The sequence below is a fragment of the Massilibacteroides vaginae genome, assembly GCF_900178525.1.
In the GTDB taxonomy this organism is placed as follows: domain Bacteria; phylum Bacteroidota; class Bacteroidia; order Bacteroidales; family Tannerellaceae; genus Massilibacteroides; species Massilibacteroides vaginae.
The window spans coordinates 697,058-752,735 of sequence record NZ_FXDJ01000008.1; the positions used below are offsets into that span (position 1 = coordinate 697,058).

General features: G+C 41.3%; 46 protein-coding genes and 2 rRNA genes (1 of these 48 only partly in view). 28 read left to right on the plus strand and 20 right to left on the minus strand.

Annotated features, from left to right (window positions below):
* Window positions 1–73 carry the start of a glutamine-hydrolyzing GMP synthase gene (gene guaA, locus B9Y81_RS08195; protein ID WP_085536490.1) on the minus strand. The gene continues 1,448 nt to the left of window position 1, outside the view, so only the first 73 of its 1,521 coding nucleotides appear in the window; its start codon is at window positions 71–73; its stop codon lies beyond the left edge, outside the window.
* Window positions 74–156: 83 nt separating this feature from the next.
* Window positions 157–777, minus strand: coding sequence for an OmpH/Skp family outer membrane protein (locus B9Y81_RS08200; RefSeq protein WP_085536491.1), 621 nt, complete (start codon window positions 775–777; stop codon window positions 157–159).
* A 275-nt stretch (window positions 778–1,052) separates the two neighbouring features.
* Between B9Y81_RS08200 and B9Y81_RS08205 the strand changes: the two genes are divergently transcribed.
* The 3 genes from B9Y81_RS08205 to B9Y81_RS08215 all read left to right on the plus strand — a co-directional run bounded on the left by B9Y81_RS08205 (window position 1,053) and on the right by B9Y81_RS08215 (window position 5,716).
* Window positions 1,053–3,767, plus strand: a complete 2,715-nt coding sequence (locus tag B9Y81_RS08205) for a TonB-dependent receptor (protein ID WP_085536492.1) — start codon at window positions 1,053–1,055, stop codon at window positions 3,765–3,767.
* Window positions 3,768–3,974: 207 nt separating this feature from the next.
* Entirely contained in the window at window positions 3,975–5,210 is a 1,236-nt protein-coding gene (locus B9Y81_RS08210; RefSeq protein ID WP_085536493.1) for a hypothetical protein, read from the plus strand.
* Between the two features lie 29 nt (window positions 5,211–5,239).
* Window positions 5,240–5,716 carry a toxin-antitoxin system YwqK family antitoxin gene (locus tag B9Y81_RS08215; protein WP_085536494.1) on the plus strand — a complete coding sequence of 159 codons (477 nt, stop codon included), beginning with the start codon at window positions 5,240–5,242 and terminating at the stop codon, window positions 5,714–5,716.
* A gap of 42 nt (window positions 5,717–5,758) precedes the next feature.
* Here B9Y81_RS08215 and B9Y81_RS08220 read toward each other — a convergent pair whose 3' ends face one another.
* The 8 genes from B9Y81_RS08220 to B9Y81_RS08255 form a co-directional block, all read right to left on the minus strand.
* Complete coding sequence (locus tag B9Y81_RS08220; RefSeq protein WP_085536495.1) at window positions 5,759–6,187, minus strand: RNA-binding S4 domain-containing protein; 429 nt, start codon at window positions 6,185–6,187, stop codon at window positions 5,759–5,761.
* A gap of 4 nt (window positions 6,188–6,191) precedes the next feature.
* The gene (pth, locus tag B9Y81_RS08225; protein WP_085536496.1) at window positions 6,192–6,755 is read right to left on the minus strand and encodes an aminoacyl-tRNA hydrolase; all 564 of its coding nucleotides are present in this window, start codon (window positions 6,753–6,755) and stop codon (window positions 6,192–6,194) included.
* An 86-nt stretch (window positions 6,756–6,841) separates the two neighbouring features.
* Entirely contained in the window at window positions 6,842–7,498 is a 657-nt protein-coding gene (locus B9Y81_RS08230) for a 50S ribosomal protein L25 (protein ID WP_085536497.1), read from the minus strand.
* Between the two features lie 119 nt (window positions 7,499–7,617).
* Window positions 7,618–7,914 (minus strand): PG0541 family transporter-associated protein, encoded by a 297-nt coding sequence (locus B9Y81_RS08235; RefSeq protein WP_085536498.1) that lies wholly within the window; start codon window positions 7,912–7,914, stop codon window positions 7,618–7,620.
* A 56-nt stretch (window positions 7,915–7,970) separates the two neighbouring features.
* Window positions 7,971–11,099, minus strand: a complete 3,129-nt coding sequence (locus tag B9Y81_RS08240; RefSeq protein ID WP_085536499.1) for an efflux RND transporter permease subunit — start codon at window positions 11,097–11,099, stop codon at window positions 7,971–7,973.
* An 11-nt stretch (window positions 11,100–11,110) separates the two neighbouring features.
* The gene (locus tag B9Y81_RS08245) at window positions 11,111–12,127 is read right to left on the minus strand and encodes an efflux RND transporter periplasmic adaptor subunit (RefSeq protein ID WP_085536582.1); all 1,017 of its coding nucleotides are present in this window, start codon (window positions 12,125–12,127) and stop codon (window positions 11,111–11,113) included.
* A gap of 31 nt (window positions 12,128–12,158) precedes the next feature.
* Entirely contained in the window at window positions 12,159–13,544 is a 1,386-nt protein-coding gene (locus B9Y81_RS08250) for a TolC family protein (RefSeq protein ID WP_085536583.1), read from the minus strand.
* A 40-nt stretch (window positions 13,545–13,584) separates the two neighbouring features.
* Complete coding sequence (locus B9Y81_RS08255; protein ID WP_085536500.1) at window positions 13,585–14,196, minus strand: TetR/AcrR family transcriptional regulator; 612 nt, start codon at window positions 14,194–14,196, stop codon at window positions 13,585–13,587.
* A 185-nt stretch (window positions 14,197–14,381) separates the two neighbouring features.
* Between B9Y81_RS08255 and B9Y81_RS08260 the strand changes: the two genes are divergently transcribed.
* Window positions 14,382–15,275 (plus strand): helix-turn-helix domain-containing protein, encoded by an 894-nt coding sequence (locus B9Y81_RS08260; RefSeq protein WP_085536501.1) that lies wholly within the window; start codon window positions 14,382–14,384, stop codon window positions 15,273–15,275.
* A 416-nt stretch (window positions 15,276–15,691) separates the two neighbouring features.
* A complete protein-coding gene (locus tag B9Y81_RS08265) occupies window positions 15,692–15,925 on the plus strand; it encodes a YecH family metal-binding protein (protein WP_085536502.1) in 234 nt (77 codons plus the stop codon).
* A gap of 17 nt (window positions 15,926–15,942) precedes the next feature.
* Here B9Y81_RS08265 and B9Y81_RS08270 read toward each other — a convergent pair whose 3' ends face one another.
* Window positions 15,943–16,173 carry a hypothetical protein gene (locus B9Y81_RS08270; RefSeq protein WP_139822906.1) on the minus strand — a complete coding sequence of 77 codons (231 nt, stop codon included), beginning with the start codon at window positions 16,171–16,173 and terminating at the stop codon, window positions 15,943–15,945.
* Between the two features lie 192 nt (window positions 16,174–16,365).
* On the opposite strand from B9Y81_RS08270, the gene B9Y81_RS08275 reads away from it, so the two are divergent.
* The 10 genes from B9Y81_RS08275 to B9Y81_RS08320 all read left to right on the plus strand — a co-directional run bounded on the left by B9Y81_RS08275 (window position 16,366) and on the right by B9Y81_RS08320 (window position 27,249).
* A complete protein-coding gene (locus tag B9Y81_RS08275; RefSeq protein WP_085536504.1) occupies window positions 16,366–19,725 on the plus strand; it encodes a TonB-dependent receptor in 3,360 nt (1,119 codons plus the stop codon).
* Between the two features lie 425 nt (window positions 19,726–20,150).
* Window positions 20,151–21,668 carry a F0F1 ATP synthase subunit beta gene (atpD, locus tag B9Y81_RS08280; RefSeq protein ID WP_085536505.1) on the plus strand — a complete coding sequence of 506 codons (1,518 nt, stop codon included), beginning with the start codon at window positions 20,151–20,153 and terminating at the stop codon, window positions 21,666–21,668.
* A 6-nt stretch (window positions 21,669–21,674) separates the two neighbouring features.
* Window positions 21,675–21,914 (plus strand): F0F1 ATP synthase subunit delta/epsilon, encoded by a 240-nt coding sequence (locus B9Y81_RS08285; RefSeq protein WP_085536506.1) that lies wholly within the window; start codon window positions 21,675–21,677, stop codon window positions 21,912–21,914.
* An 11-nt stretch (window positions 21,915–21,925) separates the two neighbouring features.
* Entirely contained in the window at window positions 21,926–22,357 is a 432-nt protein-coding gene (locus B9Y81_RS08290; protein ID WP_085536507.1) for a hypothetical protein, read from the plus strand.
* On the plus strand, window positions 22,338–23,399 hold the full coding sequence (gene atpB / locus B9Y81_RS08295; RefSeq protein WP_085536508.1) for a F0F1 ATP synthase subunit A: 1,062 nt from the start codon (window positions 22,338–22,340) through the stop codon (window positions 23,397–23,399). The genes B9Y81_RS08290 and atpB overlap by 20 nt, the downstream gene beginning before the upstream one ends.
* Window positions 23,400–23,455: 56 nt before the next feature.
* Window positions 23,456–23,713: an ATP synthase F0 subunit C gene (gene atpE, locus B9Y81_RS08300; protein WP_085536509.1), complete on the plus strand. Its 258-nt coding sequence runs from the start codon at window positions 23,456–23,458 to the stop codon at window positions 23,711–23,713.
* Between the two features lie 13 nt (window positions 23,714–23,726).
* Window positions 23,727–24,227: a F0F1 ATP synthase subunit B gene (gene atpF, locus B9Y81_RS08305; RefSeq protein WP_085536510.1), complete on the plus strand. Its 501-nt coding sequence runs from the start codon at window positions 23,727–23,729 to the stop codon at window positions 24,225–24,227.
* Window positions 24,228–24,230: 3 nt separating this feature from the next.
* A complete protein-coding gene (locus B9Y81_RS08310) occupies window positions 24,231–24,773 on the plus strand; it encodes a F0F1 ATP synthase subunit delta (RefSeq protein WP_085536511.1) in 543 nt (180 codons plus the stop codon).
* Between the two features lie 15 nt (window positions 24,774–24,788).
* Window positions 24,789–26,378 carry a F0F1 ATP synthase subunit alpha gene (atpA, locus tag B9Y81_RS08315; protein ID WP_085536512.1) on the plus strand — a complete coding sequence of 530 codons (1,590 nt, stop codon included), beginning with the start codon at window positions 24,789–24,791 and terminating at the stop codon, window positions 26,376–26,378.
* 16 nt (window positions 26,379–26,394) lie between these two features.
* Window positions 26,395–27,249 (plus strand): F0F1 ATP synthase subunit gamma, encoded by an 855-nt coding sequence (locus tag B9Y81_RS08320; RefSeq protein WP_085536513.1) that lies wholly within the window; start codon window positions 26,395–26,397, stop codon window positions 27,247–27,249.
* 51 nt (window positions 27,250–27,300) lie between these two features.
* Here the strand turns inward: B9Y81_RS08320 and B9Y81_RS08325 are convergent, their stop codons facing one another.
* Genes B9Y81_RS08325 through B9Y81_RS08340 form a run of 4 tightly spaced genes read right to left on the minus strand, consistent with a single transcriptional unit; the run spans window position 27,301 to window position 32,420 of the window.
* The gene (locus B9Y81_RS08325) at window positions 27,301–28,092 is read right to left on the minus strand and encodes a S1/P1 nuclease (protein WP_085536514.1); all 792 of its coding nucleotides are present in this window, start codon (window positions 28,090–28,092) and stop codon (window positions 27,301–27,303) included.
* A gap of 54 nt (window positions 28,093–28,146) precedes the next feature.
* Entirely contained in the window at window positions 28,147–29,361 is a 1,215-nt protein-coding gene (locus tag B9Y81_RS08330; protein ID WP_085536584.1) for an alkaline phosphatase family protein, read from the minus strand.
* Window positions 29,362–29,403: 42 nt separating this feature from the next.
* Window positions 29,404–31,410: a tetratricopeptide repeat protein gene (locus B9Y81_RS08335; protein ID WP_085536585.1), complete on the minus strand. Its 2,007-nt coding sequence runs from the start codon at window positions 31,408–31,410 to the stop codon at window positions 29,404–29,406.
* Window positions 31,411–31,424: 14 nt separating this feature from the next.
* Window positions 31,425–32,420 carry an HU domain-containing protein gene (locus tag B9Y81_RS08340; protein WP_085536515.1) on the minus strand — a complete coding sequence of 332 codons (996 nt, stop codon included), beginning with the start codon at window positions 32,418–32,420 and terminating at the stop codon, window positions 31,425–31,427.
* Between the two features lie 397 nt (window positions 32,421–32,817).
* Between B9Y81_RS08340 and B9Y81_RS08345 the strand changes: the two genes are divergently transcribed.
* Both B9Y81_RS08345 and B9Y81_RS08350 read left to right on the plus strand, forming a co-directional pair.
* A complete protein-coding gene (locus B9Y81_RS08345) occupies window positions 32,818–34,026 on the plus strand; it encodes a glycoside hydrolase family 76 protein (protein ID WP_085536516.1) in 1,209 nt (402 codons plus the stop codon).
* Window positions 34,027–34,039: 13 nt separating this feature from the next.
* Complete coding sequence (locus B9Y81_RS08350; RefSeq protein ID WP_085536517.1) at window positions 34,040–35,527, plus strand: glycoside hydrolase family 125 protein; 1,488 nt, start codon at window positions 34,040–34,042, stop codon at window positions 35,525–35,527.
* Between the two features lie 73 nt (window positions 35,528–35,600).
* On the opposite strand, the gene B9Y81_RS08355 is transcribed toward B9Y81_RS08350, so the two are convergent.
* Both B9Y81_RS08355 and B9Y81_RS08360 read right to left on the minus strand, forming a co-directional pair.
* Window positions 35,601–36,767, minus strand: coding sequence for a 6-bladed beta-propeller (locus tag B9Y81_RS08355; protein ID WP_085536518.1), 1,167 nt, complete (start codon window positions 36,765–36,767; stop codon window positions 35,601–35,603).
* A 151-nt stretch (window positions 36,768–36,918) separates the two neighbouring features.
* Window positions 36,919–38,121 carry a 6-bladed beta-propeller gene (locus B9Y81_RS08360; RefSeq protein WP_085536519.1) on the minus strand — a complete coding sequence of 401 codons (1,203 nt, stop codon included), beginning with the start codon at window positions 38,119–38,121 and terminating at the stop codon, window positions 36,919–36,921.
* 461 nt (window positions 38,122–38,582) lie between these two features.
* Between B9Y81_RS08360 and B9Y81_RS08365 the strand changes: the two genes are divergently transcribed.
* The 9 genes from B9Y81_RS08365 (at window position 38,583) to B9Y81_RS08405 (ending at window position 48,041) form a co-directional block, all read left to right on the plus strand.
* Window positions 38,583–39,776, plus strand: coding sequence for a saccharopine dehydrogenase family protein (locus B9Y81_RS08365; RefSeq protein WP_085536520.1), 1,194 nt, complete (start codon window positions 38,583–38,585; stop codon window positions 39,774–39,776).
* Between the two features lie 4 nt (window positions 39,777–39,780).
* Window positions 39,781–40,239, plus strand: coding sequence for a thioredoxin-dependent thiol peroxidase (gene bcp, locus B9Y81_RS08370; protein WP_085536521.1), 459 nt, complete (start codon window positions 39,781–39,783; stop codon window positions 40,237–40,239).
* Between the two features lie 3 nt (window positions 40,240–40,242).
* A complete protein-coding gene (recA, locus tag B9Y81_RS08375) occupies window positions 40,243–41,265 on the plus strand; it encodes a recombinase RecA (protein ID WP_085536522.1) in 1,023 nt (340 codons plus the stop codon).
* A 96-nt stretch (window positions 41,266–41,361) separates the two neighbouring features.
* On the plus strand, window positions 41,362–42,318 hold the full coding sequence (locus B9Y81_RS08380) for a GNAT family N-acetyltransferase (RefSeq protein WP_085536523.1): 957 nt from the start codon (window positions 41,362–41,364) through the stop codon (window positions 42,316–42,318).
* The gene (locus B9Y81_RS08385) at window positions 42,315–43,613 is read left to right on the plus strand and encodes a UDP-2,3-diacetamido-2,3-dideoxy-alpha-D-glucuronate deacetylase VimE (RefSeq protein ID WP_085536524.1); all 1,299 of its coding nucleotides are present in this window, start codon (window positions 42,315–42,317) and stop codon (window positions 43,611–43,613) included. Before B9Y81_RS08380 ends, B9Y81_RS08385 begins: the two co-directional genes overlap by 4 nt.
* A complete protein-coding gene (gene wecB / locus B9Y81_RS08390; protein ID WP_085536525.1) occupies window positions 43,610–44,689 on the plus strand; it encodes a non-hydrolyzing UDP-N-acetylglucosamine 2-epimerase in 1,080 nt (359 codons plus the stop codon). The genes B9Y81_RS08385 and wecB overlap by 4 nt, the downstream gene beginning before the upstream one ends.
* The gene (locus B9Y81_RS08395) at window positions 44,686–45,933 is read left to right on the plus strand and encodes a glycosyltransferase (RefSeq protein ID WP_085536526.1); all 1,248 of its coding nucleotides are present in this window, start codon (window positions 44,686–44,688) and stop codon (window positions 45,931–45,933) included. Before wecB ends, B9Y81_RS08395 begins: the two co-directional genes overlap by 4 nt.
* Window positions 45,926–47,056, plus strand: a complete 1,131-nt coding sequence (locus B9Y81_RS08400; protein WP_085536527.1) for a mannosyltransferase — start codon at window positions 45,926–45,928, stop codon at window positions 47,054–47,056. The genes B9Y81_RS08395 and B9Y81_RS08400 overlap by 8 nt, the downstream gene beginning before the upstream one ends.
* Window positions 47,043–48,041: a class I SAM-dependent methyltransferase gene (locus tag B9Y81_RS08405; RefSeq protein WP_085536528.1), complete on the plus strand. Its 999-nt coding sequence runs from the start codon at window positions 47,043–47,045 to the stop codon at window positions 48,039–48,041. The genes B9Y81_RS08400 and B9Y81_RS08405 overlap by 14 nt, the downstream gene beginning before the upstream one ends.
* On the opposite strand, the gene B9Y81_RS08410 is transcribed toward B9Y81_RS08405, so the two are convergent.
* Entirely contained in the window at window positions 48,024–48,407 is a 384-nt protein-coding gene (locus B9Y81_RS08410; protein ID WP_085536529.1) for a 2-amino-4-hydroxy-6-hydroxymethyldihydropteridine diphosphokinase, read from the minus strand. The genes B9Y81_RS08405 and B9Y81_RS08410 overlap by 18 nt on opposite strands.
* A 477-nt stretch (window positions 48,408–48,884) precedes the next feature.
* Between B9Y81_RS08410 and B9Y81_RS08415 the strand changes: the two genes are divergently transcribed.
* Together B9Y81_RS08415 and B9Y81_RS08420 are read left to right on the plus strand one after the other, a co-directional pair.
* Complete coding sequence (locus tag B9Y81_RS08415; RefSeq protein ID WP_085536530.1) at window positions 48,885–50,831, plus strand: DUF3857 domain-containing protein; 1,947 nt, start codon at window positions 48,885–48,887, stop codon at window positions 50,829–50,831.
* Between the two features lie 5 nt (window positions 50,832–50,836).
* Window positions 50,837–52,438 (plus strand): DUF3857 domain-containing protein, encoded by a 1,602-nt coding sequence (locus B9Y81_RS08420; RefSeq protein WP_085536531.1) that lies wholly within the window; start codon window positions 50,837–50,839, stop codon window positions 52,436–52,438.
* 97 nt (window positions 52,439–52,535) lie between these two features.
* On the opposite strand, the gene rrf is transcribed toward B9Y81_RS08420, so the two are convergent.
* Window positions 52,536–52,645, minus strand: a 5S ribosomal RNA gene (gene rrf, locus B9Y81_RS08425).
* An 87-nt stretch (window positions 52,646–52,732) separates the two neighbouring features.
* Window positions 52,733–55,614, minus strand: a 23S ribosomal RNA gene (locus B9Y81_RS08430).
* Window positions 55,615–55,678: the final 64 nt, after the last annotated feature.

Consider the following 55,678-nt stretch of genomic DNA (forward strand, 5'->3'; position numbering starts at 1 on the left):
ACTCACGCACCCTACGGCCGATAAGTTGTGTCGTTTGCGAGCCAAAATCAAGAATGATAATTTTCTCGTGCATGCGATGTACAGTATTTAATTGAGTAGCGCAAAGGTAGTAATAAAAATATTATTCGTCGGGCAGGGATTCCTATTTTATGAAACTTATTCCTGCAACGCAGGCGTAGTGAATTTTTTATTCAGATAATCAATCACTTCTTGTGTTACATTGTAAGAATCTTTGGCATAAAGGATGTTATCCCCTCCTGTATTACTGAAGAATATACTTATCTTCTTTGTTTCATTATACCTTTTGATTTGCTGGATAATAGAATCATATAATTGCAGGTAGATACGGTCTTGCTCTTCTTTCAACTCTTTGGATAGTTGATTTTCCAGGTTATAAACGTCATGTTGACGTTGTAGTATCTGCCTGTATTCTAAATCGGATTGTTCGCGTGGAAGAAATGGGTTTTCTTCTAATCGTTGTTTGTATCGTCTCATCTGCTGTTCCAGATCACGTACTCGTTGCGTGATAATCGACCGGGAGTTTTCTTCCTTTACAAGGAGTTGACTACGCAGATCCATTGCCAGATAATATTTCAGCAATAAAGAGTCTACATTAATATACGCGAAAGAAAGTATAGAGACGGAATCTTGCGGCTCATCAGACTGGTCAGGATAAACAACATTTTTGTGTTTATTCCCGATCTGAAGAATAAATAAAAGTATTATTCCTACAGCCAAAACCCCATTTATAATATAATTTATTGTATTATGAGTCATAAATCACCGACATTCATTCCGGACACAAAAGTAATGGATTACGAACGAGTTTCAATATCTTATTGCATTTTGTAAGCGAATTTAGTATACTTTATCTTAATTGGCAATCTTAAACTCCTCTTTTTCCACTTTTTATAGGTCTGCGTTTCCTCCTTAACATAAAAGTAACACAAGTTACACGTCATTGTGACGCCTTTTAAACCGGCTTGAAATATCCGCCGTCTACTTTTGCTCCGTATTCTTACAATAGGATCAATAATAATATTTAGTGAGGAATGAGAACGATTTACAGAAATAACTTAGTTAGAAAACTTTATTTATTTATTACAGGGATTACACTATCATTCGCTATTTATGCGCAAACGGGTACGATCTGCGGTACTGTGTTTGATGCAAAAATGAAAGAACCTTTAATCGGTGCTTCAGTTCTGATAGCCGGAACTACAATTGGAGCTATCACCGATATCGATGGTAATTTCAGAATCGACGGGCTTAAATCGGGGGCAGTCTATAGTGTGTCTGCTTCTTATGTATCCTACCAAACAGAAATAAAAACCGACGTACCGGTTGTTACGCAGCAGGAGGCGGTTATACGATTTGAATTAAATGATGCCGGATTAGAGCTTGAAAACGTAGTGGTGGTGGGCAGAAAAAACAAAGAAAGTGAAAACGTATTGATGCTTGAACGACAGAAAGCGTCTGTTTCCGTAGAGCATCTTGGAGCCAGAGAAATGAGCGTGAAAGGCATTTCGAATGTAGCCGATGGGGTGAGGAAACTTTCCGGTATTTCAATGACCGGCAACGGACAGCTTTTTGTTCGCGGACTGGGCGATCGTTACAGCATTACCACGATGAACGGTTTGGTTATCGCCTCACCCAACCCAGACAATAAACTGATTCCTTTAGATCTCTTCCCGTCTTCTATCGTACAGAACATTACGGTAAGTAAGGTTTTTCAGGCGTCTACTTTTGCAGACTATGCCGGAGCGCATATCGATATTGCCACAAAAGAAAATCCGGGAAAAGATTATTTGAATGTATCGCTATCAACCGGAGGAAGACTCAACACAACCTTTAACAACTTTCGCTACTCCGACAAATCCGGAGGGTTGCGCATCAAGAATCTGCCGCAAGCGATTAAGAACATGTCGTCTAAAGATTTTATCGCGTATTCGAAACAGCAAAATCCGTTTGACGGGGAATTTTCTACACATAAAAAACAAGCGCTTCCGGAGTTAAGCGTAGGTTTATCTTTTGGTAAATCATGGGATACAGGAAGCGGAAATAAGCTGAACCTGATCGGCGCATTAGGTGTAAGTAATGATTACGAAACCCGGTTAGGCGCATACGTAACCACGCTAACAGCACAAGGAACCCAACTGAATGAGTTTACGTCAAACAACTTCGCCTACCAGACAAAAGCGTCTGCCCTGATTGGTTTAGGCTATCAATTCGCTAACACAAATCGGATTCGCTATAATTTCTTTTACTCCCGGTTGACAGACGATACTTATAAGTCGCGCGTTGGGTTTGACTCCGAAGGGAATAATTTAGAGGGTAGCAATAGTGTGTATCATCTCTATAGCCTAATCAACAACCAGCTGGACGGTGAGCATATTTTCGGAAAATGGACAATCAACTGGAATGGCGGATACGGTGTAACCGCCAGCGATGAACCGGACAGAAGACAAGTCATGTTTCTTCGTAAAGACAACGGAGAGTTAGTGTTGTTTAAACTGAATAAACAGGAAACAATGCGCTTCTTTGGTGAATTAGACGAAAAAGCGGGAATTGGCGACCTGCGTTTCAAATACAATTTCAACGAACTGAACCTGATTCGTTTTGGTGGGGCTTACCTGAATAAAAAACGTGATTATTTTTCCACACGCTTCTTTTACAACCTCAGTAAATTGAACCCTCAGATTGATAATTTTTACGACACAGACGGATTCCTGAATCAGGAAAACATTACCAATGGAACAATCGTGATCGACAAAAATCAACAACCCAAATTCAGTTATTACGCCGGAAGTGAGATCATAGCGGCTTTTGCCGAAACCGACTTTTACCCTGTAGAACAAGTACTGATTAACGCGGGGGTAAGATACGAACGCTCAACCCAATGGGTTAGATACTGGAACGATGCTGCACAGGAGAAATACACCGAACTCAATTCAAACGATATTCTTCCGGCATTGAACATCAAGTATGTAATAGACAGCAACCAGGCGTTACGATTCGGAGCATCACGCACTGTAACCCGTCCGCAGTTCATCGAAATGGCTCCTTTCCTCTATCAGGAATCTTACGGAAGTGCTTCCATACGGGGTAACGACGCGTTACAAAACGGATATGATCTCAACCTGGATCTTCGCTATGAATATATTTCGGGAACAGGCAGCATGTACTCCGTAACCGGATATTATAAACATTTAGATTCGCCTATTGAACGCGTACAGGAAGTGGCCGGAGGTTCTGCAGTTCACTCCTTTCTCAATGCCGGAGAAGGAACCGCGATGGGATTGGAAGCAGAAATACGCAAAACTTTCACGTCCGAATGGCGTGCCGGAGCAAATATTTCCTGGATGTACACACAGGTAAAACTACCCGAAGACGGAGTTTATACCGATAAAAAACGTGCGCTTCAGGGGGCATCTCCTTATCTGGCAAACGCAGACCTAACCTATGCTCCGGCCTTTGAAGGAGGAAACAACCTGACACTTACATTGCTTTACAACCTACAAGGTCCACGTATCTACACAGTGGGTATTAACACACTGGGTAATATAAAAGAAACAACTCGTCACACCCTTGATTTCAACGCCGGTTATGCGCTTAACTCAAGGCTCAGTTTTAAGTTTCAAGCCAGAAATATTTTAAGTTCCACCATCAAATTCCGTCAGGAAGTCGTTTCTACCGGGATAGAGGAAACCGTGGAAAGCTACAAAACCAATACGGCGTTGGAAATCGGTGCATCGTACAACTTTTAAAAACACCTTATAATGTTTTTCTCTTTTAATAGCGACACAAAAGAAAATATAAAGGATATTTTCCTTTTTCTACAGATATAGAAAAACTTTACCACAGATATAGAAAGCTTTTTCCACAGATATAGAAAAAGGAAAACAAAGGATATAAATAAAAAAACATAGATTATTAATTCGATTATTCAGTTATTAAATTAATTATAAACAGTTATGAAAAAGAATTTTTGGAAACTTAGTTCAATCGCGTTTACTTTAGCAACAATGGTGATATCCGCCTCATGCAGCAATGACAACGACCCGATAACAGAACCGGAACCCGAACCGGCAGATACCGAGCTGTTAGGTGAATTAACAGGAAAACTAACCCTTAAAAGCGGGAATGCGTATAATTTGACCGGTGGATTTACGGTAAAGTCCGGCGCTACCCTGACCATCGAACCCGGTGTAACGATCATCGCTAAGGAAGACGACATCGTTGATTACATATTGGTGGAGCAAGGTGCTAAAATTTTGGCGGAAGGAACTGCTTCTAATCCGATCATTATGACTTCCGAAAAGAAGGAACCGGGCGCATGGGGAGGGCTTCATATTTGTGGTAAAGCCAAGATCAATGTAACCGGAGGAACTGCAAAATCGGAAATCGGAAATGCCACTTACGGAGGAAATGAGGACGCCGACAATTCCGGAAAACTTCGTTACATCCGTTTGGAATATACCGGCTATTCATTTGACGAAGAGCACGAAGCAAACGGTGTTACCTTCTACGGCGTGGGCAACGGAACTGTGGTAGAATACTTACAGGCTTACAAAGGATCAGACGATGGCTTCGAATGGTTTGGTGGTTCGGTAAACGTTAAGTACTTAGTTGCGACAAGTTGCAGCGACGACTCGTTCGATTGGACACAAGGTTGGAGAGGTAAAGGGCAATTTTTGGTAGCATACCAGGAAAACGAATCTACCTTAGGTTACGACTGCGACTGCCTGATCGAAGCAGACAATGACAGTAAAGTATTCGGCGCAAGTCCGGTTTCTGCACCAGTGCTGGCCAATCTCACATTAATTGGAAACAATTCAACGGTGGGCACACGTGGCATCCGTTTACGCGCAGGAACTCAGGCAAAAATTTACAATGCGCTTGTAGACGGAAAAAAGAACACGCTGACTACCGAAACAACAGAAACAGAAACAGCACTCGACAACGGAACGTCTATCCTGAACAATATCTGGCTGGCTACGTCATTCAGCGGAAAAGAAGGTATCTATACGAGTGAAAAGTTCAACGCGGCTCAAGGTAACGCACAAAATAAAGCATTCACATTATCTAACAAGTATATCGGAACCGAAGCCGGAGGAACAGATTTAAGCAGCGATTCGTTCTTTGCAAAAGCTGAATACAAAGGTGCAGTTGCAAGTGAGAACGACTGGACAAAAGGTTGGACAAAATAATTTGTTCACAGACAAAAAGCGTATAAAATATGATTACTAGAGTTTTATTGGCTTCAATTTTAGTTTCAGGGACCTCGCTTGCACTGCAAGCGCAGGACCTTGTTCTTAGTGAAGGACAATACTATACGGATGATAGTCAGAGCGTTCTTTACACAGGCAGATATACCGAGTTTTATGAAGATGGTATGCTAAAGATGGAACTCTACCTGAAAGACGGTCGTCCGGAAGGCACATACGTGGTTTATTATCCGGATGGAAAAACGGCAGAAGTAAGGGCATACTACAAAGGTATTTTCCATGGCGAATGGCGTACATTTAACGAAAACGGCAACATAACGGGTTTGGGCACTTACAAGGAAGGACAAAAAGATGGTCCGTGGCGTATTTGGAATGATAAGGGAGTTTTGCGCTATGAAATGTTTTACAAAAACGGTCGTAAATCCGATACCTGGAGAACCTGGGACGATGAAGGCAATTTGTTAACAGAGCAGGCACAGGCCGAATAAATTTATAGAGACGCGCTATGCCGTGCGTCTCTATTATTCTTTTTAGTCCTCCGTTGAGTCAAAGTCGAAATCAAAATCAAAACCGTCGTTCATATATGAAGTACCGGTGAATTCCTGCATATCACGACGATCTTTTTTGGTAGGTCGCCCCATTCCTTTAGATCGATCAACAAATCCGGTGATACGATTCATTTCCAATAATTCATACTGATCCGGCGTTGTTACATTTTCCAGGTATTCCGAAACCAGCTTCGCTCCCATCCTGCGTTCGGTTAATCCCAACACCTTAAACGAATAGGTAACAGGAGGCTTACGTACCTGAATAACATCACCTACTTTAATCATACGGGAGGCTTTTACATTAACTCCGTTTATCGCGATACGATTTTTCTTGCAAGCTTCTGTTGCAATCGTCCGGGTTTTAAAAATACGGGTTGCCCACATCCATTTATCTATACGTACTTCTCCCATAACCTTACTTATGATTATATTGGTTCATCGTAATCTGCATTCCGGCCAAACAGAAACTACGCATTATCTCAACGGCCAATTTTTGTTTTTCCGGCAAGGCGGATAGCTCCTCCGGCGTAAACTGTCCCAACACATATTCAACCTGTCTGCCTCGTGAAAAGTTATCGCCAATACCAAACCGCAAACGGGCGTATTCCTGCGTGCCTAATAATTCCTGAATATTGCGCAATCCGTTATGACCGGCATCACTGCCTTTTGGTTTCAAGCGAAGTGTTCCATAAGGCAACGCCAGATCATCGACAACTACCAGCAGATTCTCTACGGGTATATTTTCCTTCTGAAGCCAGTATCTTACAGCGTGTCCGCTAAGATTCATAAACGTATTCGGCTTTAAAACCACCGCTTCCTTATTTTTTATCCTGCAGCGGGCAATAGCTCCATACCGTTCTTCCCTAAATTCAGCACCGGCATCATCAACCAGTCCGTTCACTAAGCGGAAACCAACATTATGACGGGTTCCCAAATATTCAGAACCAATATTTCCTAAACCTACAATCAAGTATTTCATGACTTAATATAAAAGAAAAGGGGAAGCACATTCAACAGAATGTTCCTCCCCTTTTATGTTGTTTATCTGTTGTAAAAAGCAACTACTTATTTGCTGGCAGCGGCAGCAGCAGCACCACGAGCAGCACGAGTTAACTTAACAGCACATACTACAGCGTTCTTAGCATTCATTAATTCCAAACCCGGGAATTGAAGAGAACCAACCTGTATTGTTTTACCTAATCCTAATGAGTTGATATTAACAACCAATTTTTCAGGAATTTGTGCATAAGGAGCCTTTACTTTAAGTTTTCTCATTTCAAGACTTAATTTACCCCCTGCTTTCACACCTTCCGCGTGTCCTTCCAGTGTTACAGGAACTTCAACTACGATTGGTTTTTCATCAAATACTTCCAAGAAGTCGATGTGCAGAATTTCGTCTGTTACCGGATGAAATTGGATATCTTTAAGAATAGCTTTTACTTTTTTATTCCCTTTGATGTCTAATTCTACAATAAAGATTTCAGGAGTATAAATTAGTTTACGAACACCGTCGTTAGAAACAGTAAAGTCTGTTACGATTACTGCACTGTTTTTTTCTAATTCTACTAACTTATCACCTTTAGACACTTTACCTTCGTAAGGGAAAGCAACAGGTGAACTTCCATACAATACAGCAGGAATTAAATCTTGTTTACGCAATTCTCTAACGGCTTTCTTTCCAAGGCCTTCTCTTGCTTCTCCTTCTAATTGAAATGTTTTCATTTTTTTGTTTTTTTTTGTGTTACTCAAAATTAGTGCTTCCTAATTTCCCATCACACGATGCTGGGTATAAAAAAGCGTGGCAAAGATACGCCTTTATTTTTATCTTACAAGCGTTTAGGTTAGATTGTCTTCTCGATATTCCACACAAAAGCCCGTAATCCTTGCGCTTCTGTCGCTTTATCTAAAGCATGAAGTGTTTCGAGTAATTTATCCACCTTTTCGTCATCAATGATTGTCAGGATTGCCGAGTTCATCGTTGCCCAGGCATGACTACCATAATGGGGGTCTCCTGTTTTAGTACCTCTTCCTCTTACGCTGTTATTCCAGGAAGTATATCCGCGAATATTCTGCTTGTCGAGAATGGTCACTATATTTTCAAAATAAGCCTGATTGAATGATATAAATACTGCTTTCATATATTTCTATTTTAGAACCGGAAAGGAAGAAACGAACTTCCTTTCCGGATTAAAGTTTATGCAATAGTTGCAGATGTGCGAAGTACTTTCGCATGTTTCTTACGTCTGCGTTTAATTCCGTTTCCGGCGAATACACAGTATATCGTAGGTACAATAACTAGTGTAATTAAGGTTGATACGGCCAACCCAAAGGCTACAGTCATACCTAATGAACGCCACATCTCAGCACCTTCACCCTGACCAACTGCCATTGGTATCATACCCAGAATCGTAGAAATTGATGTCATTAACACCGGACGCAAACGAGACTTTCCGGCTGTGACCACGGAGGTAACAACACTCATTCCTCTTTCACGACAAAGGATCGTATAGTCGATCAACACGATACCGTTCTTTACCACAATACCAACCAACATCAATACCCCGATCAAGCCCATCACACCAAGAGGAGTTTGGGTTACGAATAAGCCCAGTATTACTCCGGTAAAGGCAAACGGAACCGAGAACATGATTATGAATGGGTCTACCAAAGACTCAAACTGCGACGCCATCACAATATACACCAATATAATGATCAGTAACAATAAGGTTCCAAGATCTGTAAATGTGTCTTGCTGATCTTCAAAAGTTCCCGCAAGAGTCCAATCAATATCTCCCGGTACTTCTATTTTAGACATCTCCGTTCTGGCTGCGGCCACGATATCACTTAATGCAGCACCCGGAGCAGCAATAGCCTTAACAGTAATTATACGTTCTCTGTTCTTACGTTCGATTGTCGGAGGAGTCATACGTTCTACAACCTTACCCACTTCGCGTAAACGAATGCCCTTACCTTCATTATTCACAATCAGGATGTTTTCTATATCCTCAACAGATTGACGGAATTCTAATCCATATCTCACACGGATATCGTACTCATCCCCGTCTTCACGATATAGGGAAGCTACCGTACCGTTAATACGGTTACGTAGGAAGGTAGCAGCCGTAGAAATATTCAGTCCGTTCAACGCTAATTTTTCGCGGTCGAAATCAACCTGATATTCCGGAATATACTCGCCTCGGCTTATCGTTACCTGCGAACATCCTTTTACATCACGCATTCTACGGGCAGCTTCATTCGCGATTGCATCCGTACGGGCAAAGTCGAAGCCATAGATTTCAATATCCACCGAACTCTCTCCTCCCATACTGCCATCACCTCCGGCCAATACCTGGAATTCACGAATCTCAGGGTATTCGGAAAGATCTTTACGCATCATGTCACAGATTTCAACCAATCCTCTTTCACGTTCACCAACGTTTACCAAACTGATATAACCCGAAATAATATGTGTTCCATTATCATTCATCTGCGCGAAAGTATTATCGGAATCGGCTTGTCCTTCACGCAAACTCAGCATCCTGATTTCAGGATATTTCTCGCGGAATTTCTTATCGATATCCAACGTTAAATCTCTCGATATTTCCTGGCGCGTACCTATTGGCAATTTAATATCAATTGAAATACGCCCGTTGTCCTGCGTTGGAAAAAACTCCGTTTTCAGGAATGGAACAAGCATCATACTTCCGATAAATATAAGCGCGGCACCGGCCATTACTGTTTTCCTGTGGCGTACAGCCCATCCAAGGAAACGTGCATAATACACATCTAAGCTTCCCAGGGCTTTTTCAACAGGAACAAAGAATTTTGCATATAATTTTCCTTTCTTCGAATTCAGTTTAAGCAGTTTGGATGCACTCATCGGAGTAAGCGTCAACGCAACAACTGTAGAGATGATCATAATAATTGAAACAATCCATCCTAATTGCTCAAACAAGATTCCGGCCATACCGGTTACCATCGTCAACGGAAGGAACACAGCCAACATGGTAAGCGTAGAAGCTACAACCGAAAGCGCAACTTCGGTTGTTCCATGAACAGCCGCCTGCTTCGGTTCACTACCCCGTTCAATATGCGTCGTAATATTTTCAAGAACCACAATAGCATCGTCAATAACCATACCGATCGCGATAGACAGCGAACTGAGCGAGATGATATTGAGCGTATTTCCTGTCATCAACAAATAAATAAAACTTGAGATCAGCGAAATAGGAATAACCAACATGATAATAAACGTTGCTCTCCAGCGTCCGAGGAAAAGGAACACCACCAACATCACCACAATAAATGTGATGGTTATCGTTTCAACAAGACTATCAATCGTATTAAGGATATTTGTTGATGTGTCGATAACTGTATCAATCTTGATATCAGAAGGCAATGTTTCCATAATTTCCGGAAGATTTTCCCGGACTCTGTTTGCAATCTGTACGGAGTTGGCTCCCGATTGTTTCTGGATAATAATCATCCCTCCTCGTACACCATTGTTGAATGACTCCTGCACACGTTCCTGAACAGAATCATGAATCGTAGCAACATCTCTCAGGTATACAACCTTGCCGTCTCTGCTGCCCACAACAAGGCTAAGCATCTGACTGGCTTCGTTAAACTCACCTTGCACACGCAAAGAGTACGTGTTTGAACCTATATCAATACTACCTCCGGGAATATTCCTGTTTTCTGCAGCGATCAACGAAGCGATTCCTTCGATCGTTACACCATAAGCTTCCATCTTATTCGGATCACAGAATATCTGCACTTCGCGCAAGGGTGTTCCTGCAATAGACACAGCACCAACTCCACTAACACGCGCCAGCGGGTTGGCTACTTTGTCGTCAAGAATCTTATACAACGCATTTGTACTTTCTTCTGCCGTAACGGAGAGGATCAATACGGGAATATCATCAGTACCGAACTTAAAAATAATCGGCGAATCAGAATCATCGGGAAGCATCGACTTTACAGCATCCAGCTTATCCCTCACATCATTTGTTGCAACGTCGATATTTGTTCCATACTCAAACTCCAGTGTAACAACAGAAATGTTTTCCCTGGATTGAGATGATATATGCTTTAAGTCACTTACCGTGTTCAATACATTTTCCAACGGTTTTGTCACGTTCATCTCGATATCACTGGCACTTGCTCCCTGATATGAGGTCATAACCAGAATCGTATTAGTCTCGATATTCGGTAGCAAGTCTACGGAGAGCCTTGACAACGAAAAAAGACCTAATATAACGAGAGCCACAAATATCAACGTTGTTGATACCGGCTTACGTACTGCGGTTGAATATAAACTCATTTTCTACAATCTTATTTTACAACTTCAACTTCAACTCCATTCACAAGGTTAGACTGTCCGGAAACAACTACCGCATCCCCATTGGTCAGGCCTGAGAGGATTTCATAACGGTTACCCATACGTCTTCCCAATTCAACTGTTATAAAAGACACTTTTCCGTTATTATAAACATAAACGTACCTGTCTCCTGAACCGGCTTGTTTAACGATGGCAAGGTCTGGCACCACAACATGGTCTTCAACCCCGAAGCTCAGCGTTACACGCGCGAACATTCCCGGACGAACCCGTTCATCTGCATTGTCTATCTTAAGTTCCACCGGAAATGTACGGGTAGATGCATCGATAGTAGGATAAATCAAACTCACTTTTCCTTTAAATGTTTCCCCTGGATATACATCCATTCTAACATCTACGTTTTGTCCTTTCTTCACTGCAGTAAAATAAGTTTCTGAAACATTTACAATTAACTTTACAGGGCGAATCTGTTCTACCGTATAAATTGGCGTAGAAGCACTATACAAGTCGCCATTATCATAATTGCGCGCAGTGATAATTCCGGAGATCGGGCTAATTAATTTGCTGTTTTCTTCTAAGTTTTTATACATCGTACGCGTAACGTCGAGTTGCGTTTTCAGCGCGTCCCAGCTCGATTTAGAAGCGCCTCCTACTTTATATAACTCGTCGATACGATTAAATTCAAGTTCCTGATTATCCAATTGAATTTTGGTTTGTTTCAAGTTTGTTTCATCCATCGTGGCCAGTAATTGTCCGGCTTTCACACGATCGCCCACTTCTACCTGCAACTTCAGGATACGTCCGGGAGATTGCGGTGCAATGTTGTTAATAATGTTTGGTTCGACCGTTGCCGTAAACTCCTGTGATTGATCTACAGCCTGAACATGTACTGTTTCTATTCTCACTTTGGGTTTTTCTTCCTCAACCACTACATTCTTTTTTTCACCGGAACAGGAAGCCAGTAGAGCTAAAGCCACTGCAGGTAATAAAAACAAATTTTGATTCGCTTTCATATTATTTTTTTTCATTATGTTATCAATTAATTTATTTTGCCATTTGTTTTCCAAGCACTTTATCCAGTTCGGATTTAGCGACCATATAATCGTAAATAGCTTGATTAAAGTTTAGTTTTGATTGTGTAAGTGCCAGTTCGGAATCATTCAGCTCTAACAATGTTCCGGCACCGGTATCGTATCTTTTCTGAGCGATTGAATATCCTTTTTCTGCCTGCATTACTCCTTTTTGAGCGGCGTCAAAACGTTTCACACAAGTACTCATATTGTCCATTGATTGTTTGATCGACAATTTCAGGCTACGTTCCAGATCATCCCGTTGATAGCTTAACTGAGCCAAAGAAACACGTGTTTGTTTAATTTTATTCTGTTTAGCACCTCCTGAAAACACAGGAATAGTCAACTTCACTCCCACCATAGAATAAGGATTCCATTTATAATCACCAAACTTAAAGTCGTTGTTCATAGAGGTCCATTGATACAACCCTGATAAAGAAAGTGTAGGCAGATAATCGAACTTCTCCATCTGCAGTTTCGCACCCAACTGACGACCTTGAATATCAAACTGTCTTAAGTTTGTATTATCAACCAAAGCCGTGTCGGTAGCAACGAAATCATCAAACAACTCGGATTTAAAATCGGCTAAAACACCTTCGCAGGCAATTTCCTGTTCCAGATCCATACCCATTAATGCTTTCAACTGCCACTTTGCCAATACCAGCGAATTTTCTGCCTGCAGCATATTCGGTTCAACATTGCGCACACTTACATCCGCGCGAATCAAATCGTATTCGGCCACCAAACCCTGGTCATACTTCTTTTTAATATCCGTATAATTCTCCATGGCATTGTCGTAGCTTTCTTTAAAAACACGATAAGAATCGTTAGCCAACAATACACTGTAGTAACTTTTCCGCACCAGATTCACCATATCAATTTTTGATGAGCGGGCTTGTTCTACAGCCAATTCTACGTCAAGTCCTGAAATCGACAAGCTTTTCCATAAGGCAGCATTAACAAGCGGCATACCGGCAGTAAAGCCAAAGTTCCAGTTGTTATCACGTCCTACTTCCATACCATCTTTCATAGAAGATGCATCCACTCCGGGAATTTCAGCTCCTCCCATGTCGAAGTCCATATACATCACTTGTTTTTTGATCGTACGATTATAGTCCGCACCAAAATCAACCTGTGGGAAAAGTGCCGCATAAGAACCTTTCTTGGCATACTTTTTCTTTTCAATCTCTTTGTCAGCAACTTTCACAGTAGGGTTCTCGCTCAACGCGATTTCAATCGCCTTATCCAAGTCTAACGACAAAACATCATCTGTTTGAGCCTTAACCGAAGTCAATAGGCCGGCAGACATAAGTGTCATCGTGACTAACCTCATCTTTTTACCAACTAATAACCGTTTCATTTTAAACATTTTATCTGAATATTAATCTACTTAATAACATTTAGTTTTTACTTAAATCAAATCGTTTCTTTCGAATATGCCGTTCCAGTCTTTCGTTTCCTTTTGCCGTACATATACCTCGCAGAAAAACAAGAACGATTGTAGTGTATACTTCTCTTGATGAAAATTGCGAGAAAGATTGAGACGGACGAATCATCTTCGAATAACTTCTCGACATAAGAATCAGAATCTCAAAATTCACATCGCCCACAAAAACACCTTCTTCAACACCTCTTTTAAACCAATTTGAAAATATTTCGTGAAAAAATTCCTTGTACCGCCCCTGTGCCTCTCTCACTTCCGGATATTTCTTCAGATCATCGTAAAATTTAGGACTATACCATCTCGGCATTTCCATAATCTTTTCGTAGAAGTAATAGAAAAGATCAATTACCGATTCTGAATCTTTTTCCAAACGCTTAATCAAACTTACATGCTCAATATAGTTGTATTCCAACGCCTCCGATAGTAAAGTTCCTTTGTCTTCAAAATATTCATACAAAGTCCGTTTGGATATATTACTATTCCTTGCGATCTGGTCCATACTAACCCCTTTCACCCCATAGCGTGAAAAAAGATTAAGAGCATCAATTATTATTTCTTTCTTGTCCACGATTATAAAACTATTCTTTTCACAGTGCAAATATCACACATATTAAGAAAACTCAAATGGTTTATTCCGGTACACGATTGGTCAAAACAGAAACCCTGAGCTATGAAAACAAGTAAATCAAGCTTTTTTTTGTTCCAAATCGAATAGGGATATTACAAAAACACTATATTTGCCCTAAAAAAAGCATGGACAAACTCCCATTAATTGAAATGAGAGCATTAAAGACTCTCGCTAATGTAGATTCGTTCAACGAAGAGTTACTTATCGCAGAATTAGATGGCAAATTGGCATCCAACCATGAGAGTGAGGATTTCTCCGCACCTGTCAGGATGAATGCCATGATCATTATTATTACGCTTCAGGGCTCATCCGATTTTTGTTTGGATTATGTTCATAATAAAACAACAAAAGGACAATTAACAACCATATTTCCATCGCACACCGTTCAATTAATGGATGTTAGTCCGGATTTTAAAGCCAAAATGATAGTTTTGTCTAAAGACTTCTTAGACGGTTGGTTGGATAAACGCACCCCTTCTATGATCAACTACCTGAAATTGGTAAAAAACCCGTTTACACAGTTGGACGAGAAAGAAATGATATCTCTTCTTGAAGGCATCTATTCACTCCAACAAAAAATAAAAGATCGCACCCATTTTTTTCAAAGAGAATCACTTCAGGTTTGCGTTATTTCTATTCTTATTGAATTGGGCAATATATTCATGGGTAAAAAGGATGGGATGACCAATGAGTCCCTTTCCCGAAAGGAGGAATTACTGAATAAGTTTCTTGAATTACTATTCGTTCATTGCAAAGAGAAACATCAGGTAGCGTTTTATGCCGACAAACTTTGTATATCTCCTCAGTATTTGTCTCTTATACTAAAAGAGCGAACCGGAAAATCGGCAAGCAAATGGATTGATGAGGTGTTGATGACAGAAGCCAAGATATTGCTTAAATCGCCGAACATCACTGTGCAGCAGGTAGCAAACATGTTAAATTTTTCGGATCAGTCTACGTTTGGAAAGTTCTTTAAAAAGCATCAAAAAACATCTCCGTTAGAATACCGGAAATCTTAGCCTATACATTAATATATATACAAAGCCCCCGGACACACTGTCCGGTTCGGCTACCGCGTACTTAAATCCGAATCGATTTAACATTTCAAATTCACCCACAAAATGAAGGTGCCAAATCTGCATCCTTTATATTTCAAAACATAACCTTTATTTTTCCAAAAATAACCTTTATGTTTAGAAAAATAACCTTTATGTTTTCATCCATATTTAACCTACTGATTACAAGCGATATACGCAATGGCAAAAAAAAGAGAAATTTACCCCTGATTTTAACTTAAAAAGTAGGAAAAACAGTTTGTGACGAACCGTTATTATTCATTGATCCGCCATTCTTTTTTCAGGTGTAATAAAAGTTACATATTTTATCGCTAAACATTCCGTATTTTTACACTGCTAATTTAATATTGAGTTTAATTATGGTAGAAATACATGCACATGAAGTACTTCACATGATGGAAGGACAAAGTTATACAGAGGAGACATTAAAAGCCGATATTATTCAACGCTTTGGCGCAGACGCCCGTTTTTATGCCTGCTCGGCCAGCGATATGGACGTAGACGCGCTACTTCTCTTTCTTAAAAGAAAAGGAAAGTTTATGGACATAAACGATGGCTTTACCGTTGATCTTAGTAAAGTTTGCGATCATTAACATCAAAAAATCCCGGATCAGAACAGTCCGGGATTTTTTGTTTTTAATATCGCGATAGCCTTAGCTTCAATCTCTTCTTTAAAATCACAGCCATTCATTGATTGGAAAGCGGTATAAACCACCTCCCATTCCGCTCCGCGAAAGGAGACTTCCACGTCTTTTAAAGCCGCCGCCTCTTTCAATGCTTCTGATATTTGATTATACGCATTGATATTTGTGAGATTCTCGAATAAAAGTTTGTCGATCATGTTAATGCTTATAATTTGAATTTTTACAAAGGTATTATTTTTTATGATTGTTTTATAATATCGGATATTTACATATATTTGTGAAAAATACTGTAATCGGAACATATTTTCACACAATCGTAATATGCTTTTTGCAATTATTAATTATTCACAGCTTACTTTTGTACAATTATAACTTAATAGTAATGTCTTATGTTAATGATTAAAATCAGAACTTTTTTACTCCTCTTTTCATTAGCCTGTGCTTATCCCATAGCAGCACAAGTAACTACAGCCAGTATGAGCGGTATAGTAACCGACACAGAGGGGGCTGTAATTGGCGCGACAATTGTTGTTACGCACGAACCTTCCGGAACTACCTACGGAACAATTACCAATGAGAACGGACGATACACATTAAGCGGAATGCGTACAGGAGGTCCATATAAAGCGGAAGTATCTTATATAGGTTATCAGCCGGCTGTATATACAGAAATTCAATTACAACTCGGTGATAACTATTTATTGAATGCTTCTTTGAAAGAATCAAGTGAAGAACTTAGCGAAGTTGTCGTAACGGCTTCTAAAAACAGCAACATGAAGTCCGACCGCGCCGGTGCGATCACAAATATAAACAGCGAACGAATGGCTTTGCTTCCTACAGTAAGTCGCAGCATGAACGATGTTATGCGTCTTACACCGCAAGGGGGTAACACAGGAAATGGTTTCGCAGTTGGTGGTGGTAACTTCCGCCAGTCTTTTGTAACGGTAGACGGTGCTGCGTTTAACAACGCATTTGGTATTGGCTCGAACCTGCCTGCAGGGGGATCGCCTATTTCTTTGGATGCTTTGGAACAGATATCCGTATCGGTTACTCCTTACGATGTACGTCAAAGCGGTTTTACAGGTGGTGCCATCAACGCGGTAACCAAAAGTGGTACGAATCAAATAAAAGGTACGGCTTATACTTATATCAGCAACCAGGATTGGAAAGGTAATCATGTAGCTGATGTTGATTTGACCAGAGAAGAGTCTAAATACCATACTTACGGTGGTAGTTTGGGTGGAGCAATTATTAAAAACAAGCTTTTCTTCTTCATCAACGGCGAGTATGAAGATAACGTAACAGCCGGTCCTTCGGCTAAGGCTCGTAGTAGTGAAAGTGCAGACTGGGGTAGTAATACCGCAAACATCCATCGTCCTACGGTTTCAGACATGGACATGATGAGTAATTTCCTGCAAACAAAATACGGATATAACCCGGGACGCTATCAAAACTATTCCATTGAAACTCCGGCTTATCGCCTGTTGGGAAGATTAGACTGGAACATCAACAATGATCATAAAGTGAATGTTCGTTTTTCACGTACACACATGAAAGATTCGAACAGTCCTTCCAGCTCTACATCACCACTTACAACCAACACTATTTATCCCGGGGGTGACGGTATCAGCGCAGGAAGCGGACGTACTTCTTATCCGGGTCTTTACTTTGAAAGCTCTCGTTACTATCAGGAGCAAAACTTTACATCGTACGCTGCAGAATGGAACTCTAAATGGCTGAACGGAAAGCTGAACAACACCTTACGTGCAACTTATTCTTATCAGGAAGAACCTCGTACATACGTTGGTGGCGCATTCCCTACGGTAGACATTCTGAAGGCAGGTTCGGTTTATGCCTCTTTTGGCCCCGACCCCTTTACACCGGGCAACTTGCGTGAAGTAAAAACACTGTCGTTTACCGACGAAGTGTCGATGAGTATCGGTATGCATAACTTATTTGCCGGTATACAGTTCGAAAGCAATGACGCGGTTAATGGTTTTATGCAAGGTGGTAATGGTTATTATATATTCTCGTCGTGGGAAGATTTCGCGAACGGAAACAAGCCTTCCGCTTTTGGTGTCACCCACTCCAACTCCGAAGATTTGTCGCAGTTTGAGGCTAAAATGAAAACGCAACAATATGCCTTTTACGTGCAAGACCAAATAAACTTCAACGACAACTTCAAACTGACTGCCGGTCTGCGTTTTGAATTGCCGGTTTATCCCAATCTGAAAAACAATTACAACGAAGCTTATTACAACTTAAACTTCGCGAAAGAAGGTCAGCCCGAGCGTCATTTCTCAACCGACCAATTGCCATCAGCCAAAATATCCGTATCGCCAAGAGTTGGATTCAACTGGGATTTAACAGGCGAACGTAAATATGTGTTACGTGGAGGAACGGGTATCTTCGTAGGACGTTTGCCTTTTGTATGGTTAGTATCTGCAGTCGGCAATTCAAATGTCGGACAAACGCAATACTACTATAATACAGCAGCCCAGGCAAGTGGTGTTCAACCAGGCTTCCATGCTAATGTACAAGACATTTTAAAGGAGCTTTATGGTGGAAACTTTAAGCCGGCCGAAATAACTGCCCCTTCTTCTCCAACCATTATTGATAAAGATTTGAAGATGCCTTCTACCTGGAAAACCTCATTGGCATTCGACGCCAAGCTACCGGGAGATGTTGATTTTACTGTTGAAGGAATTTTCAACAAGGATATTAATCCGTCTGTTATTACCAACGAGAATTTATATGCTGACGGAAGCACTATTCAGCTTTCTCCGAACGATGTTAGAAATAAATACGCCAGGTATACAAGAAACAATGCTTTCCTGATTACTAATGCAGGTGGTAAAGCGCACTACTATTCTATCACCACTCAGTTGGCGAAGAATTTCAATTTTGGTCTTGATCTTTCGTTTGCTTATACTTATTCTAACTCCAAAGCCTATAACGATGGATTGGGTAGCCAGGTAACTTCGGCATACAGAACTAACACCAACTCCATAAACGGAGTAAACGATAACGAGATTGGTTATGGTAGTTATGTATCTCCTCATCGTATTGTGGCTTCATTAGGATACCGCATTGGCAATGACAAAACTTCGTCGGCATTCTCATTGATTTACGAAGGAATGAACATGGCTTATAATGGAGGATATGCTGCAACCCGCTATTCTTACACCTTGGCCGGCAACGTAGTTGGTGATGGAGGAGCAAACAACCTGCTCTATATACCATCCAGCCGCGAAGAACTGAACAATTGGGTTTTTGCTGAAGAAACAAGACCCGGTACGCCTTATATGATTACTGACGATAACGGAGAGAAAATTGTTTACACAGCAAATCAACAGCGTGATGACTTCTGGGCATACATCAATCAGGATAGCTATTTGAAGAATCACAAAGGGGAATATGCAGACCGTAACGGTGCTGTAATGCCTTGGCATCATCAATTAGACTTCAAGTTCGTACAGGATTATAACTTCTTAGTAGGCGGAAAGAAAAACACGCTGCAATTCGGTATCGACGTAAAGAATTTCCTAAACCTGTTAAACCGTGATTGGGGTCTTTATAAAAGTGTAAATAACAATTCATTGTTATCATACAACACCGCGGAAGGAACAGCAAATGGATATACTTTCCAACAAAACAACGGAAAAAGATTAACTGAAAGCTACACGAAATACAATAGTTTTGCTTCCACTTATTCTATTCAGTTTAGCTTACGCTATATCTTCAACTAAGAAGATTGTATTTACGAAAAACCGCTTTGTGAATTAATCGCAAAGCGGTTTTTTTTATCTTTCCTGTTTTCCGCATTGAGGCATCTTATAAATATTACTTGATGATTGGGTATAGTTCGAGTCGACAGTCCGGATCACCTCTTTTCAAAAGACATATTTTAACACAAAAACACATAATAAACCTTTCACTTCCATTTTTGACATCAATCCCAAAATGCAGTTTTGGAGAGAGATTTCAGGCATATTTGCTCCGAATTGTGCCATATTTAAAAGTTATTGGTTTGTTTAGATACATATTTAAAATTAGTTTAAAGTTTAACTAAATGCAAAAAAGCCCAAAAAGTAATATGTTCGGATTTCCACTAGGTTGTTTTCGTAATATTGTAATTTTGAAAACAGATTGAAAAAGGTTAATATAGAATTGTATGGAAGAAACAAAAGGTAATGTTTCACAGGTGATCGGGCCGGTTGTGGATATCCACTTCGATAATGAAAAAGGAGTAAAAATAGTACTACCCCGTATTCATGATGCCATGGAGATAGCCCGTCCCAATGGAAAAACGTTAATTATTGAAGTACAGCAACATATTGGAGAAAACACTGTACGCACAGTCGCTATGGACACGACAGACGGACTACAGCGGGGAATGGAAGCCATTTCATGTGGCTCGCCTATCACCATGCCGGTTGGCGATCAGGTAAAAGGCCGTCTGATGAACGTCACCGGTGATTCGATTGACGGGATGAAAGAATTAGACCGGAAAGGGGCACTCCCTATTCATCGTGAACCCCCAAAGTTTGAGGATCTGACAACCAGTCAGGAGGTACTTTATACAGGCATTAAGGTAATCGATCTGCTGGAACCCTACTCCAAAGGGGGGAAGATCGGACTGTTCGGAGGGGCCGGTGTGGGTAAGACTGTTCTTATCATGGAGCTAATTAATAACATTGCTAAAAAGAATAATGGTTTTTCCGTCTTTGCCGGCGTAGGTGAACGTACCCGCGAAGGGAATGACTTGCTGCGTGAAATGATCCAGTCGGGCGTAATCCGGTATGGCAAGGAGTTCAGGGAAAGTATGGAAGCCGGTAATTGGGACCTGTCGAAGATAGACCACGAAGAGCTTGCCAAATCGCAGGCCACGCTGGTGTTCGGGCAGATGAACGAACCGCCCGGAGCACGCTCGTCGGTGGCCTTGTCCGGGCTAACCATCGCCGAATCATTCCGCGACCTGGCACCGGAAGGCGAAACACGCGACATTCTGTTCTTTATCGATAATATATTCCGTTTCACCCAGGCCGGCTCTGAAGTATCCGCCCTGCTGGGACGTATGCCATCTGCCGTAGGGTATCAACCAACACTGGCCACTGAAATGGGAGCCATGCAGGAACGTATCACTTCGACAAAGAAAGGTTCGATCACCTCCGTTCAGGCTGTTTATGTACCTGCCGACGACTTGACCGACCCGGCACCGGCCACCACCTTTACGCACCTGGATGCCACCACTGTGTTGAGCCGTAAGATTACCGAGCTTGGCATCTATCCGGCTGTGGATCCGCTGGAATCAACCTCCCGTATCCTCGACCCGCTGGTTGTTGGAAAGGAGCATTACGAAACAGCTCAGCGCGTAAAACAAATTCTTCAACGCAACAAGGAACTACAGGATATCATCTCTATCCTGGGTATGGAAGAACTTTCGGACGAAGACCGTCAAACAGTAAACCGTGCCCGCCGCGTACAACGTTTCCTGTCGCAGCCTTTCACTGTGGCAGAACAATTCACCGGCATACCGGGTGTCATGGTTTCTATCGAAGATACTATTCATGGTTTCAATATGATTATGGATGGCGAGACGGATGATATCCCCGAACAGGCCTTCCTCAATGTTGGTACGATTGAAGATGTGATTGAAAAAGGAAAGCAATTGGCAGAACAAGCAAACTAATAACGTATGGAACTGGAAGTCATATCTCCCAAAGGTATATTATTTAAAGGAGAAGCGATATACGTATCCTTCCCTGGCGTTGCCGGGATGTTCGATGTTTTACCGCATCACGCTCCCATGATAGCCGCGCTGAGAGAAGGTGCTATCCGGTATCAGACTAACAAGAAGGAAGGAGAACAAGAAATAAAAATACAGAGTGGATTTGTTGAAATAAAAAACGATATCTTGTCTGTATGCATCGAATAAACAATACGATTATGAGCAGCGGTAGATTAAAAATGAAGTTAATGGGGTTGATTACCTTTATTAATGCGATTATCGGTATCACGTTAGGAGGTTTACTATACACAATTTGGCCATCCGAATATTTCGATTGGTATCCGTCTATTCCGGTATTCTACTGGTTGATGGCTATGCTGATGACTTTCTTCCTCGATCATGTGAAACGAAAACGAGGCGATGTCACCATTGTAACATATATGATAGTCCGGCTGTGCAAAATTGTACTTGCGCTCATATTCCTTTGGCTATACGCCGCGATGATCGGCAAAAACCTGAAAGCGTTCGGGTTTACAATGATGTTGTTTTATTTCATCTACCTCATGCTGGAAACCTATACAATGTATCTGTATGAGAAGAAAAGAATGAAAACTGAGAAAAAAGAAAAAGATGAACAGAATACAAAATAAATACCTCTTGGGGGTTATCTTTCTGCTTTTCATCTGTATCAGCATGCCGGCCAAAGCGTCGGTCGCAGGCGACGAACCGGAAAAGATAAATGTGCAAGAGATCGTATTTTCGCATATACAGGATGCGTACACTTGGCATATCGCCGAATGGGATGGCCGGGAAATTTCGCTGCCGCTTCCAATTCTGGTGAGAAGTGAAGCGCGTGGATGGGATTTATTCCTCTCCTCACAGTTGCATCATGGGAAAATATATCACAATTACTATATAGCAGAAGAGGGTGATTATGCCGGAAAGGTTGTGGAGAGAAACAGCAGCGGAGAGGAGGTTAAACCACTGGACCTGTCGCTGACCAAAAACGCAGCCGGTCTGTTGTTCAGTTGCTGTATATTGCTTTTCATCGTACTGCGTACAGCACGCTGGTATAAAAAACATCCCGGTAAAGCTCCGGGCGGATTCACCGGATTAATGGAAATGGTCATTCTGTTTATTCATGAAAAAGTGATCAAGGAGGGAATTGGTAAAGAGTATCGGCCTTTCTCTTCATATCTGCTGACGGTCTTTTTCTTTATCCTGATCAACAACCTGATTGGTCTTATTCCGATATTTCCCGGAGGGGCTAACATCACAGGCAATATTACGATCACGGCTGTATTGGCTCTATGTACTTTCCTGGCGGTAAATCTATTTGCTACCAAGGAATACTGGAAAGAGATTTTTTGGCCGAATACGCCTATCTTCTTGAAATTACCTTTGCCAATCATGCCATTTGTGGAGTTCTTCGGTGTATTTACAAAGCCCTTCGCCCTGATGATCCGTCTGTTTGCCAATATTATGGCAGGGCATACAATCATTCTGGCGCTGACTTGTCTGATATTTATCACCGCTTCAATGGGGCTTATTATCAACAGCACAATGATAGTCGTTTCTGTACTGTTCACTATATTTATGAACTGTCTCGAACTGTTGGTGGCTTGTTTACAGGCTTATATATTCACTCTACTGTCGGCCAACTATATAGGAATGGCCAAGATCAGAGAATAAATAAACAAATTGATTTAAAATAAGGTTACTAATTCTTTTTAAATATTGAAATTATTATGTTATCAGCAATTTTATTACAAGCAGCGACAGCCGGTATGGGCATCGCAAAACTGGGAGCAACCGTGGGTGCAGGATTAGCCGCGATCGGCGCAGGTATAGGCATCGGAATGATCGGGAAAGGAGCCGTTGAGGGAATCAGCCGTCAGCCATCAGCTGCCGGAGATATTCGTACGTCTATGCTTATCATGGGCGCGTTGGTAGAGGGTGTTGCTCTCTTTGCTGTGGTGGTGTGTTTCCTGGCTTTATTTCAATAAAAACAAATAAGCTATGTCATTGCTCACACCAGACATAGGGCTTTTATTCTGGATGATCCTGTCTTTCGGAATCGTCTTTGCCATTCTTTCCAAGTATGGTTTTCCGGTCATAATCAAGGCTATAGAACAACGGAAAGAATACATCGACCAGTCCCTCGAGGCGGCACGTCAGGCAAACGATCAGCTTGCCGGTATTCAGGCCGAAGGAGAAAAGATGCTTACGCAGGCAAGAGAGCGACAGAATATAATTCTGAAAGAAGCCCTGGCTGAAAAAGAACGAATTATCAGCGAAGCCCGACAAAAGGCCTCAGCTGAAACGCTCTTGCAACAGGAAGAGGCTACCCGGCGCATCCGGGAGGAAAAGGACAAAGCGATCCGCGAAGTCCGATCCGAAATAGCCGACTTATCTGTAGCTATTGCGGAGAAAGTTATGAATGAGAAAATCAGCCGTACCGATGAACAGGAAAAGATCATCAACGGGCTGCTTGACAAAGTTTCGTTTAGTAAATCATAATATATGGATGCAGGTACAATCTCTTCCCGGTACGCGAAAGCGCTCCTTTCGCTTGCAAAAGAGAAGGGAGAGGAAACACGGGTATATGAGGATATGAAGATGTTGGCCATCAGTTTCGAGAATGAGGCGGGCATGAAGACAGTCGTGGATAATCCGATCTTCCCCGAAGAGGAGAAAGTAAAACTACTGACAACGGCCGCCGGTTTGCACGTGTGTGAGTTGTTTACCCGCTTTATCCGCCTGGTGTTGAAGCACAAAAGGGAGAATTTGTTATCTCTTATGACACACAACTATATCCATAGGTATCGGAAAGACAAAAAGATCACCCGGATATTGTTTAAGACACCGGTTCCGGCGAACGAAGCAACCCGCAAACTTCTGAAGCAACAGCTGCAGAAAGAGACCGGTGAAACGATTGAGTTCACAGGTGTAGTCAGGCCGGAGCTGATTGGTGGATTTGTCCTTTTTATCGACAATATCCGAATCGACGCCAGTTACGCCAGACAACTCCGGGAGATTAGAAACAAGCTGATCGAACGACATTAAAAAAGAAGAACAACTATGACAGATCTGATAAAAGTAAGTGAAGTTTCCGCCATATTACGCCAGCAGCTGGAAGGTATCAAAACAAGTATCCGGTTGGAAGAAGTGGGTACCGTCCTTCAGGTAAGCGACGGGGTAGCGCGCATCTACGGGCTGGATAATGCCGAAGCCAACGAACTGTTGGAGTTCGACAACGGCATGGAAGCGATCGTTATGAATCTGGAAGAGGACAACGTGGGAGCCGTATTGCTCGGACCGACCGACCAGGTGAAGGAGGGTGATACCGTAAAACGTACCCGCCGTATCGCGTCTATCGATGTAAGTGAAAGCATGATCGGTCGTGTGATCGACCCGTTGGGCAACCCTATCGACGGGAAAGGCGGGATTGTTGGAAAGAAATACCAGATGCCACTGGAGCGGAAAGCACCGGGCGTTATTTTCCGTCAGCCGGTCAACGAGCCGTTGCAGACTGGGATCAAGGCGGTAGATGCCATGATACCTATCGGACGCGGTCAGCGTGAATTAATCATCGGCGACCGTCAGACCGGCAAGACCTCCATCGCGATCGATACCATTATTAACCAACGCCCTAATTACGAGGCCGGCACTCCGGTGTATTGTATCTACGTAGCGATCGGACAAAAGGGTTCAACTGTTGCCTCTTTGGTCAACACACTCCAGGAGAAAGGGGCTATGGACTACACGATCGTTGTCAGTGCCACTGCTTCTGACCCGGCAGCCATGCAATACTTCGCTCCCTTTGCAGGAGCGGCTATCGGCGAATATTTCCGTGACAGCGGACGACATGCCCTGGTTGTTTACGACGACCTCTCCAAACAGGCTGTTGCCTACCGTGAGGTGTCGCTGATCCTGCGCCGCCCTTCCGGACGCGAGGCCTATCCGGGTGATATCTTCTACCTTCACTCCCGCTTGCTCGAACGTGCGGCGAAAATCATCAACCAACAGGAAGTGGCCTGCAAGATGAACGACCTGCCGGACAGTATGAAAGAGATTGTAAAAGGTGGTGGTTCGCTGACTGCCCTGCCAATTATCGAAACACAGGCAGGCGACGTTTCGGCCTATATCCCGACCAACGTGATTTCTATAACCGACGGACAGATATTTCTGGAGACAGACCTATTTAACCAAGGAAATCGTCCGGCTATCAACGTCGGCATTTCTGTATCCCGTGTAGGAGGTAACGCCCAGCTGAAAGCGATGAAGAAGGTGGCCGGGACATTGAAGATAGACCAGGCACAATTCCGCGAACTCGAATCATTTACGAAGTTTGGTGGCGAGATGGATGCTATCACAGCCTTTACGATCAACAAGGGACAGAAAAACACTCAACTGCTCATACAGCCTCAGTACAGCCCGATGCCAGTAGAGCAACAGATAGCTATCCTGTATTGCGCAACCAAAGGCTTACTGAAAGAGGTGCCGTTAAAGCATGTGCACGATTTCGAAAACGCATACCTGCAAACATTGGTCACCAACCATCAGCGGGATGTATTGGACGTACTGAAATCGGGGGTGATAAACGACGAGGTCTGCCGCATTCTGGAGGAAACAGCCCACCAGGTAAGCGGAGCATACAAAGCAGATTGAATATAGAATTTGAATTATGGCATCACTGAAAGAGATAAAAATACGTCTCGCGTCGATTAGGAACACGCAGAAGATCACTTCTGCCATGAAGATGGTATCTTCTGCCAAACTACATCATACGCAGACGATTGTGGAACGTATGCTGGCATACGAGAGTAAGCTGAGCACGCTGTTGGAGGGAACTTTGGCAGCCGAAAGCGAACAGACTTCACCTTATGCCGCCTGCCGGGAGGTGAAGCAGGTGGCTATCGTTGCTTTCTCGTCCAACACAGGTCTGTGTGGTGCTTTCAATGCCAATATATGGAAGGAGCTCGCTACCCGCCTTCAACACTACAAGACGGAAGGTGTCGCTGTACGCCTCTACCCTGTCGGCAAAAAGATAGCCGACGAACTTCATAAAGCCGGATATCAGACAGACGACAGTTATCTGTCGATTGCCGACAAGCTGGATTACGAGGACGCCAGCAAGCTGGCTACCGCACTGATGACGCTTTACACCTCCGAAGAGGTAGATCGAGTGGAACTACTCTACCATCATTTCAAAAACAGGGCAGAGCAGATACTGACCGAAAAGGTATTCCTGCCGGTTACCCTGCCGGAGGTAGAATCGTCCGGCACATCGTTCAATTACATCCTCGAACCCTCATCCGAGGAGTTGCTGGCCCTGTTACTGCCGAAGGTACTTCACCTGCATATCTATACGACGCTGCTCGACACCGTTACGGCCGAACATGCCGCTCGTATGCTGGCCATGCAGATAGCCAACGACAATGCGAACGACCTGATCCAGGAGCTGACACTTCAATACAACAAAACCCGCCAGCAAGCCATTACCAACGAATTGCTGGATATCATGGGAGGGGCGGGATGATAGTTATTTGAAGAATCGCAAAGCGGTTTTTTTATCTTTTCATCTACACAATCAGAAGAGCTGGTTTAGTATCGCGGCCAATCTTAAGCCGGCACGTTGCAGTTGAAGCTCCACCGTTGATTTATATTTATAAGGATACGCATAGGATAGTTTATCTTCGTTCTTAACCGATGAGTATATCTCATTTGTGATTTGATACGTATCGAATAACCAATCCATTGCTGTACCTTTTTGTATTTCTTTTTTCTCTTTTGAAGAAATCCGGTTCAAAATAGCAGTGTATTCAGTATAACTATATCTTTCATTATTAATTAAATTCGAATCCCAGACTGCATGAATATTGGTTGGCGTTCCAAACCAGTAAACGGTTATTTTATTTCCTCCCAGATCCGCTTCACGACCAATATGCATCGGCTGATGTAAATCCCCTACCAAATGAATCAGGAAGTACAAAGCTTCCCGCTTTTCATCTGTTGCGGTGTTTTTATTTTTGATTACATCACACAATAACTGTATTTCGCTATAAACATTAGCTTGTTTCACATCATTCACCGCTTGCTCCATCTCTTGTTTCTGAAGATCTCCCGGAATATTCACATAATGCCATATATGCGTATGCGTCCATCGGTCGGTTGTATCCGATTTGATGTTATCCGCCCAAACAGACCAATAAGCCATAGGATAATTATCCAGCAACTTTGTAACCTGTTTATTCGCTTTTCTATTCAAATTACGCTGCGCGATTTCAGCGATAACACGATGCCCGGTTGGTCCCCATGCTTGCAGGTTAAGAGGGGAAAATCCCAAAATCAGGGAGAATATCCCCAATAATATTGTTCTCATTAGACTAATTATTTTAGGTGAAATTTATATGAATAGAAACGTACAAAATGATATTTACTTTAACAATCCCTGAACAGCGGTACTATCACCGTCATTCGGCGCAGGATCAAGCCCTAACAAAGTTGCCACCAACAGGTAAAGATTTACATTCGCCATTGTAGGTCTTTCCTCATTCTCTTTAAAAGAAGGACCCGCGGCATAAAAGATAGCTTCCATTTCCGGTGAGAAGTTATCATAGCCATGAGCACCACCCAGGATAGGGTAATCTTTTGCACGGAAGTGAAGCATAGTTCCAATATCCGGCATAACCACAAGTTCTCCAATACGGGGATGCGTTCCATACATATATTTGTCGGGAATCTCATGCTTACGCCAGGTGGTTACATGAGGAACGCGCTGAAGTATGGCATAAGCACTATCCACGTAAGTAGATTTCGGATACAACAGCGTAGGTACTCCTTCAAATATATAATCGAAGCTATCCCGTGGCAGGTAATTATTCAGATTCACATAGCTCTCCGGATAATAAGTAGCCATACCGTGATCAGACAAAACGATAAAATCTATTTGGGGAAAAATGTCTAACTTTCGTACTGCCGTAAAGAAATGATTCAAAACGCCATCTAAAGACTCTATCGTTTCTACAATAGCAGTGGAGTCGGGAGTTACCGCATGACCAACGCCATCCGGTTCTTCAATATACCACATCAATAAATGAGGGCGAACATCTTCGGGCAATTGCAGCCATGCAACTACAGAGTCGGCACGATCCGTAAAAGGAACCGTTTTGTCAAAACTCTTCCAGATAGAGGGCTGTATGCCTTGTATGGGTGCTTCTGTTCCTACCCAAAAGTACGAAGCAGATTTTACCCCTTGTTTCTCGGCGGTTACCCAAATTGGTTCGCCACCGTAAAAATCAGGATTTCCCACAGCTCTGCGATTTCCTATCCGATAAATACTATCCAGGTCGGGGGCATAAAATGAATTACTAACAAGTCCGTTATGATCCGGATGCAAACCGGTAGCCATTGCGTAATGATTCGGAAAAGTCAAGCTCGGGAAGCTCGGTCGGAAGCCGGCTTTCACACCTGCTTTAGCCAGCGAATCCAAGGTTGGCACTTTAGCCCGTCCGGGATAGTCTGACCTAAATCCATCTAACGAAAGCACAACAACGTACCGTTCCTGTTCTTTAGTACTCTGATAACTATAAATCAGTACGACAACAGAAAACAGTATGATAACAAATAAAATCAATGATATTTTTTTCATACGCTTAAGCTTATAATGATTAAAATTCATGTGATCTGATTGCTAAAAGCTTTCAGATCTATTTCGCAACATATCTGCAATGTCTCTATGTTTTTGCGCCAATTCTTCTTCGCCCATACCCGAATATGCTTCTGCCAGATATTCGTGCGCGGCGGCATGTTTTGGCTTTGCTTTGATCGCTATCGTAAAATCGGTCATTGCCTCTTCATGATTTTTCAATAACAGGTGACATTTACCCCGGTTATAGTGCGTTTTAAAAGCGTGTGGCTTTTGTTTTACAGCTTCATTTAAACAAACATGAGCATCATAAAGTTCTCCCATATCCAGTAAGGTCACTCCTTTCCTCACCCACGCGTCAGTAAACAAGGGATCTAACCTCAACGCTTTGTCAAAGCTTCTGAGCGCTGCCCTACTATCATGTGCTTGTGTAATACATTCATTCCCCATCAGGTAATACTCACGGGCATACTCTGAAAGGATTTTTTTACTCTCTTGCAGTTTGTCTTTCAAAGCCGTAATTTCATCCTGCTGACGATTTATTACACGCAACTTCCTACCAAGCAAGCGTCGAACCGGTTCTTTGTCTAATTCATTCCGCTTACTTACCGCGGCTCCGAAAGCCTGTGCGGCCTTGTCAACCTTTCCTTGCTTAAAAGCTTCGGTAGCCTGAGCGTATAACCGGTCGGCTTCTCCTTCGCGCAAACTCTTTTCTATCAACCGGTGATCGTTGAACTGCCGGCTGAATTCTTCAATCTCCTTCCTCACGAAAATATCATAGGGAGACAGTTTGCTTTTCAACACCAGCCCATCCAGACTTGTGCAGCGACTTAAAGCAACATAGGTTTGCCCTCCGGCAAATACACCCTTACTCAAATCAACTACAACCCGGCTAAACGTCAGTCCCTGACTTTTATGTATGGTAATAGCCCAGGCCAAACGAATCGGGAGTTGTTCAAATGTACCGATAATTTCTTCTTCGATTCGCTTTTCCTCTTCATTATATTTGTATTTATAATTCCGCCAGGAAGTACGTTCAACCAGATGCTCCGATCCATTTTCCAACAACACATATACATTACCCGTATCATCTATACCGGAAACACGTCCGATAGTACCGTTAACCCATCTTCGGTCCGGATCGTTATCAATAAAAATAACTTGTGCCTGATCTTTGATTGCCAGTTTTAGCTGCGTAGGCAAAGAACTTTCGGGAAAATCTCCATCTATCGTGCCCAAGGAGATAAACTCTTCTCCGGAGAGTTCCGCTAATTTTTTCTCATTAATAAAGTCTACCTGGTCGCGACGCGTTGCCAACGTAATAAACATATCTTCTTCCTGTGGTACAAACGAAGGGAAAACACGCTCATTCAATATCTTTAATTCTTCAGGACGAGCCGTATTGCTACGAATACGATCCAGAACATTAATAAACACAGGGTCATTTTGCCGGTAAACCTTTTGCAACTCTATCGGCACGAGATTAATTTCTCTAAACACATGGGCTGAAAAGAAAAAAGGGGTGGGATAAAAAAGGTTCAATATCTCGCGCTGATCAGAAGGAACAACAGGTTCCAATTGAAAAACATCGCCAACAAAAAGCAATTGTTTCCCACCGAAAGGCAAACGAGTGTTTTGAGAATAAATCCGCAAAATACGATCTATACAGTCTATAATATCAGCCCTTACCATCGATATTTCATCGATAATCACCAGCTCCACTTCAGCCAGTATTTTGCGGTGTTCCTTTCTGTATCTAAAGAAATCAAAAATACGCCCACCCTTTACACTCAAGTCCGGATCATCGGGCAAGATCGGGCGAAAAGGCAGTTTAAAGAAAGAATGCAACGTTACTCCTCCCGCATTAATAGCAGCTATGCCTGTCGGAGCAAGTACAACATGTTTTTTTTTGGTATGTTCGCAAATGTATTTCAGGAAAGTGGATTTGCCGGTGCCGGCTTTTCCGGTCAGAAAAACAGACTGACGTGTATAAGTTATCAGTTGCAATGCATCCTGAAACTCTTTATTATCCGTGTCGAGTACAAAATCCAATGGAATAGAATTCATTAACGGCTGATAAACAACCAGGCATCCTTATATTTATCTGTCTGACGAACAACGGAAAGATATGACTCCGCTTCTTCTCTATTATCAAACTTGTCTGAATACACACGTACCTTCTCTCCTTTTGCTACAAATCCAACATTTGGAGATAAAGTTCTATCTATTTGCGAAATAAATTTCCGGCTTGATTCCTCGTTCGGAAAACTACCGATTACAATATAATAGGTCTTTCCTGTTTTCCGCACAACGGGGGCAGGTTCCGGTAGAACAGTCGCTTCGGGCACAACCTCCGATTCTACAGATACAGCAGGAGTCGTTTCCTCCACAACACCCGGGTTCAGGTGCTCCGCCGGTTTATTGACCGTTACTTCAGAAGGAATAAAACTTGCCGTATAGGTCGATGGGTTAACATCCCTTATTGGAGTAGAAATTAAAAGTACAAAAGCAATTACCGCAGCTACTGCAGTGGCCACCCGGATTACACTTTTATTTATACCAATGTATATTTTGTCTTTTCTTTTGAGTTCGTCGGACGAGTATGCAGGAATAAACAAATCCTCCTCTTCCCGCTTAAGCAGTGACAGAGGCGTCAGGTAAAAAGAAGGCAAACCATAGGCACCTATACCCAGCTGGTTTTCTTCAGCCACAGTAAATACCAACTGTGCTTCATCCCCCAAACGCAAAGTACCGATGGCGCCCAGTTCTATCTGCCCGCAAGCATTAAGCCGTTGCAGCAATACTTCCACATCTTGACTCACCATTTCAGCGGCTTTGCTATAACCTACGGCATATTTTTTCATGTAGGCCTCCACCAACAAACCATCCTGATGATTAAGTGTACGATTAAACAACAGATCCTTACGCATCGGTCTGAAGATATGTTCCTCCGCAGAATATGAGGCCGGTACGGTTTGAAGCACAAAACCTCCAAGTTTAGGAACTATCACACAATCATGCGTCAATAACAGATGTTCAATATGAGCGATTATTCTTTGCATAATACAAAGATAAGCATCTATTCGAAATGATCGACTCCTACCAATTAAAAAAACCGTCAAGATCAATATCCTTTATAAAAAAAAACATAACCTTTATTTTTCCAAAAACATCCTTTATTTTTCCAAAAATAACCTTTATATTTTTACCCTTTATATATAATTGATAATCAACAACTTACAAAACCGCATCCGAAGAGTCGTTTTAACATTATTTTAACATTAAAATACAGTAATACCGAGTTTTAAAAACGTTATGTTAATATACCATCCTGAGGTAAAATAAAAAAATGGAAAAAATCAATGGGAATACGTATATTTGTGTTCGTTTTAACACCCATACGCTGCTCTGATTGATGCTTGAGGGCTGCCGATAAAAACAGTTTAAAATAGGATTGAAATGATTAAGAGAAACAGTTTAAGTTTTATTTCTTTTTTAGTATGTGTTTTTATTCTATCCGCTTGTAAGGGCAAAAGCTCTGAGGCCGGGGAGGATGGTTCTGTGAACAATAATCTGGTCAGGGCTTCTCAAACGCTTGATTCACTGTATCAACATTATGGAATAGCGGGAACGGAATTATTAAGGGAGACTTTTCCTTTCGACGATCAGCACAAAGCTACTTATTTAGCGTCGGAAGTACAGACCAATGTGCCAAATGCTTATTCGTATTTATGGCCTTACTCCGGCACGTTCTCGGCGGTTACTGTTTTGTTTGAATCAACAAAAGATGCTGCGTTCAAAAAAATACTTGACGAAAAGGTACTTATCGGGTTAGAGGCGTATTTTGACACTCAAAGACAGCCTTCCGCATACAGTTCATATATAAATGAGGCTCCGGTATCTGATCGGTTTTACGATGACAATGTTTGGTTGGGTATCGACTTTACCGATAGCTACATGCTGACAAACGAAAAGCGATATCTCGAGAAAGCAGAGTTGATCTGGAAGTTCATTCAAAGTGGTACAGACGATAATTTAGGTGGTGGTATTTACTGGTGCGAACAAAAAAAGGGATCAAAGAACACCTGTTCCAATGCGCCGGGTGCCGTATACGCGCTCAAGTTATTTATCGCGACAGGAGATAGCAGTTATTATCATCAGGGACTGAATTTATATAACTGGACGAAAAATAATCTTCAGGATACGGAAGACTATCTTTTCTATGACAATATCCGTATGGACGGTTCTGTTGAAAAGACAAAATATGCCTATAACAGCGGACAAATGATTCAGGCCGCATCAATTTTATATAAGCTGACAGAAAAGAAAGAATACCTTACCGACGCGCAGCAAATCGCAAAAGGTTGTTCTTCTTATTTCTTCGTTGATTTTACAGGAAAGGATCAAACTTCTTTCCGTTTGATAAAAAATGGCGACATTTGGTTTACGGCTGTTATGCTACGCGGGTTTGTGGAGCTATATACAATTGACAAAGACCGTACCTATTTAGATATGTTCAACAAAAGTCTGGATCAGGCGTGGAATACAATGCGTGATGATAACGGATTATTCAACACCGACTGGACAGGGCAAAAGAAAGACGATAAGAAATGGCTGCTTACACAGGCGGCAATAGTAGAAATGTATGCCAGACTGGCATTTTTATAAATTTTAATAAGACATGAATAAAAGGCAAAAAGTAAGTATTTTAGGTTATTCGGCTATAGCCATCGCGCTATTAGCCGGAAATGAGGTTTACGCCTCTACCGATTATTTATCACTACCTGCGGACAACACGCGTATAGAAAGTGGTTCTGACTATACAAAAACAAATCGTCCGGCTAAGGCCGACAGGTATTTTACATCAAAAGCGGTTGAGCAAGAGATTCTGCGGGTTACGAAAATGTTGAAGAACGCAAAGCTGGCTTGGATGTTCGAAAACTGTTTTCCGAATACGCTCGATACAACGGTGCGCTATCGTAAAACAGACGGTAAAGACGACACGGTTGTTTATACCGGAGATATCCACGCGATGTGGCTTCGCGATTCCGGAGCTCAGGTTTGGCCTTATGTGCAATTAGCCAACAAAGACCCGGAGTTGAAAGCCATGTTGGCAGGTGTTATTCGCCGTCAATTCAAATGTATTATTCTTGACCCCTACGCCAATGCTTTCCTTGATCCGCACGACCCTAATCCGGATCATCAGTGGATGTCTGACAATACAGACATGAAACCGGAATTGCATGAACGCAAATGGGAAATCGATTCGTTGTGCTATCCTCTTCGATTGGCTTATCACTACTGGAAAACAACTGGAGACAGCAGCATTTTTGACGAAGAATGGTTAGGTGCTATTCAGAATATTCTGAAAACATTCAAAGAACAACAACGCAAAGATGGTCCCGGCCCTTACAGATTCCAACGTAAAACGGAACGTCAGTTAGACACGATGAACAACGACGGAAAAGGTAATCCGGTAAATCCCGTAGGGCTGATTGCTTCGGCATTTCGTCCTTCAGACGATGCTACCACTTTCTTATTTTTGGTTCCATCCAACTTTTTTGCCGTAACCTCATTACGCAAAGCGGCCGAAATCCTGACGGAAGTAAGCAAACGCACTGATCTGGCTCAGGAATGTACAGCATTAGCCTCTGAAGTAGAAACCGCGTTGCAAAAATACGCAATCAACAACCATCCTAAATACGGCAAGATCTATGCATTCGAAGTTGACGGATTCGGAAATCAGTATTTGATGGACGACTCAAATGCTCCAAGTTTGCTTTCTTCTGCTTATTTAGGCGATGTAAACGTAAATGATCCGATTTATCAAAACACACGCAAGTTTGTTTGGAGCCAGGATAATCCTTACTTCTTCAAAGGCAAAGCCGGGGAAGGAATCGGAGGTCCGCATATTGGATACGATATGGTTTGGCCAATGAGCATCATGATGAAAGCATTCACATCTCAGGATGACCAAGAGATAAAAGAATGCATTAAAATGATCATAAACACAGATGCGGAAACAGGTTTTATCCACGAATCATTCCACAAAGATGATCCCAAAAACTTCACCCGTTCTTGGTTTGCATGGCAAAACACCTTGTTCGGCGAACTAATTCTTAAATTAGTAAATGAAGGAAAAGTTGATTTATTGAACTCTATCCAATAATCAATCCGGAAACATAGAAACAGAAAGAGGGTGGCAAATTTGTTTTTGTCACCCTTTCTTTATATTACAACATTCACCTATGCTTAACCAGCATAATCACGGGATTGGAATCTTCGTCTAAAGTCGCGGCTATTTCTTTTAGTTTGCCTTTTAACTGATCTTTCTCATATGATAATATGAGGCGATAAGATTCTAAAGATCGCCATGATTCTATTTCGTGATTTACAGGTCTAAAACTATTCATATAAATTTCTTCCTTAATCGTATAGTCTCCATTATAAACGGTATACTTGAAAAAGGAATCTTCCAGCTTATCATACATAAGAAAAGTCCGGGGAAATCCTGATTTACTATCAAAATCATATACGTTTTTTATAGTTTCCATAAAATAATAACGATCAGAAAATAGTCTCATAAGAAGAAACTCTTTCGGGTCCATAGATCCAATAGGCGGAGTTCTTGCCAGAAACGGTCGCAAACTATAATCCGACAATAAAGAATACACCGTATCTGAAGAGAGTTCAGATAACAGCCAGTCACCTTTAAATGGAATAATTGAGCGGTGAGGACCCGGCCCTACTGTGTATGTTATATCACTTGCCTCATCCCTCATTTGTTGTTGTAAAAAGATTTTTTCTTTGTATGGAACTTCAACTTCTTTGACAACTTTACCATCCTGTTTAGATATAATAAGGAATGGTATTTCTTCATTATATTCATCATAACAAATCAGATGATCTTTGTCATAATTGAACATGTCTATATAAAATTGAGATCCTGTCCCTTCCTTGTGCTTAAAACTTCTTTTGAAAGTTCCGTACATATCGTATACCACAATTTTTTTTGCGTAAATATCAGACACAAACATTTCATCATTATCTTCATCCAGAATCATATTAAAAACGCCGGTATACTCCTCGCCACCTTGACCTTTGCGGTTAATCTTTCGGAGAGCTTTTCCTGTACGGTCATAGACAAAAATATCACCATCATCCTTATAGTTTCTGACTAAAATATTTTTTTCACCAATAGCCTGTACAAACCCTTGATTAACAAATTCATCATTTGTTTCCAGCGCAATATATTCCACATCCATAAAATCCTGAAGAATCAGTTCTTTTTTGGAGGAAGGAGTTTTTGTAATATCAACCAAGACAAGATCATCGTTACCCGATTGCCTTTGTCCGCACCCTGCCCCTATAAAAAGGATCATTAATAAAAAAGCGATGGTTCTTTTCATACAAATATGTTATTAATTAGTTTAAACAAAACAACTGAAATCAATATATATAAATTACCCCTCATAAAAAAGATCAACTTTTCAAGTTCCTTCATGGTAAAATCGAATCAATAAAATTTTCAATTATTTATAGCCCGCTAACTTTATGATATTACCTTGTCTTCAGCTTCCCGATAAACAGAATATTATTATCATCATCTGTAATATTCTTATTTAAAGTTTTCAACTTCTGACGCATCTCAGGAGTTAATTTATCTGATTTAGCTAGTACTTTTTCTAACTGTTCTTTCAATTTGTAAGGTTCCATATTGGCCGTAAAATAACCACGACTAAAAGATATTCTATTGGAACCGTCAATATTACCTAGCATATTCCATTTAATATCAATATAACAACCGCGTAAAGTTTTTTTGTCTATTAGTACTTTTGGAAAACGAGGCATTTCTCCGTTCCAAGCAACTTGGGTAATCAACCAAGTTAAATAATAATCAGGTAATTCTATGTAGTTATGACGAATAGGTTCACCTTTGAAATCAAAAGTGAAATGTGGTTTCAATCGATTTTCTTTTCTCAGATAATGATAAAGTGTATCCTCAGACTCAACCCATTTTAATAATGAGAAATCTTGATTTATTGTATTTAGTGATTCCCAGACTTCATTACTATAGTCTCCTGGATGGATTAGAAACTGACCCGTAGGAATTTCTTGAAGTACATTTCCTTTGAAGTCTTGTGCCCAAATAACTGAAGGGGTATCAATAAATGGCAAAGCCATCATCGTTATTGTCTCCGTTTTCGGATGAATAATAAATCGTCCTTTGTGGGCTATATAGGATAGAGGAATATGTTCTAAAGCTCTTCCTTCCAAGTTAAAAACTAAGATTTTACTTGCTCTAAATGCCAACAAATATATTCTTCCATTATTTTCATCGATATAACTATCATACAGGCCTATAAAGTATTGATCTGGTCCTTGTCCGGGAGAAGACACAGTACACATATATTTCCCATTTTTATTGTAGAGTTTATAAGCTCCAGCTTTAAAAGAATATACTCCAATGTAGTTATCACTTACCGTGACAACGCCATCTTCTGCGGTCAATGCTTCTTCCGTATTTTCCAGCTGGACAATTTCAAAAGAAGACAGAAATACACTTAATGGAATATTAAACGTGTCTTTAACAGAAGCAAAATCACACACTGTTAAAGTATCACCATTAGTATATTCCTGATGAGCCACAATAGGACAGTCATTCAGTGTCAAACCTTTTGCTACCTTCTTTTTTTTACTGCATGAAACCCCTAAGGTAGTCATGACTATTATCACGATACTAAAACAAATATATTTTTTCATATAGCATAGGAATTTAAGTTGAAAACCAAATCGTTTGCAAGTTAGTTTTTTATTTAAAAAATCAAACAGCACTATAGTTAATTATCATTTTTTATTCAAGATATCTAAAAAACTATCCTTCAATACTTTTGAAAGAAAGACACCTTTGACAAACTTTCATTAACGAAAGTTTTTTACGCCTAAGAATGCCTGTCATTGTGCTCCTTCTTATTTTTGTTATCCCGACCTCTCTTTTTTGTCATTCCGACCAAAGTGGATAAATTGCTGTATAGATCAGCATAAGAGATCACCAGACCGTATACTATTCTTCCGCTTCGGTCAGGATGACAAGGCACTAAAGAAGAGAAAATACTTAAATTCCGTACCTGAAAGAAGTTGTCCTTTATATAAAAAAACAGTATATTTGTAACTGGTTTATTACCTTATTAACTGTGTATTAACAAGATTAATTCTATTTTTTAATGGGAAGAGTATTAGTAATTGGTGCAGGAGGAGTTAGCACTGTTGCTGTCAAGAAAATCGCGATGAACGCGGATGTATTTACGGATATCATGGTGGCGAGCCGCACGAAAAGCAAATGTGATGCTATTGCCGCTGATATTAAGAATGTAAAAGTTCAGACAGCACAGGTAGACGCTGATAATGTGAACGATCTTGTGGCGTTGTTTAATTCCTTTAAACCTGACTTGGTAGTTAATCTTGCATTACCCTATCAGGATCTTTCTATCATGGACGCTTGCTTGGCTTATGGTGTCAGTTATTTAGATACAGCCAACTACGAACCATTGGACGAAGCCAAATATCAGTACAGCTGGCAATGGGCATATAAACAACGTTTCGAAGATGCCGGACTGACCGCTATTTTAGGTTGTGGTTTCGACCCGGGAGTAACAGGCGTTTATACGGCATACGCGGCTAAACATCATTTTGATGAGATACATTATTTAGATATTGTTGACTGTAACGCAGGGGATCACCACAAAGCGTTCGCGACAAACTTTAATCCGGAAATCAATATCCGTGAGATCACTCAGAAAGGAAAGTATTTTGAAGACGGAGAATGGAAAGAAACTGATCCGCTTTCTGTACACAAAGCACTAAACTACCCTAATGTAGGTCCGAAAGAATCTTATCTGATGTATCACGAAGAGTTAGAAAGTTTGGTAAAGAACTTCCCTACTCTTAAACGGGCTCGTTTCTGGATGACATTCGGTCAGGAATACCTGACTCACTTACGCGTAATTCAGAACATTGGCATGGACAGCATCAAACCTATTTTATATAACGGAGTAGAGATAGTTCCTATTCAGTTTTTGAAAGCAGTACTACCTAACCCGGGTGATCTGGGAGAAAACTACACGGGAGAAACATCTATCGGTTGCCGTATTCGTGGTATTAAAGATGGTAAGGAGTTGACTTATTATGTATACAACAACTGCAGCCATGAAGAAGCATTCAAAGAAACCGGCGCACAGGGTGTAAGCTATACTACCGGCGTTCCGGCCATGATCGGAGCAAAACTGTTTATGCAGGGAGTATGGAAGAAACCGGGTGTATGGAATGTAGAAGAATTCAATCCTGATCCTTTCATGAAGGAACTGAATGAACAAGGGTTACCTTGGCACGAATTATTTAATGTAGATCTGGAATTTTAATTTTATGGCAATACAAATAGGCGACAAAGCACCCGAAGTTTTGGGTACAGACCAAAACGGAAATGAAATAAAACTTAGTGATTTTAAAGGTCGTAAAATAGCTCTTTACTTCTATCCCAAAGACAACACAAGCGGTTGCACAGCGCAGGCTTGCAGTTTGCGTGACGGATACGAAAGTCTTCGTGCCGCCGGTTATGAAGTGATCGGTGTAAGCAAGGATAGCGCCAAATCTCATCAAGGTTTCATCAGCAAACAAGAGTTGCCATTTAATCTGATAGCAGATACCGAAACCAAGCTACAAGAGCAATTCGGAGTATGGGCGGAGAAAAGCATGTACGGACGCAAGTATATGGGAACGTTGCGCACCACCTTTATTATAAATGAAGAAGGTGTTGTGGAACGAATCATCACGCCCAAAGAAGTGAACACAAAAGACCATGCAAATCAAATATTAAACAACTAAGCAATGTCAAAAGAAGAAAAAGACATACAAGCGAAAGCCGCTGTAAATGCAGAGAAGCTGAAAGCGCTTCGCGCCGCAACCGAAAAGATTGAAAAAAATTACGGAAAAGGCTCTATCATGAAATTAGGTGATGAGAGCGTTGAGAACATAGAAGTTATTCACTCGGGCTCAATTGCCCTTGATGCCGCTTTAGGCGTTGGTGGTTACCCAAGAGGTCGTGTGATTGAAATATATGGTCCGGAATCTTCCGGTAAAACAACTCTGGCAATCCACGCTATTGCAGAAGCTCAGAAGGCAGGTGGTATCGCGGCGTTTATTGACGCGGAACATGCTTTCGATCGTTTTTATGCCGCCAAGTTAGGCGTTGATGTAGAGAATCTATGGATATCTCAGCCGGACTGTGGAGAACAAGCGCTTGAAATCGCGGAACAATTGATTCGTTCATCGGCCGTAGATATCGTTGTTATTGACTCGGTAGCCGCTCTTACACCAAAAGCTGAGTTGGAAGGTGAAATGGGTGACAGTAAAATGGGGTTACAGGCCAGACTTATGTCTCAGGCACTCCGCAAACTGACTGCAGCGATCAACAAAACAAATACAACGTGTATATTCATCAACCAGTTGCGTGATAAGATTGGTGTTATGTTTGGCAATCCGGAAACAACAACAGGAGGTAACGCCCTGAAGTTCTATGCTTCCGTTCGTTTGGACATCCGCCGTATCAGTCAGCTGAAAGACGGTGATGAGGTAAAAGGAAATCAGGTTCGGGTGAAAGTAGTTAAAAATAAAGTAGCCCCTCCTTTCCGCAAAGCTGAATTTGACGTGATGTTTGGTGAAGGAATCTCTCGTTCAGGCGAAATCATTGATTTGGGTGCTGAAATGGGCGTAATCAAGAAAAGTGGTTCCTGGTACAGTTATAACGACACGAAATTAGGACAAGGTCGTGATGCCGCGAAACAATGTGTAAACGACAATCCGGAACTGGCAGAGGAATTAGCTGCACAGATTTTCGAAGGACTTAAATAACAAGTCGACTATAGTTCGGGAAAGTAGAGATTTACCTTAAACAAGAAGAATTTCTACTTTCCCGTTTTTTGTTAAATCCATTCAATAGAAAACCGAATGACTCCCGTACAAAAATACCGGCAACTTTGTGAAACAGAAGAAAGCATCCCCCTCTTCTCACGGGATTGGTGGTTGGATACGGTTTGCGGAATATCTAAATGGGATGTCATTTTGATTGAAAACAAGGGTCGGATAGTAGCGGCCATGCCTATATTCAAGCCCTTACCGAATGTTGTTTCCATGCCATCTTATACCCAAACGATGGGACCTTGGTTTGCGTCAGAGTCTTCAGACACTAAATACAGAACGCTATTAGGAAACCGGCAAGGATTATGCGCGGACTTACTTGATTCCTTGCAAGATTACTCTTCTTTTCTTCAACAATTCCCCTATACATTTACAGATTGGCTGCCCTTTTATTGGAAAGGATTCAAGCAGACAACCCGCTATACCTATATCCTGCAAGACATTACCAATACGGATCAGTTGTGGGAGAACATGTCTGCAAATATCCGGCGTAACATAAATAAGGCAAAAGAAAAAAACGGGATTGTTATCAGGAAAGGTATTCCATCAGACGATTTTCTGAATGTATTCAAAGCAACATTTCAACGACAGAATAAACCTGCGCCTAAGGATATAGAAGTACTGAAACGGATCATTAAGGTTTGTCGCAAACGCAATCAGGGAGATATCTGGGGAGGTTATGATGAAACGGGCAGGCTCCATGCCGCCGTATTCATTGTTTGGCAGGAGAGTTCGGCTTATTACATTGCCGGAGGGGGTGATCCGGCTCTGAGAGATTCCGGAGCGCATAGCTTGGTTATGTGGGAAGCCATTCAATTTGTATCACAATATACAAACACTTTTGATTTTGAGGGTTCGATGATTCCCGGAGTTGAGCGATTTTTTCGCGAATTCGGAGGTCGACAAATGCCATTCTTCACAATAAAACGCGGTAGATTGAGTTTATTCAATAGACTAATGATAAAGTTAAGAGATGGTTTGAAATGAAAGATTTTATTCAATACATTATTCGTTTCTTGTTAGGAGATGATATTCCGGGAGAATATATCACTGCTATTGGCTATACAGCTGATCCTCGCCTATACAACAAGTACAGTATTGTAATCCATCCTTCCGGTTTTTTTGACAGTCACCTGTATGGAAAACCCTCGTCAATTCCAACGTTACCGCTTAAATTAATTGACGACATTCCACTCCTTTTCGGGGAAGCGAAAGAAGAAATGATTGGTGATACACTCGTGCTACGTGCCGATTTGGTTGCCAGCACTTATTTTCTGATCACTCGTTATGAGGAGATGATTCGGCGGGATATGCGTGATGAACACGGACGTTTCCCCGGGAAACAATCATTGCCGTATAAGGCAGGGTTTTTGCATCGTCCGGTTGTAGAAGAATATGGTTTATATCTCAGAAATAAACTACGGCAGTTAGGTTTGCAATTGCATGAAGAAAAACCAGGTATACGGCAAATATATCTAACGCACGATGTGGATGCTCCGTTTTATTGCCGCTCTTGGAGAAATGTAATACGGGAAATAAAAAACGGGGAAAACATTATAACAGCACTAAAAATTAAAAACGGGAATCTGGAAAGTGATCCCTTTTATACCTTTCCAAAGCTATTCGCTGAAAACGAAAAGTTAGTAACAGCGTTAGGTAAAGACCGATGTAAAGTAATTTGTTTCTTTAAAGCCGGAGGCAACTCGGTTCAAGACAAACCCGTTTATAAGCTGATTGGTAAAGACATTAAAAACCTGTTTGCGCTGTGCGATCAGTTTCAGGTAGAAATAGGTCTTCACAGTAGTTATCAGGCCGGCAACAATCCCGAACTAATTGTCAAAGAGAAAAAAAAACTTGAATCAGCGATAAAAAAGGAAATCAAACTTAATCGGCATCATTTTCTTTCATTCAGAGAACCGGAGCATACTGCCTTTCTTCAAAAAGCAGGTATATTTGAAGATTTCACACTCGGCTATGCTGATGTAGCCGGCTTTCGCTTAGGTACTTGCAGATCTGTTCGATGGATCAATCCTGCAACCCGAAAACTTACCTCTTTCCTGCTTCATCCTTTAACAATTATGGAATGTAGTCTGTCTGAAAAAAAATATATGGGTTTATCATATGAAGAGGCTTTAGCCTATTGTCTTGGTTTAATTAATCAAACAGCAACACATAAAGGAGACTTGGTTTTGTTGTGGCACAATACTGCTTTTGCAGAACACAAGGCTGATTATTTAAATAAACTCTATACAGACTTGATAAAAAAATTAATGAACGAATGAAAGTTATAACGATTGTCGGCGCACGTCCTCAATTTATCAAAGCGGCCATGGTAAGCCATGCCATACATACGCACAACAGGAAAAACAACAATCAGATTGAAGAGTTACTGATCCACACCGGTCAACATTATGACGAAGCCATGAGTCGTATTTTTTTTCAGGAAATGTGCATTCCTACACCTACCTGGCAACTTAATTGTGGTAATATTTCGCACGGAGCCATGACGGGACGTATGTTAGAAGAAATAGAATCGATTTTACTCAAGGAAAAACCGGACTATGTGCTTGTTTACGGAGATACAAACTCCACACTGGCTGGTGCATTGGCAGCTTCAAAATTACAAATTCCGGTAGCACATGTAGAAGCCGGTTTACGTAGTTTCAACAGCGCAATGCCTGAAGAAATAAACCGGATATTAACTGATCATATAGCTTCAGCACTTTTTTGCCCTACGAAAAGTGCGGTTGAACAGCTAAAGAACGAAGGCATTCTGAACGGTGTGCATCACGTGGGTGATGTGATGTATGACGCGGCACTTACTTTTGGGAAAATAGCAGAACAGTCCTCCCCTATCCTACAATCGTTGAAACTTAATAGGAAACAGTTCAGGCTATGTACTGTTCATCGAGCCGAAAATACGGATAACCAAGAGCGACTGACCGGAATATTCCGTGCTATTGAAGAGATCGCAACAGAAGATTACCCCGTAGTTCTGCCACTTCATCCCCGAACGAAAGTCTGCCTTGAACGATTTGGATTGACAAGCCAAAATCCCTATCTGCGAATAATTCCTCCTGTTAGTTTTTTGGATATGATTTTATTGGAAAAACACGCATTTACCATTCTTACGGATTCGGGAGGCGTACAGAAAGAAGCTTATTTTCATCAAACGCCTTGCATTACCTTGCGTAATGAAACAGAATGGGTGGAAACGGTTGCTGCAGGATGGAATCAAATTGCAGGTTATGAAAAGGAAAATATTCTGAATTGTATTGCCTCCATACCCACCATCCGTGAAGAAATAGTTGATTATGGAACGGGCAAAGCAGCGGAAAGGATTATTTCGTTATTATGAAAAAGGTGTTGATTATATGTGATATGTTCCCACCGGCTTTTGGTCCCCGGATGGGTTATCTTACTAAATATCTGAAATCTTTCAACTGGGAAGTCGTTGTCGTTACCGAAAAAACAGAAGAACAGACTTTTGCGTTCTTAACTGACCAATGTAAGGTGAAAGCTGTCGATTTTTACAAGAACGCAAAGCACAAAGGTTTACGGTGGTTTTTTATCCTCCTCGGTGAACTCTTGTTTAAGTTCAAAAGCAGAAAGTTATATCGGGTAGCGATGGAGGAGTTGAAAGACAATTCGTTCGACTTGATATTATGCAGCACCTATCGTTCATTTCCCTTATGGACAGCCCGGAAGGTTTCAAAAAAAACCGGTTTACCGCTTGTTGTTGATATCCGCGACATTATAGAACAATACACCGGTTATGAGTTTATCAAACAAACCTTGCCGGATATTCCCGGAGTAAAACCGCTAATTGACGTCTTTTACAAACGATCGTGCCTAAATGAGCGCAACCATGTTTTGCGGGCAGCCAACCATGTTGTTACAATCTCGCCCTGGCATGTTTCAGTTTTAAAAGAACACAATAAAAAAACGTCGTTAATATACAATGGCTACGATCCCGAATTATTTTATCCTGCACATACAAAGTCAGATAAGTTTATCATTGCTTACACGGGGCGGCTACTGAGTTTATCTATGCGAAATCCCGGTTTATTACTGAAAGCATTAAAACGTTTGTCTGATGATAAGATCATATCCGATTCGGATTGTCGGGTAGAATGGTATGTAGATAAAGCCTCCAAAGATATCTTAATAGAGGAAAGCAAATCGCATGGTGTATTGAATTTTATGGATTTCAAGAGTTATGTTCCTGCATCTGAAATACCGCAAATTTTAAACAAGAGCTCCATCTTGCTGCTACTTACCAATAAAGCAGACGAAAAGGGCCCGAAAGGCATAATGACAACCAAGTTTTTCGAATTTCTGGCGGTTGAGAAACCAATTCTTTGTGTTAGAAGCGACGAAGATTCTTTAGAAAAGGTGATTAACGAAACAAACTCCGGTCTTGCTGCCAAAAACGAAAATGAAGTTTACGAGTTTATTCATCAGCATTTCATTGAATGGAAAAAGACAGGGAAGACTCACGCTGATATAAATAAAGAAAAAACAATCGCCTTTTCCCGAAAAGAACAAGCCTTGCAATTTATTCGTATATTCGAAGAAGTTTTGAAAAAACAGAATGGATAAGCAGCTCAACATTATCGCGTTAAACATCCCCTGGCCGGCAAATTATGGCGGTGTGATTGATATTTTTTATAAGATAAAAGCACTACACCAACTTGGTGTGAAGATTATTCTTCATGCCTTTGAATATGAACGTCCGCCCGCTCCGGAATTAGAAGCCTATTGTGAGCAGGTTTTTTACTACAAAAGGAAAACCGGTTTGCTTCAGAATTTTTCAATCCTACCCTATAATGTGATCAGCAGAAAAAATCCCCTTTTACTGGAACGTTTATTAGAGAACGATTACCCCATTCTTTTTGAAGGATTGCACTCATGCTATTATTTGTCTGACAGTAATTTGAAGGATAGGATTAAAATCGTCCGATCAGCTAATATCGAACACGATTATTACCTACACCTGTATAAAGCGGAGCGGAATTTTGTAAAGCGAATTTTCTTCCTGATCGAAAGCAAACGTTTTGCCCGTTATGAAAAACAAATTCGTCAGGCTGATTTGGTGTTGGCAATCTCTGAAAGTGATAAAACATCGCTTAAAAGCCGTTATCCAAAGAACAACATCGCGTTGCTATCTGCTTTCCATGAGAACAAACGTGTCTCGGCAAAAGAAGGGACGTCCGATTTTATCCTTTATCATGCCAAACTATCGGTGGTTGAGAATGAAAAAGCAGCTTTGTTTTTGATCAATAAGGTATTCAGTCAATTAAAGTATACCTGTGTAATAGCAGGCATGAATCCGTCTCCGGCTTTACTTAACGCGGCTATGCCCTATCCTAATATAAGAATTGAAGCCAACCCTTCTGCGGAGCGAATGAATTTTCTGATCGAAGAAGCGCATATACATGCTTTAGTAACTTTTCAGGATACGGGATTAAAATTAAAACTATTGAACAGCTTGTTTGCCGGACGTCATGTGCTGGTTAATTCGCTTATGCTTACAGGAAGCGGACTGGAGTCTTTATGCCATCAGGCCGACAGTCCGGAAGAGATGATCTGCCAATGCAATAAACTCATGCAAATACCTTTTAATGCTTCGCAAATTGCTGAAAGAGAAAACGTGCTTTTTCCAACCTATAACAATATGTTTCAGGCCAAACGCTTATATGATATGATTTATGGAGCTAATTAATTATAAATCAGCAAAAACGAATCTTTATAATAAGATTTCCGCTATCGACTTTAATCAACTTGCTATCAGCAACTATAATAAAGAGTACATCGGCAGACTTAAACCGGCTTTGCCTTTCTTTTTAGCCATTTACGCGAACTGCCTTAAAGAAGGTTTGAGTAGAACTGAAAAGGATATTAATGAGGTGATTTTGGTAGATTATGGTGGAGGAAGTGGTTTTCTGAGCATGCTTGCTAAAGAGATTGGAGTAGGTAAAGTAATTTACATTGATCTGAACGAGAAATCGGTAGAAGCCGTAGAATTAATTCAGAACGAAACAGGGATTGGTCCGGACATAATTCTGCATGGAGAATCCGCCAAATTGGCAGCATGGTGTAGTGAAAATAATATCAAACCCGATCTGCTCCTGGCAACCGACGTTATCGAGCATATTTATGATCTTTCTGTTTTCTTTAAAGAAGTGATTGGCATAAACAATCAAATGGATCTGATTTTCACAACAGCGTCTACTCCCTATAACCCACACGTAAAGAATCGTTTACATCGTTATATGCGCGGTTGCGAAACAGGCAAGTTAGAGAAACCCAATTACTACACGAAAAGGGTAAATTATATCAAAAAAGCGTTTCCTAAATTCAGTCGGAAAAACGTTAGAAAATGGGCCGTATTAACGCGTGGACTTATTTACAGTGATATACATAAAGCTATATCTCAAAATGAACGCCCTTTATTATTAGACGCTTATAACACGTGTGATCCGGAAACCGGAAACTGGACAGAACGCATTTTATCAATGAGGGATTACAGGGAATTGGTTGCAACTTACCATTATACTGTTGAAGTGAAGAAAGGATTCTATAATACGCAAAGACCTAAATTATGGAAAAAAACGCTTTCATTACTGGCCAATCAACTTATAAAACACAGCGGAAAAGTCGGTCTCGTATTCGCGCCTTTCATTTTTCTGTCATTCAGCCGCAAGTGAGCGAATACCACTTACAACGTAGTCACGCTTCATGTCTTCTTTTTTCAGGATCTGTTCATTCCATTGAAGCAAGTCGATGTCAATCGGAATACTTCCAATCAACTTGTCATTTGGGGTTCTTCCTATAACCTGCTCAATCAGTTTAAAACAAACAATAATTTCCTCCGGACGATCAGCTGTATAAGCAACCGCTATGCGATTCAAAAAAGGGGTATTATAATTTGTGCCTATAGGTTCGGTATATACTGGATCTGAAAACGCGATTCGAGGAAAATAATCCCGCAATTCGGCTTCCGCCAGCTTCATATTCTCTTCTGCGTTTCGATTGGATCCCATGAGCATTATTATACGATTACTCTTGTCCATATCTTCACATAAATCGATTTATATCATTAATTATAGTACGTTGCGAAAACTATCGTAAATACAAAGCTAAAGAAAAAAACGAACTGACAAGAGTTTCATAAGAAAATATTATAGCAGTTAGGATTTTACACGTATATTGTTATCACTTTTTCGAAAAACACACAACAGAGCAAATAAAATGTCCGGTTGGCAACGTATCTAATTTGTTTTTTTATGTTAAAAACAGGGGGATTGTTTTCTATTTTTGGTTAGTCTTTTATATTGCTGAAATTCAACGCATTAGATTTATCAGAAAACATAAAGGTTATTTTTCGAAATATAAAGGTTATTTTCAAAAAAATAAAGGATATCTTTTTAAACATATAGTATTGTGAAAAATCGCTTCTGTTTTAAGAAGAATTTGAATTGTTAATTTTTATATATCAGCCGGTTTTTTTGAGCTAAAACAACAATAAACAATTAATATGACCATTTTTTATGAGACAAACAGGTATTACATTGTTAATCTGCTTTTTATCCTTATTCTATTTGCAAGGACAAACGCATAGATTAACTTCAGAACAAATCAAAACGTATGAAGGGCACAACTGTGTTACGCTAAAAGACAGCACTTCTGTTATTGTAGAACCCTCGGGTACGGGTTCTTTCGCAGTTTATAAAACATTTCAGGTGCTTACTCCCAAAGGGGCGGTAAACAACCGTATTATCAAGTATGATTATGATCCACTTACAGCGCATGCTTTTTTTAAATGGGCAACGATCTATCGGGCGAATGGCGACATTATTAATTTAGATGTTACGCAAGCGTGTGATTACGCAGCTCCGGCACGTGCAATTTACTGGGGAGCAAGACAGATCATGCTTGAAATTGGCAGACTTCATCCCGGTGATGTAGTGGAGTATGAGATTTCAAAAAAAGGGTTTACGTATGCGCTGCTTGGCAGTGATGACGACGACGCTCGTTTTATCCCTCCGATGCGAGGACAGTTTTACGACATTGTTCCTTTCTGGGTTACAGAACCCACCCTTCGAAAAACCTATAAGGTAACTGTTCCGATGGAAAAGGAATTACAGTTTCAGTTTTATCAGGGCGAATGCACTTCTTCTATGCGTTACGAAGATGGGAAAAAAGCATACTTATTCTCTGTTGACAATGCCCTTCCATTTAAAAGAGAGGCTAATATGGTTGATTTGTTTGACGCGGCTCCTAAGCTAATGATGTCTTCAACACCTCGCTGGGAAGAAAAGTCATTGTGGTTCAATAAAGTAAACGAAGATTATGGAAGTTTTGATGCATTGCCGGAAGCACAAAAGAAAGTAGACGAACTGATTAAAGGGAAGAAATCAGAAATGGATAAGATTGCTGTGTTAACGCATTGGGTTGCAGACAATATACGGTATTCCGGAATTTCAATGGGCGAAGGCGAAGGCTATACGCTACACAACACGAAAATGAACTTCACGGATCGTGCCGGTGTGTGTAAAGATATCGCGGCCATGTTAATTTCGTTTCTTCGCATGGCGGGTTTTGAGGCTTATCCGGCCATGACCATGGCAGGTAGCCGTGTAGAATCCATCCCTGCCGATCATTTTAACCATTGTGTTGCGGTTGTGAAGTTAGCAAACGGAACTTACATGCCACTCGATCCTACCTGGGTTCCTTTTTGTCGTGAACTTTGGAGCAGTGCTGAGCAACAGCAAAATTACCTGCCCGGCGTTCCGGAAGGATCTGATATTCTTTTAACACCTGTATCTGATCCTGAAAATCATTATGTTCGGATTACCGCAGATAACCGTCTTGATGAAAAAGGCACTTTATCCGGACAATTCATTATCACTGCCGAAGGTCAATCAGACAGTAATGTGCGTCGCATTTTCACACGTGGATGGCAAACGGAATGGGAGGCTTCATTAGAGAGTCAATTACTGGCGGTTTCGCCCAAAGCTAAACTTAAAAAAGTAGATTATGGCAAAAATCCAAAGGATTATCAGGCCGCACCTATCCAAATTACCTTCCAATATGAAATTCCGGATTATGCACTAACAGGAGAAAACGAAATGGCATTAAAACCTTTGGTAATGAACAATTTATACAATCAGGTGAAAACCTACCTCCGTATCGACACAGATTTAGAAGATCGTAAGTACGGATTTCGGGATGGCTGTTCTCGTTTAGTAGAACTCAAAGAAAACATCCGCCTACCTAAAGGATATCAATTAATTGACAAATCCAGATCCGAAGAAAAAACAAGTAGCTCAGCCGATTTCAAAGGAACACTAAGTCAGGAAGGAAACACATTGCATATTTACCAAAAATTAGCTCTCAAGAAGAGGATTTATGAAGCTTCTGATTGGTCCGATTTTAAAGATGCAGTAGATGCCCACAAAAGTTTTGGAGACTATTTGGTTATTAAAAAACAGTGAGAACAATGAATATGAAGAAATTATATAATTATTTACTTATTCTTCTTGTTATCAGTGTACACACAGGTACATTGTCAGCACAAGAAGCCGAATTCATCAAATTAAGTAAAGATTTCGTTCTGCATGCGGACGGAAGTCAGGAGTTGCGTTGCAACAAGGAACTTAAACTATTCACACATACCGCAATGAACAGTACTTATGGCGAAACATTTGTGGTATACAACCCGGATTTTCAAGAATTGAAAATACACAACTGCTACACGAAGCAAAAGGATGGAACCATTATAAAAGCTCCCGAAAATGCGTTTGTTGAAGTATTACCTCGTTTTGCAGCCGATGCACCTGCCTATAACCAATTAAAGGAAATGGTGATCGTACATACCGGGTTGGATCTTGGCTGCACCATTTATCTGGACTATTCTGTAGTAACAAAAGCAGGCTACTATCCTGAATTAGATATTGACGAGCTACTTCAAGAAAGTTCGCCGATACGTGAGTATAGCATTTCAGTAAGCATCCCGGAAAGCAAATCACTTAACAGTTTTCTATATGCATCTACTCAAAAAGAGGCCATTCAAACAGCCAATGGTATGAAAAAGTATTTCTGGCAGTTAAAAAACATTCCTGCTTCATCAAGAATGCCTTTCCTTGCACAAAATAAAGAGAATATCCCCCGCTTAGTAGCAAATACTTATACGAACCATGAGCAGGCATTAGCTGTCCTCAAAAAACAAATTGAATCTTCCGTTTCTTTAGAAAGCGAAACGTATGCTCAGTTTATTACAGCAGATTGCGCTTCAGTTCAAGAGAAGATTGATTTAATCCATAAATATGTGGTGGATAATATCAATACAATTCCAATCCCTTTGTCATACAATGGTTTCAAATTCAGAAGCGCAGATGAGATCATACGTAATGCTTATGGTACAGAAATAGAGAAAACAAACCTTCTCTACAAGATGTTAGAAGCGATTAATGCCTCTCCCGAAATTATAGTTTGGTATCCTTCAACAATACAATCTTCTGTATCAGGTTTAAGTTCAATTAAACAGGTTGGCATAAAGGTTTCGGCAGGTGATAAAATTCAATATCTGTCAGCAATGAGCAACACTTCATTGAAACCTGAATTAAGAGGCAATTTAGATAATCTATTCACAATAGATGGGATTATGCAGAAAATAGATGTACTGCCGGCTACATATAATAAAGAAATGGAATTGAACTTAGATATAAATGCTGCCAAAAACGGATTTTTAGTCTACGACCTGCCTCCATCAGATGGAATTGATAAGTGGAATATAAAGTATTTGAATACCAAAAGAACAGATTTATTTGAAATTCCTTCAATGATACAAGATAATATTAGCTATACAATAACAGTACCGGAAGGAACAACACTAAGAAGTTCTGCAAAGCCCATAGAAATTAAAACGTCTCAAGGGAAAGTTACTCGTACAATAGAAAAAACAGGAACAAAAATTAAAGTTGTCCGTAGTATTGAATTAAACAAAAGCCAATACACACCGCAAGAATACGATGAAGTAAGAAAACTAATTACAGAATGGAATAGTGACTCCAACAAACAATTACTATTTAAGGTCAATTGACCTTAAATAGTAATCCGCTGATTTCAAACAAGTAATTATATACAGCCCTAAACGCAAAAGAGCCGATTCAGACTAAACTGAACCGGCTCTCTAGTTAAAAAGGCAACTACCTACTCTCCCACTTGATGCAGTACCATCGGCGTGATTGGGCTTAACTTCTCTGTTCGGAATGGGAAGAGGTGGAACCCCAATGCTATAGTCACCTAAATGTCTTTATAAACAATCTTGACTGAACAAAAACAATTTAGTAATACTTAAACAACTATACTAAAATATAAATCAACATCTTGCGTCGATAGAAAGTCTAGGGCTATTAGTACTACTCGGCTATGACATTACTGCCTTTACACCTGTAGCCTATCAAGGTCATAGTCTATAACCACCCTTAAGGGATATCTTATCTTGAGGCTGGCTTCGTACTTAGATGCTTTCAGCACTTATCCAATCCGAACGTAGATACCCGGCAATGCACCTGGCGGTACAACCGGTAAACCAGGGGTTCGTCCAACACGGTCCTCTCGTACTAGTGTCAGAGCCTCGCAAATATCCTGCGCCCACGATAGATAGAGACCGAACTGTCTCACGACGTTCTGAACCCAGCTCGCGTGCCACTTTAATGGGCGAACAGCCCAACCCTTGGGACCTTCTCCAGCCCCAGGATGTGACGAGCCGACATCGAGGTGCCAAACCGCTCCGTCGATATGAGCTCTTGGGAGCGATCAGCCTGTTATCCCCGGAGTACCTTTTATCCTTTGAGCGATGGCCCTTCCATACGGAACCACCGGATCACTATGCTCTAGTTTCCTACCTGATCGACTTGTAGGTCTCTCAGTCAAGCGCGCTTATACCATTACACTCTACGACCGGTTACCAATCGGCCTGAGCGCACCTTTAGAAGCCTCCGTTACACTTTTGGAGGCGACCACCCCAGTCAAACTACCCACCATACACTGTCCTCACATCTAGCGAGTTAGAATTCAAACATTAAAAGGGCCGTATTTCAACGGTGACTCCACAAATACTAGCGTACCCGCTTCATAGTCTCCGGCCTATCCTACACATTTAATGACCAAATGCAATGTAAAGCTATAGTAAAGGTTCACGGGGTCTTTTCGTCCCATCGCGGGTAATCGGCATCTTCACCGATACTACAATTTCACCGAGCTCACGGTCGAGACAGTGCCCAGATCGTTACACCATTCGTGCAGGTCGGAACTTACCCGACAAGGAATTTCGCTACCTTAGGACCGTTATAGTTACGGCCGCCGTTTACTGGGGCTTCAATTCAACGCTTCTCTTGCGATGACATCTCCTCTTAACCTTCCAGCACCGGGCAGGTGTCAGGCTATATACGTCTTATTAACTAATTTGCATAGCCATGTGTTTTTGTTAAACAGTCGCCTGGGCCTATTCTCTGCGGCCACTATTGCTAGTGGCGTCCTTTTTCCCGAAGTTACAGGACTATTTTGCCTAGTTCCTTAACCGTGAATCACTCGAGCGCCTTAGTATACTCAACCCAACTACGTGTGTCCGTTTACGGTACGGGTATTATAATAATATGCTTAGCGGGTTTTCTTGGGAGCCGGCTTACGTCCATATTGCATTGTACAAGTACGCTGCATACTATCAGGTTCAGCTCTAACTGCGGATTTGCCTACAGCTATCAACGCCTACACCCTTCAACCTCCTATTCCGTCAGAAGGCAGGACTGTCACTTCTCCGTCACCACATCGCTCATTATAATAGTAAGGGAATATTAACCCTTTCAGCCATCGGTATCGCCGTTCGGCTTAACCTTAGGACCCGACTTACCCTGATCCGATTAGCGTTGATCAGGAATCCTTAGTCTTTCGGCGAGGGGGTTTCTCACCCCCTTTATCGTTACTTATACCTACATTTGCGTTTCCATGCGCTCCAATAATAGTCGTCCCATTATCTTCAACGCAGCATGGAATGCTCCCCTACCAATCATTGCTGATTCCATAGCTTCGGTAAACAGTTTATGCCCGAGTATTATCCACGCCACATTCCTCGACTAGTGAGCTGTTACGCACTCTTTAAATGAATGGCTGCTTCCAAGCCAACATCCTAGCTGTCTATGCAATCTGACTTCGTTTATTCAACTTAACTGTTATTTCGGGACCTTAGCTGATGGTCTGGATTATTCTCCTCTCGGATGTGGACCTTAGCACCCACACCCTCACTCCTTATTTTAAACTAGTACGCATTCGGAGTTTATCTGGACTTGATAGGCGGCGAAGCCCTCGCATCCAATCAGTCGCTCTACCTCATACTAGTAATAATAAAGGCTGCACCTAAATGCATTTCGGGGAGTACGAGCTATCTCCAAGTTTGATTAGCCTTTCACCCCTACCCTCACTTCATTCGAAAGCTTTTCAACGCTTAACGATTCGGTCCTCCAATTAGTTTTACCTAACCTTCAACCTGAACAAGGGTAGATCACTTGGTTTCGCGTCTACTCCATCCGACTAAAACGCCCTGTTAAGACTCGCTTTCGCTTCGGCTCCGGCACTGAATGCCTTAACCTTGCCGGATAAAGTAACTCGTAGGTTCATTATGCAAAAGGCACGCCGTCACACTATGAAAGTGCTCCGACCGCTTGTAAGCAGACGGTTTCAGGAACTATTTCACTCCTCTATTCGAGGTGCTTTTCACCTTTCCCTCACGGTACTGGTTCACTATCGGTCTCTCGGGAGTATTTAGCCTTACGGGATGGGCCCCGCTAATTCACACAGGATTTCTCGTGTCCCGCGCTACTCAGGATACCACTAGGCCAATCAATCGATTCGTATACGGGGCTGTCACCCAATATCGCTGAACGTTCCAGTTCATTCTACTTCAATTAAATTGTACCACAACGTGGTCCTACAACCCCTATTATGCCTAAACAGAATAGGTTTGGGCTGTTCCGCGTTCGCTCGCCACTACTTGCGGAATCACTCTTGTTTTCTTCTCCTATGGGTACTTAGATGTTTCAGTTCCCCACGTTCGCCCCTCATTACGAGGTGTCAGGCCTTCAACCTGACGGGTTGCCCCATTCGGATATTCCGGTATCAAAGGTTATTTGCACCTAAACCGGACTTTTCGCAGCTTATCACGTCCTTCATCGCCTCCGAGAGCCTAGGCATCCACCGTCTGCCCTTACTTACTTTCTTATCAACTTAACACTAATTCTATCCGTTTTTACAAACCAATAAAACAGCTGCTGATGTATACTTT

What these genes read in the sequence shown, in the direction of transcription:
- B9Y81_RS08200 (WP_085536491.1), bottom strand. Translation starts at nt 777, where the DNA reads ATGACTCATAATACAATAAATTATATTATAAATGGGGTTTTGGCTGTA.
- B9Y81_RS08205 (WP_085536492.1), top strand. Translation starts at nt 1,053, where the DNA reads ATGAGAACGATTTACAGAAATAACTTAGTTAGAAAACTTTATTTATTT.
- B9Y81_RS08210 (WP_085536493.1), top strand. Translation starts at nt 3,975, where the DNA reads ATGAAAAAGAATTTTTGGAAACTTAGTTCAATCGCGTTTACTTTAGCA.
- B9Y81_RS08215 (WP_085536494.1), top strand. Translation starts at nt 5,240, where the DNA reads ATGATTACTAGAGTTTTATTGGCTTCAATTTTAGTTTCAGGGACCTCG.
- B9Y81_RS08220 (WP_085536495.1), bottom strand. Translation starts at nt 6,187, where the DNA reads ATGGGAGAAGTACGTATAGATAAATGGATGTGGGCAACCCGTATTTTT.
- pth (WP_085536496.1), bottom strand. Translation starts at nt 6,755, where the DNA reads ATGAAATACTTGATTGTAGGTTTAGGAAATATTGGTTCTGAATATTTG.
- B9Y81_RS08230 (WP_085536497.1), bottom strand. Translation starts at nt 7,498, where the DNA reads ATGAAAACATTTCAATTAGAAGGAGAAGCAAGAGAAGGCCTTGGAAAG.
- B9Y81_RS08235 (WP_085536498.1), bottom strand. Translation starts at nt 7,914, where the DNA reads ATGAAAGCAGTATTTATATCATTCAATCAGGCTTATTTTGAAAATATA.
- B9Y81_RS08240 (WP_085536499.1), bottom strand. Translation starts at nt 11,099, where the DNA reads ATGAGTTTATATTCAACCGCAGTACGTAAGCCGGTATCAACAACGTTG.
- B9Y81_RS08245 (WP_085536582.1), bottom strand. Translation starts at nt 12,127, where the DNA reads ATGAAAGCGAATCAAAATTTGTTTTTATTACCTGCAGTGGCTTTAGCT.
- B9Y81_RS08250 (WP_085536583.1), bottom strand. Translation starts at nt 13,544, where the DNA reads ATGAAACGGTTATTAGTTGGTAAAAAGATGAGGTTAGTCACGATGACA.
- B9Y81_RS08260 (WP_085536501.1), top strand. Translation starts at nt 14,382, where the DNA reads ATGGACAAACTCCCATTAATTGAAATGAGAGCATTAAAGACTCTCGCT.
- B9Y81_RS08265 (WP_085536502.1), top strand. Translation starts at nt 15,692, where the DNA reads ATGGTAGAAATACATGCACATGAAGTACTTCACATGATGGAAGGACAA.
- B9Y81_RS08270 (WP_139822906.1), bottom strand. Translation starts at nt 16,173, where the DNA reads ATGATCGACAAACTTTTATTCGAGAATCTCACAAATATCAATGCGTAT.
- B9Y81_RS08275 (WP_085536504.1), top strand. Translation starts at nt 16,366, where the DNA reads ATGTTAATGATTAAAATCAGAACTTTTTTACTCCTCTTTTCATTAGCC.
- atpD (WP_085536505.1), top strand. Translation starts at nt 20,151, where the DNA reads ATGGAAGAAACAAAAGGTAATGTTTCACAGGTGATCGGGCCGGTTGTG.
- B9Y81_RS08285 (WP_085536506.1), top strand. Translation starts at nt 21,675, where the DNA reads ATGGAACTGGAAGTCATATCTCCCAAAGGTATATTATTTAAAGGAGAA.
- B9Y81_RS08290 (WP_085536507.1), top strand. Translation starts at nt 21,926, where the DNA reads ATGAGCAGCGGTAGATTAAAAATGAAGTTAATGGGGTTGATTACCTTT.
- atpB (WP_085536508.1), top strand. Translation starts at nt 22,338, where the DNA reads ATGAACAGAATACAAAATAAATACCTCTTGGGGGTTATCTTTCTGCTT.
- atpE (WP_085536509.1), top strand. Translation starts at nt 23,456, where the DNA reads ATGTTATCAGCAATTTTATTACAAGCAGCGACAGCCGGTATGGGCATC.
- atpF (WP_085536510.1), top strand. Translation starts at nt 23,727, where the DNA reads ATGTCATTGCTCACACCAGACATAGGGCTTTTATTCTGGATGATCCTG.
- B9Y81_RS08310 (WP_085536511.1), top strand. Translation starts at nt 24,231, where the DNA reads ATGGATGCAGGTACAATCTCTTCCCGGTACGCGAAAGCGCTCCTTTCG.
- atpA (WP_085536512.1), top strand. Translation starts at nt 24,789, where the DNA reads ATGACAGATCTGATAAAAGTAAGTGAAGTTTCCGCCATATTACGCCAG.
- B9Y81_RS08320 (WP_085536513.1), top strand. Translation starts at nt 26,395, where the DNA reads ATGGCATCACTGAAAGAGATAAAAATACGTCTCGCGTCGATTAGGAAC.
- B9Y81_RS08325 (WP_085536514.1), bottom strand. Translation starts at nt 28,092, where the DNA reads ATGAGAACAATATTATTGGGGATATTCTCCCTGATTTTGGGATTTTCC.
- B9Y81_RS08330 (WP_085536584.1), bottom strand. Translation starts at nt 29,361, where the DNA reads ATGAAAAAAATATCATTGATTTTATTTGTTATCATACTGTTTTCTGTT.
- B9Y81_RS08340 (WP_085536515.1), bottom strand. Translation starts at nt 32,420, where the DNA reads ATGCAAAGAATAATCGCTCATATTGAACATCTGTTATTGACGCATGAT.
- B9Y81_RS08345 (WP_085536516.1), top strand. Translation starts at nt 32,818, where the DNA reads ATGATTAAGAGAAACAGTTTAAGTTTTATTTCTTTTTTAGTATGTGTT.
- B9Y81_RS08350 (WP_085536517.1), top strand. Translation starts at nt 34,040, where the DNA reads ATGAATAAAAGGCAAAAAGTAAGTATTTTAGGTTATTCGGCTATAGCC.
- B9Y81_RS08355 (WP_085536518.1), bottom strand. Translation starts at nt 36,767, where the DNA reads ATGAAAAGAACCATCGCTTTTTTATTAATGATCCTTTTTATAGGGGCA.
- B9Y81_RS08360 (WP_085536519.1), bottom strand. Translation starts at nt 38,121, where the DNA reads ATGAAAAAATATATTTGTTTTAGTATCGTGATAATAGTCATGACTACC.
- B9Y81_RS08365 (WP_085536520.1), top strand. Translation starts at nt 38,583, where the DNA reads ATGGGAAGAGTATTAGTAATTGGTGCAGGAGGAGTTAGCACTGTTGCT.
- bcp (WP_085536521.1), top strand. Translation starts at nt 39,781, where the DNA reads ATGGCAATACAAATAGGCGACAAAGCACCCGAAGTTTTGGGTACAGAC.
- recA (WP_085536522.1), top strand. Translation starts at nt 40,243, where the DNA reads ATGTCAAAAGAAGAAAAAGACATACAAGCGAAAGCCGCTGTAAATGCA.
- B9Y81_RS08380 (WP_085536523.1), top strand. Translation starts at nt 41,362, where the DNA reads ATGACTCCCGTACAAAAATACCGGCAACTTTGTGAAACAGAAGAAAGC.
- B9Y81_RS08385 (WP_085536524.1), top strand. Translation starts at nt 42,315, where the DNA reads ATGAAAGATTTTATTCAATACATTATTCGTTTCTTGTTAGGAGATGAT.
- wecB (WP_085536525.1), top strand. Translation starts at nt 43,610, where the DNA reads ATGAAAGTTATAACGATTGTCGGCGCACGTCCTCAATTTATCAAAGCG.
- B9Y81_RS08395 (WP_085536526.1), top strand. Translation starts at nt 44,686, where the DNA reads ATGAAAAAGGTGTTGATTATATGTGATATGTTCCCACCGGCTTTTGGT.
- B9Y81_RS08400 (WP_085536527.1), top strand. Translation starts at nt 45,926, where the DNA reads ATGGATAAGCAGCTCAACATTATCGCGTTAAACATCCCCTGGCCGGCA.
- B9Y81_RS08405 (WP_085536528.1), top strand. Translation starts at nt 47,043, where the DNA reads ATGGAGCTAATTAATTATAAATCAGCAAAAACGAATCTTTATAATAAG.
- B9Y81_RS08410 (WP_085536529.1), bottom strand. Translation starts at nt 48,407, where the DNA reads ATGGACAAGAGTAATCGTATAATAATGCTCATGGGATCCAATCGAAAC.
- B9Y81_RS08415 (WP_085536530.1), top strand. Translation starts at nt 48,885, where the DNA reads ATGAGACAAACAGGTATTACATTGTTAATCTGCTTTTTATCCTTATTC.
- B9Y81_RS08420 (WP_085536531.1), top strand. Translation starts at nt 50,837, where the DNA reads ATGAATATGAAGAAATTATATAATTATTTACTTATTCTTCTTGTTATC.